Genomic DNA, 55,430 nt, shown 5'->3' on the forward strand with positions numbered 1-55,430 from the left:
CCGCACCGAACAAGGCACCTACCCCGACCACGACCTCGCCCACCGCTACCGCACCTGGCTCAACACCGCTTGACACCAATAGGAGCATCAGTTTCCGTCGGGTCAGGCATCGGCGGGAATGGCGACCTCGATCTCTTCGTCCAGCCGGGCCCCGTGCGCCAACTCGAGTTCATCGCCGCTCCAGAACCGGCCCGGGTCGTACCAGTTCAGCTTCCGCCCGCTCAGCAACCCCATCTCCTCGTACGTCACCGCGACCACCTCGGCGCAGTACGCCGACTCCAGCTCGAGCTCGCGTGATCCGCGCCGGAACGCCGGCACGCGACCGCGTACCCACCTCGACGCGAGGCGGGCCGTCGACGGGAACGGCGTACCGTCCAGCCGCGCAACCGTCCGCAGTACGGCGTCCTCCATCTCCCGCGTGACGGGATGGTCGAGCTGCCGCAGCCAGGCCTGCTGGCCGTACTTGCGCGCCCACACCAGCACCGCGTCGCGCAGATTGTGCAGCTGGGCGCCGCGCTGGTGCTGCCCGGTCCACATGTCCGGCAGCGAACGGCCGAGCTCCGCGTGCCACATCAGCGGCGGGAGGTCCTCGACGACAACCGCCATCCCGACATGGTTGACCGGGCTGTTCGTGGTCAGTTGGATAGCGCGATCCGCAGCACTGTCGCCACGAAACAGCCAAATGTCACCTGTTCGTGTCAGTTCCGTAGCGTCATCCAGTGAAATCCGGCTGGTCACGTCGCTAGGTTAGTCGTCATGAAGGTATGGAAGGTGGTAGGACTTGCGGGGCTCGTCGGCGTGGCCGCAACGGGCGTAGTCATCGCGCGGGGCGAGCGGAAGCGCCGCGCCTACACCCCGGAAGAGGTGCGGGACCGCCTCAAGACCCGGGTCAAGGAAGCAGCCAACGCCTGACCTCTCGGCCGGGCAGGCCAGACACGCCGTAACTCGGTGGTACGGCGTTGATCTCGCCTGCCCGGCCGAATTCGTTGCAGAACGCAACCTTTAAAGGTTGTGGAGGGCAACGTCTTCCAGTCGGCCGGCGGTGATCGTCGCGGTCTGGTACGTGCAGTACGGCTGCTTGCGGCGATCGGTCGGTGATCCCGGGTTCAACAGCCGCAGTCCGCCCGGGCTCGTCGTGTCCCACGGGATGTGGCTGTGCCCGAACACGAGCAGCTCGACCCCCGGGTACGCCGCTTCGCAGCGCGCCTCACGCCCCTTGGCCGAACCGGTCTCATGCACCACGGCAACCGACAGCCCGTCGAGAGTCACACGCGCGACCTCAGGCAGCCGCGCCCGCAACTCCGGACCGTCGTTGTTGCCCCAGCACCCGATGAGCCGGGCCGCACGAGCTTCCAACTCGTCCAGCAATCCGGCGCTCACCCAATCGCCTGCATGGATGACCACGTCGGCACGCTCGACCGCCTCCCAGACCGGCTCCGGCAGCTTCTTCGCCCGAACCGGCAGGTGAGTGTCCGAGATCAGCACCAGGCGCATGCGCCTACTGTCTACGCCTTCAGTGCCTCGATCAACTCCTTCTCCTTCGCCGGGCTGAGTCCCGCGCGTCGCTCCCGGTCCAGGCCGAGCTCCCGCTCCCAGGCGAGCGCGTCCACCAGGAACTCCCGGCGCGGCCGATGGGTCAGCCCGGCTGCGGCCGCCGCCGCACCACTCCGCGACGACCAGCCCTCGTACTCAGGCTCGGTCATCCACATCGCCAGCGACTCCGGCCCCATGTACTGCTCGACCTTCTGCTCCTCCAACCACTCCCGCGGCGCGAGCACGACCGGCCCGGTGTGACCGCCGACCTCACGCGCCAGCTCGATCCACTCGCCGAACGGCACCACGGGACCGCGCGTGTCGAAGGTCCCCGTCCGGCCCTCCGTCGCGTTGTCCAGGAGCCAACCGGCCAGATCCCGCACGTCGATCACCGAGGTCGCCAGCTCGGGCGTGTCCGGCACGAGCATCGGCTCCTCCGGCGCACGCGCCGCCCGCGCGACCCACGTCCCCGATCGGTCGCTCCGGTCCCCCGGCCCGCCGATCAACCCGGCCCGGGCGATCACGAGCCGATCCCCCACCACCTCCCGCGACGCGAGCTCAGACGCGACCTTCGCCTCGCCGTACTGCTCGCGCTCGACCACATCCAGCTCGGTCGGCTCCCGCAGTACGGCGGTCTCGTCCGCGCCGGGCGTGTCGTACTTCGCGTAGGCGTTCACCGACGACACATACGTCCAGTGCTTCGCCCGCGCGCCGAAGGCGGTCAGTGCACCCCGCACGAACCCTGGTTGCCACGACACCTCGAACACGGCATCCCAGTCGCGCGGCGGCACAGCGTCGTACGCACCCGGGCTGCTGCGATCAACGGCGATCAACCTGGCACCGTCCGCGATCGCTCCACTCTCGCCACGCGCCACACACGTCACCGAATGGCCGCGCGCGACCGCTTGCGCAGCGATCTCGCGACCGAGCCACGCCGTCCCACCGAGGATCAGAATCTCCATGCAGGCAAGCCAATCAGGCCCGACCGACAAAACCCAGGCACCTCTGCCGAGGGCAGAAACGGCGCGTGATCGCCCTACCCGCGTCAGGTCACCGTAAGACGTCGGGCCTTGCCAGGCAGGCGATCCAGGGCGCACGCTCGAAACAGACACCCAGGGGTGAGTGTCACAACACAGGGGGAAGAGATGGCTGGTTTCGTTCAGATCATCGAGTACCGGACATCGAAGCCGGACGAGATCAAGGCGCTGATGGACGACTACAGCGCCAAACGCGAAGCCGGGGGCGAGGGGCCCACGCCGGTCCGCGGCATCACCTGCGCCGACCGGGACGAGTCCGGACGGTACTTCGCGATCGTCGAATTCGCTTCCTACGAGGACGCGATGGCGAACTCGGCGCGGGCCGACACCACCGAGTTCTCGGCGCGGATGATGGAGCTCTGCGACGGGCCCGGCGCGTTCTACAACCTCGACCTGGTGGAGGAGATGAAGTACCCCTGACCGGTCCCGGCCCAGGCGTATCGCGAGTCCGCCTGGGCCGGTACCGCGCCGGGTACGGCGTACGCCACCTCGCCGAGGCGCACGCCGTACCTGGGCCACGACCGGTGCCGGGAGGGGAGACGGCACCGATGCACGCTGTGGGCAGCCCGGGTCCGCGGCGCCGGATCCGTTCTGCGGATAGCTGATTGGTCAGCGAAAGACTCGGTACGACGTCCAGGCGGACGGCGGCGCGGCGCCACGACTGCGGCTGCGGCTGAATGCGCCCTCGGGGCCGAACCCTCGGTCCGTGCCGAGATCGCCGTCCGAATGGAGCGGGTCAGGGTCCTGCGGTCCGGGAGCCGAGTGCAGGTCCGGCCAGGGCCGGGGTGGTAGGGATTCGCGGGGCGGCAGCCTGAGGTCGGGGTCAGGACCCGGTTCCGGGTCGAGCCACTCGATCTCGGTGGCGCCGCCGTGACCGTGGATGGCGATGACGGAGTCGACGCCGTCCCACACGGTCGTGGTCGGATAGTCGCCGTACCAGCGCAGCGCGACGGCTCCGTCGGTGAACTGCACGCCCTCGGCGACAGGCCCGGTGCCGCTGACACCGGAGACGTCGTGATGACGGATCAACCGGAAACGACGGGAACTCATTTCGGGGAAACCTCCCAGAGCCGCTCCCCCGGCAACTTCCGCTCCGGACCGGGATCCTGGTCGGGCAGCGGGTCACTGGTCACCCGTAAGCCGGCGAACCTGCGCGACATGGCCGCGGCGTACCGCTCGGCCAGCTCGGCCTCGGCCCGGTAGTCGGCAACCACATGGTCCCCGAACCAGACCCGCACCCGCCGCCGCTCCACCCGGACCGCACCCGGGTGAGGATCACCATCGTCAGCCATCTCAATGCACCCGACACCGAGTCGAGCCGTTTCCCATCAGCGACCTCGCAACAAAACCCTTCACGTCAATCACTTCCACTTCCCTGTGGGGGATGGGTTCACAGGTAGTGACGGCCCCCCCAGCCGTTCATGACGCAACTCCAGAGGAAAAATCTCACACCCCGTGAAGAGCCCGCCGCCGAGGCCGTCTCACCCGCGCGCTCCAGGCCCAAGGCGAGCGGCTCAACGACGTACTCCGCCGTCGTCAGCCGACGACCCAGGGGCGCCAGGCTTCGAGGGCCTCGGCGTCCAGAGAGGTGGTGGGTGGGAAGGTGTGGACGCCGGCACCGGGGAGGTACGCCGCGACGATCCAGGACATCGCATCGGCCAGAGCTCGTCGAAGAACCGGTGCCCCTCCTTCAACTCTGGATCCTGAAGCGCCTCCACCTGTAGAACTCCCGCAAGCCACCCCGCCGTCGCCTCCAGCGGATCACTCCCGGCCAGGAAGATGGTGTCGCTGCTAGACATCACTGGAACGGCGACCGACGACCCACGGGCGCCAGGTGTCGATGTCTTCGACGTCGGGGGTGATCGGGGGGTTGAAGGTGTGTGTGCCGGCACCAGGGAGGTGGGCTGACACCAGGGTGTCGAGGTTGTGCACCAGCAACGCTGGTACCTCGGGTCGTGCCGCTACGAGATCGGCGAAGACGGACCTGGTCTCGCGGAGCTGCCACTCCTCGTCGTTCGTGCCGATGAGCCGGACGCCAAGGTCGATCGGGTACTGATCAAGCGCCTGGATCTCGTCCGGCTCCGGGTCGGCCACAGCAAACCCGTTCGGACGCACCACGACTGCCAGCGTCCCCGTCCCCGACCGCGCCGAACGCCGGAACAGCCGCTCGTCCTCCTTCAGATCCGGATCCGCGACAGGATCAAGCCCGAGTACGCCGGCGAGCCAACCGGCGGCCTCCGCTACCGACTCTCTCCTGGCCACGAACACGTTGTCGCTCGTCGACATCACCGCTCCTTCCTGAAGGTGACCATTCGCTCGTCACCGAGAATGACATGAACCGGCGCATCGACCGACTTGCCCGGCTGACCACAAGCCTTCCGGAATCCCTTCAACGCCATCGCTTCGTCGAGCTCGACCTTCCGGCCGTCGATGAAAACCTCGCCGGCCGCACCGACCTGGTCGCAGGCTTCGTTGATGTTGCGCTTCACAGCCGACACTGAGGCTCGGTCCAGCGTCTTGAACTCGACGATCACGCCCTCCGCCGTTCCGCTCCGTCGCAACGTCGCGTCCGGATTCTTCTTGCCCTGAACCGTGTGGTCCTCCGGACGAGCGTCCACCCGCCAGCCCTGCGTCTCGAGGAAGTCCGCGAGCCGGCGTTCCTTCGGCTTGAAGCGAGCCGTGGGGTCACTCACCCCAGGAGCGAAGTCGCTGCCGAGCGGGCGGAGATCCATGGCCGGGTCGAAGTCGAGTTTCGGAAGGTCGGGAAGGTTGATATCGACGACGATCGGTTGGGGCCGAGGCTCTTCGGGGTAGTCGAAGGTGGCTGTTATCTCGTCGGTTGTGATGGTGAGGGTGGCGTGTTGCCACTGGTTCTTCTCCTCGTCGGCCATGGAGTCGAGGAGGTTCTTGACGGCCTCGGTGAGGTCTACCTCGATGTCGTGGTCCTGGAGGAGGTGTTCGTTGCGTTTCTGGTCTTCTTTTTCGTTGCGTTCTTCGAATTCGAGCTCGCTGGTCTCGAGGACGGTGATTTCTATCTCGAGGGGTTCCTGCTCGTCGCGGTCGTCGTCGTTCTCGTGGGCCTTGCGGTACTTCTCGAAGGCTTTGCGGGCGACGGTGATCAGTGGGGGTTCGTTGTCTTCGGCAACTTCCAGGTCTTCGTAGGTGAAGCTCAGGCGTTTGGTGCGGCCGAGCGAGTCGAGGTCGCCGGAGCCGCCGGTGAGCTTGTTGCGGTCGGCGGAGTCTGACGACGGGCGGTTCGTCGACGGGCCAGCGGCGCCGACGAGGCCCTCGGCCCAGCCGCGGGCCTTCGGAGGCGCCATCGACAGATAGTGGGCCGCGGCCTCGCAGGCTCGGGCGGCGGCGTCCAGTTGCTGGGCTGCGACGGTTGCCTGGCCGCGGGACGCGCTCAGGGCGAGTTGCGCGTTCTCACGGCACCGTACGGCGGTGCGCTGCAACTGGTCGATCACGCGCGGAATCTCGTCGAAGCAATCGACCAGACCACGCGCGACCCGCTGCAGCTCCGACGGCATCCCGGCGCCCCAAAAGCTCAGATCTGGTCGGCGTAGTTCTTGCAGCCGGCGGACGCGATCTCGAGGGCCTCGGCGGCCTGTTCGACCGCCTTGCTCGCGGCCTCGAGGATCTCGGTGATGTCGCGATCGATACCGGTCGCGGTGCCGGCGATCAAGCTCTCCACCAGCTGGCTGTGCTGGGTGAAGCGGAGCTTGAACCCGGCCAGGCCGCCGGCCGCCTGCTTGGCCTCCATCGAGACCTGGTGCAGCTGTTCCTTGAGCCGCAGTACGTCGGACACCTCAACCCACTCCCAAACCTAGTTGCGCTTCTTCGGCAGCACGATCGCCGTACCCGCCACCACGACCGGCACGCCGATCCCGATCCACCACGGCAGACCGGCCGCCATCAGCACGAAAATCGCGACCGCACCGCCCCAGCCCCACCAGCGCGCGCCGGGCAGCCGCGGCAACCCGAGCACCCGCGACGCGGCCAGCATCGTGACAGCCGCGATCGCCGCGGCCTCGACCCCGGCCAGGAACGACCTGCTGAACACCCACACCAGCACGAACCCGACCAGCGCCAGGACCGCGCTGATGGTACGCCGCTTGCGCTGCTCCTGGAGCGCCCGGGCCGTCGACCGCAGCTCCTCCAACTCGTCGACAGACTCGGCGAGCTGTTTGGTGATGCGCTCGGCAACGGTCTCGAGGTCGTTCAGCGCCCGGATCTCGGGCAGCGTGTGGTTCGCCCGCTTCCCCTCGGCGGGCAGACCAGCCCGCTGCAGACTCGCGGCCGCCTTCTCGGCAAGCGCGTTCAGCCGGGTCTGCAGCTTCAGCCCGCGCTCGGCCATCGCATCGGCCTCCGCCGCCGCAGTCGCCTCCGCCTTGGACTTGTGCGCAGTCAACCGATCCTGTGCCTGCTGCGCGTCCGCCCGCGCCATCGCGACCGTGCGCAACGCCCGCACGTACTCCGACCACTGCTGCTCGACGGTCTTCATCGACCCACCAGCTCCACCGTGCGATCCACCTCGTCCGCCCGCAGCGCGGCGAAGGGTACGACGACCTGTGCCTCAGGATGCAGCCCGTCCCACAACAGCCCTCGATGCGGCTCCGACGCCCACCGCACGAGCGGCCCCGCCACAGCCCGTACGCCGTCCTGCGGATGCCGTAGGAACAGATGAGTCGCGACGTTGGCCCGCCCGTACCCGAGCTGCTCGGTGCAGACATGCATCCGGTTCCACCACCCGTACGTGATGAGGCCCTGCGCCGGCCCGTCCCGCACGATGTCCTGCAGCGCGTTCGCCGGGCTCTCGAAGTACCCCTCGGCATGCAGCTGCATCCGCGGTACGCCGTGGAACCCGAACCCGAGCAGGTACGTCCCGCCGGCCTGCCCCGTCCGCATCGCCTCCCGCAGCGCGAACAGCCGCGGCGCGATGTCGTCGTGCTTGTCCACGGTCTCGACCTCACAGCCGAGCTCCCGCAGTACCTGCACCAACGCATCCTTGCCCTCAGCAACAGCCGGCGCCGAGTTCGTCCCATCCACGAACACGAACCGCGGCGGATCCACCGCAGCCGCTGCCGTCGACACCGCCAACCCGGTCAGCACCCCGAGCGCATCCGCCGGCCCGTCCCCCAGCACGAGGACGCCGGCACCGGGCTCGGGCCGCACCTCAACGGATACCGGCTCCTCGGTCACCGCGATCGGCAACCCCGTCCACGGCCGGCCCAACTCGGGCTTCACCGCTGCGGCCGTCTCAGCCAGATGCGCAGGCTCAGCAAGATGGAACACCCGCGGCGGACGCGCCTCCGACCCCGCACGCGACCACAGCTCGCGACGCAGCGAATCCAGCACGGGCTTGTCCGCGAAGCTCACGAGCACATGCTGGTTGTCGTCCGGCGATCCGAAGTTCGCGTTCAGCACGGCCTCGCCGCGGAACTGCAGCTCGGCCGCCGCCGTGTTCCCACTCCGCAAGATTGCCTGCGAATCGGCCGGCGTCGTCTTCAGCGCGATCCGGTAAGGGACCTGCCCGAAGATCGAGTCCCGCCGCGTCGACAGCCGCTTCACGCCCTCGATCGTCTGCGTTGCCAGTACGACGTGAACGCCGTACGCACGCCCCAACCGGACCAACCGCTCCAGCAACTTCGCGGCCTCGTCAGCCAGCTCGTCATCGTCCTCGAGCAGCACCTGGAACTCGTCGAGTACGACGAGAATGCGCGGCGGCCGATCCGGACCCGGGGCGAGCTCCGCGATATCGGCGACGTTCCCGTGCGACTTGAAGATCTCGCTGCGCCGCGCGAGCTCGTCCGACAGATGACGCAGTACGGCGAGACCGAACGCGCGATCGCTGTGCACACCGAGCACCCGCACCTGTGGCAGCCAATGCGGCCGATCCGGACCCGGACCGAGCGCCGAGAACTCGACGCCGTGCTTGAAGTCGAGCAGGTACATCTCCAGGTCCGCCGGTGCATACCGCGCCGCGAGCCCGTGGATCAGCACCAGGAGCAGGTTCGACTTGCCCTGGCCGACCGCGCCGCCGACGAGCACGTGCGGCAGCGCCGGGTTGCCGCTGCGCAACCGCACCAGCGCCGGCGTGCGGTCGTCGTACCCGATCACGGCGCCGATCTCGTCCTTGACCGGCTGCCACCAGGTGGAACGGTCCGGCAGGGTCCGCTCGAAATCGATCGTCGGAAGGACGGCGATCTCGGCCTGCTCGGCGATCACATCACAGATGCCTGCGGCAACGGTGGCGTCGAACGGCGGATCCAGCCTGGCCGGCGGCAACTGCGCGACCTCGACCCGGTCATTGCTGATGACAACGGGATTGAGGAGCTCGAGCAACTGTTTGGAGTCGACGTCCAGCTCCGCCGCCGTCGACGCGTCGTAGTGCACGAGGAAGCAGATCCCCCGCTTGCCGGCGGTCGCGGCCAGCCGGAGCAGGTCGCGCTGGGCGAGCGTGTCGATGCCGGACGGGTAGTCGAAGAGGATGACCAGCCGGTACGGGTCGGTGACCTGGCCGGTCTCCTTGAGCAACTCCTCGAACCGCTCGTGCCCGAGCTGCGCCTGCCGGCTCGCCCGCAGCGAGGAGACATCCACCAGCCCGGACAGCACAGTGTGCAGCTGCTCCGCGGTGTGCGTTGCCCTCGGCACCAATTGCGGGTACTTCGTGGTCAGGTGACCGAGCAGCCCCATCATCCCGGTGAGCCGCGGATCGAACGCGTCGACGCGGAGCCGGAACGGTTCGGCCGCCGCGATCAGCCGCAACGCGATGCTCTGCAGGAGGCGGCGCGCGTTCTCGTTGCGGTCCGCGGTGACCTTCCAGCCGTTCGTCTGCAGCAGCGGCGCGACCACCGGCGTACCGGCGTCCAGCTCACCGACCCGCACGTACGACGGGACGCCCGCGCCGACGAGCTGACGCGAACGCCAGCGTGCGTCGTTCGGCGGGATCGATCCAAGACCAGGCGCGAGCCGGTCCGCGAGCAACCGCGCCTTGGGCTCGGCCTCGGACAAGGCCTCCGCGGTCTTCGCGTCGACCAACGCACGCGACTCGCGCCGCGCGATAGCGGTCTGCTCCTGTAACTGACGATGCAGCCGGACGGCGCGCTGATGCTCGCCCTGGGTCAACCGCCGCGCGTTCTCCAGCAGCTGTGCCAGCGCATGCTGCAGACCGCGGATCCGCGCTTCCAGGAGCTCCGGTGCTGCGTCTGAACTGCGCGCTCCGCGCGAAGGGTCTGAATTGCGCGCTCCGCGCGAAGGCGATCCGGGCATACCTCCCCCGTCAGGCTCCTCCGTCACGAGCACCGCCCTTTCACCCTTGCCCCGCGACCGTACTGATTGCCTGGTGTAACCATGTCACACCTGTAGTCCCATCCGTCACTCCAGGCATCAGCAGTCTCACCCAGTAATCCGCCGCTAGTCCGGCGCGACGATCTCGAGCTCGTAGCCGTCGGTGTTGTGGAGGAAGGCGGCGTAATGCTGCGGGCCGCCGGCGTACGGATGGCGGTCGGCGAACATCAGCGTCCAGCCGTGCTCGGCGGCCTCGTCGACGACGGTGTCGACCTCGGCCCGACTGGCCGCGTTCAGCGCGAGGTGGTTCATCCCGGGCCGCATCCGGTCGTGCTCGGCAGCCGACATTGCGGGGCTCTGCTCGACGACGACGTACGAGCCGTCGGAGGCGATCCAGGTCATGCCGCCGGGCCAGCCGTCACCGTCCTTCCAGCCCAGCCTGTTGAGGACCCAGCCCCAACTTGCGACGGCCCGGGACAGGTCCGGGACCCAGATCTCGACGTGATGCACCGCGGCGACCATCGCAGCATTATCTGTGCTCGGCAGAATGGTTCGACACCGCCATCGAGATCGCCCCGGAGACCAGCAGCCAGACCAGGGCAGCGACCAGCCAGGGCCACCACGGACGGGCCTGGGCGGCCTCGGCGACCGCCTTGCCGAACAGGCCGCCGCCGGGCGCGAAGACAAACACGAGCAATACCCGCGCGATCGTCGTCTCCCTGGTCATTTCTTCATTGTGAGAGGCAGCCGCCGACCCTGCAGAAACCTTGGCGTTTCGCGCCCCTTCACCTTTCTGTCTGTGGCAGGGTCTACCGTCTCCGTTGACAGTCGAGGGGAGGTCATGGTGAGCACCACCCGGATCGAAAGCACGGCGTACGGCGCCGCGGCGCTGGAGTGCCTGCAAGCCGTTGTCGCGCGGCTCAAGGCCGACGATCCGATGACCCCTGTCACCCTCCTGCTGCCCAACAACCTGTCCGGCGTCATCGCCCGACGGCACCTCGCCGTTTCCGGTATCGCCGGTCTGTATCTGGCGACGCTCGAGCGGCTGGCCGAGCAGATCGCCGCCGGCACGCTGTCACCCCGTCGTCCCGCCACCCGCCCGATCGTCGCCGCCACCTGGCGGACGGCGCTCGCGAAGGCGCCCGGCATCTTCCAGGACGTCGCCGAGCACCCGTCCACGATCCAAGCGCTTGCATCTGCCCATCGCGAGCTCCGCGACCTCACCGATCCCGCGCTCGACGAGGTCGCGCACGCGTCCGCGCTCGGCCCGGATCTGGTCCGCCTGCACCGCCACGTCACCGACGAGCTGGCCTCGGATTGGTACGACGAGACCGACCTGCTCCGCGCCGCTGCGGCTCGGATCGCTGCGTCGCCAGAGGTCGTCCGTGAGCTCGGCGCGCTGGTCCTCTATCTTCCGCAGGAGCTGACACAGTCCGAGGCTGCCTTCGTCGGGGCGCTTGGAGACGCGGCAGCGGATCTCACGGTGATCGTTGGTCTGACCGACGTACGCCGTGCCGACCGCGCCGTCCGGCGATCGCTCGAACGGATCGGGATCGACCTGCCGCGGTCGATCTCGAAGAACTACCCGGTCGCGACCGAGATCCTCAACGCGTCCGACGCCGACGACGAAGTGCGTTGCGTCGTGCGCGATGTCGTGTCGGCGTTGGAGCACACGCCCGCGCATCGGATCGCGGTGCTGTACTCCGCGGCTTCGCCGTACGCGCGTCTGCTGCACGAGCATCTCGGCGCCGCGAAGATCGAAGTCAACGGTCCGGGGACGCGACCGGTGCACGAGCGGGCGATCGCGCGGACGCTGCTCGAAGTACTGGCGTTGGTCGATCAGGATCTGCCGCGTGCCGATGTGTTCCGGGCGCTGGCGAACGCGCCGACGCGCGACTTCGGCGGCGAGCGGATCCCGGTGCCGCAGTGGGAGCGGATGTCCCGAGCGGCCGGCGTGGTGCGCGGGGACGACTGGGACACGCGGCTCGCGCGGTATGCGCAGTCCGAGCGGCGGACTGCTGATCAGGAAGAGGCCGCCGAGGATCCGCGGCCGGCTGCGGTGCGACGCGCGCAGTACAACGCGTCGACGGCTGAGCGGTTGCATGCGTTTGCTTCGACTCTGCGGCGGCGGTTGGGTGCGCTCGCGGAGTTGGAGACGTGGGCCGAGCTGTCGGAAGGGGTTCTGCGGCTCTTCCACGATCTGCTGGGTGACTACTCCTCTCTGCCGATCGAGGAGCAGTACGCCGCGGCGGCGGTCGAGGGATCGTTGACGGGGCTGTCGACGTTGGACGAGCTCGGAACGCCTGCGAGCCTGGCGGTGCTGCGCGACGTACTGGATCTGGAGCTGCAGCAGTCGCTGCCTCGGGTGGGCACGTTCGGGACGGGCGTGCTGGTCGCGCCACTGTCCGCGAGCGTCGGGTTGTCGGCGGACATTGTGTACGTCGTCGGGCTGTCGGAGGACTTGTATCCGGGCCGGGTGCATGAGGATGCGCTGCTCCCCCATCGGGTGCGCGAGGCGGCCGCGCCGGAGCTGGCGTCGTTCCGGGATCGCTTGGACGAGAAGCAACGGCATCTGCTGGTTGCCTTCTCGGCGGGTGCGCGAGTCGTGGCGGCGTTCCCTCGTGGCGATCTGAGGCGATCTTCGCGCCGGTTGCCGACGCGTTGGTTGCTCGGGTCGTTGCGGGAACTGACAGGCGATCATGCCCTGCCGGCGACCCAATGGGACAGGCATGGTGAGGTCCTGCAGACATCGGCCTCGTACGCTGGATCGTTGACTATGGCAACGATGCCGGCGACGGAGCAGGAGTGGCAGACGCGCGCCGCCGCGGCCGGGTTGTGGGTTCAGGACAGCGTGCTGGTGCGGGCTCGGGAGCTGTTGCGCGGCCGAGGTTCTCAGGCGTTCACACGCTTCGACGGGGACTTGTCGGGAGTGTCCGGGCTGCCCGAGTACGCCGTCGAGGATCGCATCGCCTCGCCGACGTCGCTCGAGTCCTATGCGACCTGCCCGCACGCGTACTTCGTCGAGCGGTTGCTTCAGGTGGAGCCGCTCGAAGCGCCCGAAGACCTGCTGGTGATCTCGCCGGTGCAGATCGGGAACCTGATCCACAACAGCCTCGATGCGTTCGTCACGCGGTTGGCCGGCTCGCTCCCGGCGTACGGCGAGGCGTGGACGGCGGACCAACGTGCGCTGCTGCTGGCGATCGGGGCTGATCTGGCCGAGCAGTTCGAGGCCGAAGGGCTGACCGGGCATCCGCGCCTGTGGCAACGCGAGCGGTTGCGGATCCTCGGCGACCTCATGGTTCTGTTGACGGACGACGATCGGTGGCGTGCGGACCGGTCCGCGTCGGTCGTGGCGAGTGAGCTCCGGTTCGGGTTCGATGGCGAGCCGCCGGTTGAGATCCCGGTGCCGTCCGGTCGGGTGCTGTTGCGCGGGTCCGCCGACAAGGTGGACCTCGGCGCGGACGGCACGATCTATGTGACAGACGTGAAGACCGGCGGCTTCTCGCGGTATGAGGGCATCGAATCGGACCCGGTCGCGGGCGGGACCAAGCTGCAACTCCCGGTTTATGCATACGCCGCTCGGGCCCGGTTGGGCGAGCCGACCACTCCGGTCGAGGCGTCGTACTGGTTCGTGCGGCGCGGCGGCAAACGGATCCCCGTTCCGTTGACCCCTGAGGTCGAGGAGCGGTACGTCGACACCCTCGACGTGATCGTGTCGTCGATCGCGGCCGGGTACTTCCCGCCGAAGGCGCCCGAGGTGCCGGACTTCCTGTGGGTGCAATGCCCGTACTGCAACCCCGACGGCATCGGGCACAGCGAGGTCCGCGCGCGCTGGGACCGGAAGCGTCACGACCCCGTTCTGGAGCGGCTGGTCCGGCTCATCGACCCGACTGCGCTGGAGGCCGGCGATGAGTGAACAGCTGCTCGACAGCGCGGCGCGCGACCGGATCCGTTCCGACACCGAGACCACGCTCTTCGTCGAGGCTGGGGCCGGGTCGGGTAAGACGCATGCGTTGGTGGATCGCGTGACCACGTTGGTTTTGCGCGACGGCGTACCGCTGCGGACGATCGCTGCCGTCACGTTCACCGAGAAGGCCGGGGCCGAGCTGCGGGACCGGCTGCGGGTCGAGTTCGAGCGGGCGCGGAAGGGCGATGCTCGTGAGCTGGCCGACGGGGCTTTGGACGACCTGGACTCCGCCTCGATCGGCACGCTGCATGCCTTTGCGCAACAGATCCTGCTCGCGCATCCGATCGAAGCCGGTTTGCCCCCGCTGATCGACGTACTCGATGAGGTCGGGTCGTCGGTCGCGTTCGAGGAACGCTGGGCGGAGTTGCAGCAGCAGCTGCTCGACGACGATTCCATCGCTGAGCCGTTGTTGCTCGCGATGGCCGTCGGGGTCGAGCTGAAGCATCTTCGGTCACTCGCGCGGCTGTTCGGCAACGACTGGGACTTGATCGCCGAACGCGTGCTCGTCGATCCGCCTGAGCTGGTGGCGATGCCGGATCTGACCGGACTGATCGCGGCGGCCGCGCAGATCGGCGGAGTGGTTGACTCCTGTCTTGATCCTGAGGACCGGCTGCTGCCCAAGCTGGTGCAGATTCGCGAGCTCGGTCTGATGCTCGATGCGGCTACCGACCAGGAGACGCAGCTTGCGATTCTGCAGACGCTCCGCGGGCTGAAGGTCGGGCGGATCGGGCGCAAGGAGAACTGGCCGGATGTCGCCAAGGTGCGCGGGGACTGCACCGAGGTGGTCGAGGTCGCCGGTTCGCTCGTCGAGCTACTGCTCGATGCTTGCCTCCAGCATCTTTCTCACTGGATCGCGGAGCGGGTGCTGGAGTCGGCGGAGCTTCGACGCGCTGAAGGTCGGCTGGAGTTTCACGACCTCCTGGTGCTGGCGCGTGATCTGCTGCGGCGGGATGCGGCTGTTCGCGGGGATCTTCAGGAGCGGTTCGAGCGGCTGCTGCTGGACGAGTTCCAGGACACCGACCCGATCCAGATCGAGCTCGCGGTCCGGATCGCCGGCGGTGTCGAGGCCGACGCCGAGGACTGGCGCGACGTCGAGGTGCCGGAGGGTCGGCTGTTCGTGGTGGGTGACCCGAAGCAGTCCATCTATCGGTTCCGCCGCGCCAACATCGCGACGTACCTGACCGCCCAGGACCTGCTCGGCGAGACCGTCGCGCTCACTACCAACTTCCGCACGGTGCCCCCGATCCTGACCTGGATCAACACCGTCTTTGCCACGCTGATTCAACCCCAGGAAGCCGCCCAGCCCTCATACCAATCGCTGTCCCCGCACCGCACCAACCCGACCGCGCCACGTCACCCGGGCACCTCCCCCGGCCGCCTGGGCGCCGGTTCGTCCACCGGTCCGGGGACCTCGTCATCGGTCCGTCCAGGTCCGCGCTCAGCTGATCATCCCGCCGAGCCTGCCCCCGTCAAGGGCGACCAGCTCTCCATGTTCGACGACGCCGATGCCACGCTGTTCGACGAGGATCCGTCGGACGACGGCGAGCAGCTTGCTGACGTCGCGACTGTGCTGCCGTTCCGTCGGCGCGGCGACTCCGTGTCCGCAGACGTACCGCCGGACCTGTCACCGGAAGAGGACGACCCCGCTGCCGGTCCCGCCGTCACCATCCTCGGTCCAGAGCCGCACGACGACCTCCCCCGCGCCCAAGCATCCGTCCTCCGCGAACGTGAAGCCACCGATGTCGCGTCCGTCGTCGAGCAGGCCCTCCGCGAGGGCTGGCTGGTGTACGACGACCGCGCCGAAAGCTGGCGACCCGCAGAGGCCGGCGACATCGCCGTACTCGTCCCCGCCCGCACCTCGCTCCCGTTCCTGGAAGACGCTCTCGACCGCGCCGACATCCCGTACCGCGCCGAGGCCAGCTCGCTCGTCTACCAAACGGCCGAGGTCCGCAACCTGCTCGCCTGCGCCCGCGCGCTCGGCGACCCGAGCGACCAGCTCGCTCTCGTCACCACACTGCGCTCGCCGCTGTTCGGCTGCGGCGACGACGACCTGTACACCTGGAAACGCTCCGGCGGCTCGTTCACGCTGACCGCCCCGGTCCCCGACCAGCTCCTGACCCACCCGGTCGGCGACGCGATGGAGTGGCTCCGCCGTACGCACTATGCCGCCCGCTGGCTCACCCCCAGCGAGGTCCTCGCGAAGATCGTCGCCGACCGCCGCATGCTCGAAGTCGCCGCGATCGGCCCGCGAGCCCGCGACGCGTGGCGCCGCATCCGGTTCGTCGTCGACCAGGCCCGCGCGTGGTCCGAGGTCGAGCACGGCGGCCTGCGTTCGTACCTGGCCTGGGCCGCCCACCAGGGCGAAGAGACCTCCCGCGTCGCCGAGGCCGTGCTCCCCGAGACCGACGCCGACGCAGTCCGAGTGATGACGATCCACGCCGCGAAGGGTCTCGAGTTCCCGATCGTCATCCTCTCCGGCATGACCGCCGCGCCGAACCGTCAGCGCGGCGTCCAGGTCCTCTGGCCTCCGGACGGCGGGTACGCCGTGAAGCTCAAGTCGTCCGTGCAGACCGAGGACTTCGACCTCGTGCAGCCGGTCGACGAGCAGATGGACGACTACGAACGCCGCCGCCTGCTGTACGTCGCCGCGACGCGCGCCCGCGACCACCTGATCGTCTCGCTGCACCGCTCGGGAAATCGCCGCCACTCCAGCAACGCCGAGCTGCTTGCATCCGCCGGCGGCGTCGAGGCACCGCACTCGACCTTGTTCACCAGCCCACCGGTGCCCGACCGCGAACCGTCCGGCAGCCCAGACGTCACGCCGCCGATCTCGCGAACAGAGTGGGAGACCCGAGCCTCCGCCGCCCAGGCCGCGAGCCGTGCCCGGTCCGCCCAGAGCGCGTCCGGTCTGGAAGGCACCGGCCCGGAGGTCGCGCTCGACGACATCGATCCCGGCACTGCGAAGGCCGCCCGCGACCTGGAGCTCCCACCGTGGACCAAGGGCCGCTACGGCACCGCGATCGGCCGCGCGGTCCACGCCGTACTCCAAGTCGTCGATCTGTCCACCGGCGCTGGCCTGGAGTCCGCTGTTTCCACGCAATGCCTGGCTGAGGGCGTGCTCGAGTACGCCGACGTCGTCACCGCGCTCGTGAGATCCGCGCTGGCGTCCGACGTGGTGACACGAGCCGCCGCCCGCGAGCATTGGCGCGAGTCGTACGTCGGCACCGTCCAGCCCGACGGCACTGTGCTCGAGGGTTTCGTCGACCTCATCTACCGCGAGGACGACGGCCGTCTCACAATCGTCGACTACAAGACGGACGCCATCCCCGCGGCAGCCCTGGACAGCCGAGTCGCGTATTACGCTCCGCAGCTCCAGGCGTACTCGGCCATCCTGCCCAACACCGGACCGCCGATCCTGCTTTTCCTCAACCCCAGCGGGGCAATCGAGCGACAGGTGCCTTAGGCAACGAGCCGGACGGCCAACAGCACAATCAGCACGGTCGATGCCAGCGCAGTCACCAACTTGCCGAGGTGACCAGTCAGCAGACGTCCCAACAACGCTCCGCCGCCGGCAAGCAGCAGTTGCCAACTTGCCGACGCCGCAAACGCCGCGACGACGAACACAACCCGCTCACCAAGCCCCGCGACACCGGATCCACCCAGTACGAGAGCGGCGAAGTAGATCACCGTCCACGGGTTCAGCATCGTCATCCCGAGCATCCCGAAGTACGCCGTCCGCACGCCGACCGGGGTCTCCTGCTCGATCACGGCCAGCCGCTGCGCGCGATACCGCCGTACTGCCTTGACCGCGCCCATCACCGCGAGCCCGATCAGCACGACAACCGACGCCCACCGCAGCGGCCCGACGACAGGCACCAGCAGCGGCGCCAACGCCGTACCAGCGACCGCCGCCACCGCGGCGTACACGCCATCCGCGGACGCGACCCCGAGCGCCGCAAACGCCCCGATGCGCAACGAACTCCGCGCAGTCAACGCCACCAGGTAGGTCCCGACAGGCCCGACCGGCATAGCAACCCCATACCCAGCCAGCAGCCCCGCGACCACCACCCCGATCACAACTGACCGAGCGTCGACCCCAATCCCCGACCACCCTGCTGCTGAACCCGAGCCACCAAGGCCGCAGGTCCACTCAGCAACAGTCCGAAGCTCGTAGTCATGCCCTCATGATGAGCACCTGCACGCCAGGGCTCAACAGAATTACCCGGCTGGATGTGCGCCCTGGGTTGCGGCGATCTGCGCGGCGAGCTCGTCGTCGACGGGATAGGGCCGCTCAGTCGGCAGCTCTGCTTCCGCGACCTCCGGAGACACCTGCGCCAGGTCACGTATCCGTTGCATCTCAGCGGTGACGTCCTCCAGCCCGGTGATCCACTCGCCGACGTACCGGCGTACGGCGTCGCCTGACAGGCCCACCTGGATCGACCGGATCTCGGGGGTCGGGATCAGCTTGATCGTCTGCTCCGGGTCCCACTGGATGCGGACCGGCGCCGACTCCATCGCCTTTCGCCACGCGTCCTCGGACTCGTGGAACCCGGCCTCGTAGTGCGACAGCGCCCCGTGCGCCAACGCCCACTCGAACCCCGCTCGAGTCAAGCGAACCCGCAACACCCGGGTCTGCCCAGGCTTCGTCCCCCACCCCGACCGGTACGCCATCCACAAGAACGACGGCTTGATCCAGGTCATCCGTCCCATCCCGAACGGCTCGACGAACGTCCCCGCCGCCAAGGCCGGATCGGCGATCTCCGGCGGGTAGGCCTGGTACACCGCAACCGTCTCGTCGTCGTACATCGCCCGAACCTGTCGAAACACCGCCGCCATGCCGCCGATCGTCGCATGCCTCCGCTCAGTGGGCGGTCTGTTACTGAGAGTCTATAGAGATTCGAGACTGTTGGGCCGAATGGTTACGGGTTGTGGATAACGGGAAGTGGGAGTGGCGTGCGGGGGGCCGTGGAGTCGCTACGATCTGCGGAAACAGTGTGTGAGGAACGTTCGAATGATGGTCCGCCCGCTGGCGGGTCTGCCACCAAAAGTGTGAGGGTGTGGCTCATGAACATCGGTACCCGGAAGATCGTCGTCGACGAGGCGATCGCGCAGTTGCGGCTGTACGCCGAGACGAACGGCGCCGTGCTGCACTATTACGACGGGCTGCCGGGGATGACCACCGTCGGTGGCTCCGACCCGAACCAGGTCACCTTCGAGGATCTCGGCCGGACGATGGTGATCGGCAGCGATCTGCGCGCGCTCGACATCCCGTGGCTGCTCGAGGTCGAGGCCGAGAAGGAGTTCGCCGCGATCCCGGTGGACGCGCGGCTGGAGGACGCCGAGCGGGGCAGTGACCTGTTCGAGGCGGCGATGGCGCTGGACGACAAGTTCACCGGCCACCGCGGGTTCGGGCACGCCAAGAAGTCCAAGCTGCTGCACCTCAAGCGGCCGTACCTGTTCCCCGTGACCGACAGCTTCATCCGGATGACGTACGGGACGGCGTCGGCCGGGTCGGAGTTCCTGTCCGCCGTACGCGACGACCTGGTCAACCCGGCCAACGTCCGCGACTTCAAGCTGCTCCAGGTCCGCCTGATCGCGGAGCCGGCCACGAGCGCGGCCCGGCTGCTCGGCGAGGTGCCGACGCTCCGCCTGCTCGACATTCTCGCCTCGCTGCTGGGTGAGGCGAAGTAGCTAGAGCACCCCGAGTCGCGCGATCGGCTCGACCAGTTCGCGCTCCTCGTAGGACAGGTGCGACAGGAGCGTGTCGTCGAGCAGGTCCATGGCGGCACGCAATCCGTCAATGCTGCCTGATCCGTCAACCAGTGCGACGAGTGCCTTGTCGACACCTTCGAGTACGTCGTGGATGATCTTGTGCTCCTCCTGCAACCGGTCGACGACCGGCACCAGGTCCGGGTCGGCCCGACGCAGGTGCGGGAAGAGTGAGGCGTCCTCGATCGAGTGGTGCGTTGTGACGAGACGGCAGTAGGACTCGCAGTACGTGCCGAGGGTCCAGTTGTTCTGTCGCATCGTCATCGTGTTGATCGCCGAACGCGCCGCGCCGACGCCCAGCGTGCCCGCGGCGACCTGCTCGACCAGATCGCGTACCTGCTCGAGCTCAGCCCGCAGATGGTCGTGTACGTCGATCAGGTGCTGCCCGGACTGCAGCTGGTACGGCGTGTAGGTCCGCGACGGGTCCTGCACCGGACCGGTCGGCCGAACTGACTCGTCCAGCAGCTGTACGGCGCTGCGCTTCACAGCCGGTGGCGGTGTTGGGACGACGCTGAATCCGCCTGCGCTGACAGGAGATGCGGGAACAGGCGTAGCGCTCGCGGACCCGGCGGCGCCAACGGCCTCGGCCGGCAGCCGACGAGCCGCATCGACGGCCTCGCGAACACCTGCTGCCACCTCAGCGAACCGCCGGATGTCGTCAGGGTCGTCGGACGCGAGGATGTAGGTGCTCATCCCCTCTCCCACCGTCAGCTCCGCCAGCTGGTCGATCCACAGCTCCTCCGGTCCCTGCAGGAACCCGCCGCTCCCGTTGAACCGACCGGAGATGTTGTACAGCCGCCGTACCTCAGCAGGATCCCGCCCAGCCTCCAGCGCCGCCTCGTCGATCAGCTTGTTCATAGCCGCCAGCTGATCCGGACCGGCGTACCCGCTGCTCGGCAGCCACCCGTCCGCGAGCCGGCCGGTCAGAGCCAGCATCCGCGGCTTGTACGCACCCAGCCAGATCGACACGTCATGCGCCGGCTCCGGACCGCGCTTCGCGCCGGCCACCGTGTAGTGCTTCCCGGCCAGTCGGATACCGCCACCGGTAGGAGTCCAGACCTCACGCATGATCGCGATGGCCTCCTCCAGCGCGGTGATGCTCTGCCCGGTCGTCAGCTGCGGTCCACCGTTCGCCGCGACCGCGTCCAGGAACCCACCGGCACCCAGCCCGAGCTCCACTCGCCCACCGGTGATCAGGTCGAGCGTCGCGACGCTGCGCGCGAGAACGACCGGGTGGCGCAGCGGGAGGTTGGCGACGTTGGTGGTCACTTTGATGCGCTGCGTCTGGGCCGCCACGACCGATAGCAGGGTCCACGCGTCCATCAGGCGCGGCTGGTACGGGTGGTCCTGGAAGCTCACCAGGTCGAGGCCGACCTGCTCGGTCAGCTGGGCCAGCGCGATCACGCGGTCCGGGTTGTCGACCGCGGGGGTCAGGAACGTGCCGAAGACCAGCTCGTGGCCGTAGTCCATGGTTCACCTTCACTGTCGAAGTTGGCTCGGGAGCAAAACTACTTCGGCAGACCAATAATCTCAACTACAGAACATCTACTGACGGACGAGCAGCTCGAAGGCTTCGGCCGGGCTCAACGCGGCCCCACGCGCATACGCCGCCCCGTACGCCGCCTCGCCCAGGACAGCGGCAGCGGCGACGGCCCGGTCGAGATCCTCGGTCTCGGTAGCAGCCATCAGGTAGTTCTCCGACGCCCGCGTGGCCGCCGCAGACCCCAGCAGGACAGCTGCCAGGGTCTTGTCCGGATGACAGGCAGCCAGCCCCTCCAGCGCCCAGCACATGCCGCGCAGCGAGTCGAAGTCCACGGAGACCTGGAAGGCCTCCGTGTGCAGTGCCAGCGCGTCCTGCGGCCGGCCCTGGAGCTCTCTGACGAACCCCAGCTCCTCCAACACGATCGACAGATAGAGAACCGACTCTTTCTGCAACCGCGCGGCGTCGATCAAGGCCTGCAACCGCTCCGACGCCTCGTCCAAAGCTCCGGTACGACGTGCCGCGAAGCCGAGCACGAGCTCCGCCAGGGCCTGCGTCGAGCGCTGTCCTTGTTCAGTGGCCAGCCGCAGTGCACGCTCGCCGTACGTGCGCGCCGACTCGTAATAGGCCTGCCGGATCGACGTCCAGCCGAGCATGCCCAACGCGCTGGCGACCTCCGGCCAGAGTCCGAGCTCCTCTGCGGCCTGCACGCCCTCCAGATGGAGCCGCTGCGCCTCGTCGAAGTCGCCGACGAGTTCCGCGTACGCGCCGAACCAACCAGTCGCCTGCAGCACGCCCCACCGGTCCCCCAGCGAACGGAAGATCCTGATGCTCTCGCACGCGCTGTCGTAGAGGGCCGGCAGATCCGCTCGCACATGCGCATGCTTCGCGCGCGCAGCCAGCACGGCCGCGACGCCCCACTGGTCCTCGTCGGCCTCGAACCTCTTCAGCGCCCGGTCCAGCATCGCTTCGCACGTCGGCAGGTCTCCGGCGTCGCTGGCTGCATTGGCGATCCACCACAGCCCCATCGCGTCTGCAGCGTCCACCCATCGGTCCCGCTCGACTGGAGCGTCAGGATGACCAAGCAGGTACATGTACCCGGCCCGCCACGCTCCAGCCCGCACGGAGCCCGGTACGGCCTCCAGAGACCGCATGGCCTCGAGATGACGCCCACGCAGGAACCAGTACCAGGCCAACGCGTCAACAAGCCGTTCAGCTAAGTCCAGCTGCCCAGTGGCCACAGCTCGATCCAGTGCGGTCCGGAAGTTCGCGGAGTCATCGTCCAGCAGCTGCAGCCACCGGCTCTGCTCGCCACCGAACAGTCCAGGCCGTGCAACCTCAGCCAGCGACACGTAGTACGACAAGTGCCGCTGATGCGCGGACTCCAGCTCGCCAGCCGCTCGCAGCTTGTCGACGCAGTACGCCGCGACCGACTCGAGCAGCCGGAAGCGCGTCCCCTCGACCGGTACGACGAGCGACCGGTCGACCAACCGCACCAGCACATCCAGTACGTCGTCCTCACCGCACACAGCCGCCGCGGCTTCCGCAGTACAGCCATCTGCATGTACTGCGAGGCGTCGCAGGACGGACTGCTCGTCTGGTGCGAGCAGCTCCCAGCTCCAGTCGATCATCGCGTGCAGAGTCTGCTGTCGCGGTGCAGCGCCCCGATGCCCCGTGGCCAGCAACCGGAACCGGTCGTCCAGCCGGGCAACGAGTCCACGTACGCCCAGCGCGCGCACCCGCGTTGCGGCGAGCTCCAACGCCAACGGGATGCCGTCCAGTCGCCGGCAGAGCACCGCAACGTCAGACACGGTCTCGTCGGTCAGGGCGAAGCCGCGTGAGGCTGCAGCAGCACGCGTCGCAAACAGCTGCACCGCACTGCATGCAGTTGCCTCCTCGGGGCGGAGCGAAGGCAGCGGCACCTCCAGCGGTGGAACGCTCCACACGACCTCACCAGCCAGTCCGAGCGGCTCACGGCTCGTTGCCAGCACACGCAGTCCCGGAGCAGCGGCAAGCAGCCGGTCCGTCAACGCAGCAACGTCTTCGATCACCTGCTCGCAGTTGTCCAGGACCAGCAGCCGCGAACCCATCACTGCGGCCAGTCGGTCGACTGCGGACGAGCCACCGGTGTCGCGGAGGTCCAAGGCGGTCTGCACCGCATCAGTGAGCGAGTTGGCGACCGACAACGCATCAGGTGTGATGGCAGCCAGCTCGACCAGTACGACGCCGTCAGCGAACCGGTCTGCCGTCGCAGCGGCCGCAGCGAGAGCTAGGCGAGTCTTGCCCACTCCCCCAGGCCCCGTCAGGGTTACCAACCGCGAACTCGCCAGACTGGCGTCAACCTCAGCCAGAGCATCGTCACGACCGATCAGCTCGCTCAGCGCGGCCGGCAGGTTGTTGCGGGCGTGTGGCAGGTCCTGCGTGAGGATCGACTGCTGCAGAGCGACCAGCTCAGGGCTGGGGTCCAGCCCGAGCTCATCGAGCAGCAGGTCGCGTAGCTGTGCATAGCTGTCCAGGGCCTCACTCTGACGGCCTGCGCGATACAGCGCCTTCATATGCGCGGCGCGCAAGCCCTCGCGCAGTGGGTGCTCCTTGACGAGCGCTGCGAGATCGACCACCGGCAAGTCTGCCCGTTCGAGCACAGTCAGGCGGACATCCGTCAGCCGAGCCACAGCGGTCTCGACGAAGGCGTTGTCCGCAAAGTCGGCGTACGCCGGACCGCGCCACAACGCCAGTGCCTCATCGAGCGAACCTGCGTCCACCAGCTCACCGAACCGCAGCGAGTCGCAGTTGGCGCTTGAGACGGACAGCGAATAGCCGGCCGGGCCGGACTGCACCAGCGAGCGACTGCCTGGCTCAGCGTCCTCAAAAGCTCGACGTAGCTGGGAAACCTTGGCGGACAGCGTCCCTGCGGGGTTGCCGGGCACGTTCGAGCCCCACAGGTCGTCGATGAGCCGGTCCGCCGGCACCGGACGCCCCTCGTGGACCAGCAGGTCGGCCAGGAGCGCACGTACCTTCAGGCCCTGGACGACCACGGGTTCCCCCGCGTCTGTCCACGCCGTCACCGGTCCCAGCACCCCGAAACGCATGAGGGCACCCTATTCCGGCCCCGGCACCCAGAACCGGAAAGAAGCCGTAAACCCCTTCCGGCAGAGTCTGTGTCAGACGGAAGCAGAGGGCAGCAGACGGGGAGGAGGCAGGCAGATGCGACTGGCAGTGATCATCGGCAGCACCCGGCGTGGCCGGTTCGGACCGACCGTGGCGCACTGGCTGGCACAGCACGCAGCCAAGCAGTTCGAGGTCGATCTCCTCGACCTCGCAACCGCGGACCTCCCGGCAACCCTGCCGGACACCGACGACGAGACGCCGGCACAGGTCGCCGTACTGGCTCCGAGGCTGGCTGCGGCGGATGCGTTCGCCGTCGTCACCCCGGAGATCAACTGCAGCTTCCCGGCGTCGCTGAAGACCGCACTGGACTGGTACTACGAGGAATGGCACGCCAAGCCGGTCGCGATCGTCAGCTACGGCCGGGAGAGCGGCGGCTGCTACGCCACTGCTCAGCTGCGCCAGGTCTTCTCCGAGCTCCAAGCCGTCGCCATTCGCAACACCGTCGCACTGCCCTGCTACTGGGAGCAGTTCACCGCCGACGGCGGCTGGCCCAAGCCTTCCGCCGGCTACGAGGCACAAGCCAAACTCATGCTCGACCAGCTCGTCTGGTGGGCCGAAACACTCCGGGACGCCCGTACGAAGCGTCCGTACAAACACTGAAAGGTAAGACCCATGAGGAAGCTGATCGAAACCACGTTCGTCACGCTCAACGGCGTCATCGACGAGCCGCAGCGCTGGAGCCCGCCGTACTGGGACGACGAGCACGCGGCGTACTCGCAAGGCCTGATGGAAGGCGTCGACGCACAGGTGCTCGGCCGCGTCACGTACGAAGGCTTCGCGGACGCGTGGATGCAGCGCGGCGGCGACCCGTTCACGGACCACTTCAACGCGATGCCGAAGTACGTCGCCACCCGCACGCTGACCGAGTGGAAGTGGAACGCGCAGCCGCTCGAGGGCGACGCGGCCGAGGCCGTCCGCCGGCTCAAGGAGGAGGACGGCGGCAACCTGATCAAGTACGGCACCGGGTCGTTCTCGAAGACTCTGCTGGAGAACAGGCTCGTCGACGAGTACCACTTCTGGATCTTCCCGGTGGTGGCCGACGGCGTGAACATGTTCCGCGGTGACAACGTCGACCTCACCCACCTCGAACTGCTCGGTACGACGACGTTCAAGTCCGGCATCGTCGTCCACAAGCTCGGCCCCAAGGCCTGAGCCGGCGTTCCTTCCGGCCCGCACACCTCGGCAAAGGTGTGCGGGCCGGACGCTTGTGTGCGTATGACGTGGGTACCGGACGGTGCACGGGGGAATGTGAGGCGGCGCTGGGGACCGTCTGCCCGGGGGTCTCTGCGATCGCTGCGTCCTGCGCGGTCGCGGGCCCGTTCAGCCAATCGCACTGGAGTTCTGATGGGTACCGTCCTGACCATCGTGATCATCGTCGTCGTCGTACTGGCGGCGGCGGCGCTGTTGTTCATGTATCAGCGCAGACGTTCGGGTGAACTGCAACAGCGGTTCGGCCCGGAGTACGAACGCACCCTCGAGCAGTCGGGTGACCGGCGTGGCGCGGAGCGTGAACTGCGCAGCCGGGAGCGGCGCGTGTCGCAGCTCGACATCATGCCGTTGAGCCCAGGATCCGCGGCCGCCTACGAGGCGGAGTGGGCCGAGGTACGGCAGAGCTTCGTGGATCGCCCTGCCGGTGCGGTCGCCGATGCTGATCGGCTGGTACTGCGGATGATGCGCGAGTCCGGCTACCCGGTCGACGAGTTCGACCAGCGGGTCAACGACATCTCGGTCGAGCACCCGGAGGTCGCGGCGCACTACCGCGACGCACACCGGGTCGCCGTCGCCGACTCGCGCGGCGAGGCCGGCACCGAAGACCTGCGCCAGGCGGTCACCGCCTACGGCCAACTGGTCGAAGCATTGCTGCACGACAGCACAGATCGCCACACCCGCCCGACGACCGCCGAGGAGCAAGCATGACCATGTCAGACGACCGCCGCTACGACACCGACCTCGATTCGGCGGCCAACGACCCCGCCCTGGACGACCGCCGGATGCCCGAGGACCGCATGGCCGACGACCGCATGGCAAACGACGGATTGGCCGATGACCGCGTGGCTGATGACCGCATCGCCGATGACCGGGTGGCCGATGACCGGGTGGCTGACGACCGGGTCGCCGATGACCGCATGGCCGATGACCGGGTTGCGGAGCGGACGGACAGCGGTATGACGGCCACGCCGGCAGCCGACGAGCCGTTGGTGGCCGAGGAAGCCGTCGTGGACTACCGGGCTCGCTGGGAGGTCATCCAGCAAGGGTTCGTGGACGACCCGCGCAAGGCCGTCACCGAAGCCGACACGTTGGTCGACGACGTGCTGAAGAACCTGTCGGACAGCTTCGAGCGCCAGCACCAGGGTCTCGAGCAGCAGTGGTCCGGCGGCGAGCCGTCGACCGAAGACCTGCGCTCGGCGCTCCAGCGCTACCGCGCGTTCTTCCAGCGCCTCCTGACCCTCTGACACGCCTCTGACAACCCTGTGACAAGGCCCGGGGGTGCGACCGGTACGGGGTACCGGCCGCACCCCCGTTAGTTGCCTAGGGCGCGATGTTCTGGTTGAGGTGGAACACGTTGGCCGGGTCGTACTTGCGTTTGACCTCGACCAGCCGGTCGTAGTTCTGCCGGTAGTTCTCCCGGATCCGGCCCTGGTCGTCCTCGGCCATGAAGTTGATGTACCCGCCGGCCTCGGAGTGCGGCGCCACGTCGTCGTAGTAGGAACGCACCCATTCGATCCCGGCGTCGTTCTGTGCCGGGTCCGGCCACATGCCGGCGATCACCGTGGCGAAGTTCGCGTCGCGGTAGGCGAACGCGGTGGCGTCCGGCGTGACCCGGTGGCAGGCGCCGTTGATCGGATAGATGTGCACGGTCGAGTTCACCGACGGAAGACCGGGCGCGTGCCGCAGATGCGCCTGGATAGCCTCGTCGGTCAGCTCGGTGACGAAGTTCGCCTTCCAGTAGTGCTGCAGCCCCGGCGGGACCAGTGCGTCGAACATACCGTTCAGAGCCGGGTACGGCATCGGTCCGACGTGCTCGGCCATCACCGGCGCGAACTCGCGGAACTTCGAGATCTGCGCCTCACCCTCGTCGAGGTCGCCGGCCCAGCAACCGACGATCGCGGCGAACGGCTCGCCGTGCCGGTTCTCCGGGATGAACGGCAGCGGCGGCGCGATCTGGAACGCCGGGAACCCGCCCAGCTGCTCGGGCGCGTCCTTGATCAGCTCCCGGAATCCAGTGAGTACGGCAGCTGCGTCGGACAGCTCGAAGAACATCGGGCCGCCGTAGATCATCGACACCGGCGCCAACCGGAACTCCAGCGCGGTCACGACGCCGAAGTTGCCGCCACCACCACGCAGCGCCCAGAACAGGTCGTCGTTCTCCTTCTCGCTCGCGATCAGGAACTTCCCGTCCGCGGTCACCACATCGGCCGAGATCAGGTTGTCGCAGGACAACCCGAGCCCGCGGGCCAGGTACCCGATCCCGCCGCCCAGCGTCAGTCCGCCGACGCCGGTGGTCGAGATGATGCCGCCGGTCGTGGCCAGCCCGAACGCGTGCGTCGCCGCGTTGAAATCGCCCCACGTCGCGCCGCCGCCGGCCCTCGCAGTCCGGTTCACCGGATCGACGCGTACGTTGCGCATCCCGCTCAGGTCGATCACGACACCGTCGTCGACCGTGCCGAAGCCCGGCACACTGTGTCCGCCGCCGCGTACCGCGATCTCGAGCCCTTGAGCCCGGCCGTAGTCGATGGCCGCCATCACGTCGCCGGCGTTCTCGCACCGGACGACCGCCTGCGGCCGCTTGTCGTGCATCCAGTTGTTGACGCGGCGCGCCGCGTCGTACCCCTCGTCACCTTCGGTGAAGACCTGTCCTCTGGTGCCTTCCCGAAGGTCGTCTATCGCACTCATGTCCGCTCCCCGAACTCTCGCCTGTCGCAGATCGGCGCGCGCGTCCACCACACACACGCACACCGCGCAGACCGGTCGTCGCCGTCGAGAGCAGCGCGAATACCTCTCCCCAGAGAGCGTCTGAACCCCCGACGGGCAGCCGGCCCTCCCCCAGACCGCGCCCGTTCACCCACGACCTTCCCAAGCCGGACGACTTTCGTCAATCCCATTGTCAAGGCGGGCCGGTCGGCTCCGACCAGGAGGTAAACCATCATCCGGAGGACATCATGCGGAAGATCATGTACTACGTGCACCAGTCACTCGACGGCTTCATCGAAGGCCCGAACGGCGAGTTCGACTGGGCGCAGCTCGGTCCGGAGCTCGGCGACTACTCGATGGGCCTGACCGAGCGCGCCGACCTCTTCCTGTACGGGCGAACGGTCTGGACCATGATGTCGTCGTACTGGCCGAATGCCGAGTCGATGGACCCCGACGAGCACGCGATCCAGTTCGCACCGGTCTGGCGCAGTACTCCGAAGGTTGTCCTCTCGACGACGCTGGAGAGCGCCGACTGGGGCACCCGGATCGTCCGGTCACCTGAGGAGATCAGGGCGATCAAGGAGGAGCCGGGTAGGGACATCCTGCTCACCGGCAGCGCGAGCGTGGCCGCAGCGCTGACCGAGCTAGGGCTGCTCGACGAGTACCACGTGATCGTGCACCCGGTGATCCTCGGCGGCGGCAAGCCCGTCTACCAGCCGACCGACCGCCGCAACCTCCGCCTGGCGGAGACCCGCTCGTTCGACAACCGGACGGTCCTGCTGCGTCACGACCTGGTCTGAGGCAGCGTGCTGAGGAGGCGGGCTTCGGCTTGTTCGAGGTGGTGGGTCAGGTGGTGGGCGGCGGCGGCCGGGTCGCCGGACGCGATGGCTTCCAGTACGGCGGCGTGCTCGGCGGCGACCGTCGACGGGTCGACCTTCCGGTGGGCCTTGTACTGGCCCATCGACAGGTGGACCTCGCCGATGATCAGCTCGTGCATGCGGGACAAGCGCCGGCTCCCGACCCCGGCGACGAGGGCGGTGTGGAACGTGATGTCCGCTTCGACCTGGTTCTCGAACACGCGGTCGCGGGCGGCGTACTCGATCGCGACCTGGGCCCGCGCCGCGTCGGCCGGCACCTCGCCGGTCGCGGCGAGCGCGGACACCGCGGCCTTCTCGATCGTGATCCGGCTGAAGAACAGGTCCCGGATCTCGGCCTCGTCGAGCACCGGCACGACCGCGGTCTTGTGCGCCGTACGCCGCAGCAGCCCGAGCCCCGTGAGCCGCTCGAGCGCCGCTTTGGCGGTCGGCCGGGCCACGTTGTACTCCGTGGCCAGCCGGACCTCCGTGAGCTTCTCCCCCTGCGGGATCTCGCCGTTCACGATGCGCTTGCGGATCGACTCGTAGAGTGCGTCCGTCAGCGAGGACGGCCCGAGCTCCAGATGCGCGTCGGTACTCACGACACCCCTTAGTAACCGTGGATCTTGTCGACTACATTGTGCAACGGCTCGCCCGCGACGAACCGGCGGATGTTCTCGGCAACGATCTCACGCGAGCGACGAAGGTTACCGTCGCTGGTGGCGCCGTTGTGCGGCGTGACGATGACGTTCGGCAGCGACCAGAACGGGCTCTCCGGCGGCAACGGCTCCACGCCGTGCGCATCCAGACCCGCGCCCGCGATCTGCCCCGTTTGCAAGGCCTCCAACAGCGCCTCGTCGTCGGCGATCCCGCCGCGCGAGATGCAGATGAAGTACGCCGACGACTTCATCCGCGCGAACGCGTCCCGGTCGAACACCCCGGCGGTCGTCGGCGTCCGCGGCACCGTCACGACCACGAAGTCGGACTCCGCCAGCAGTTGGTCCAGATCGCACAGCTCGTCGACGGACGGCGACGGCTGGTCCGGGCGCCGTCGTACGCCGAGCGTCCGCATGTGGAACGCCTTCGCCTTCTGGGCAAGGTCGATGCCCGAGTTGCCGAGGCCGTAGATGCCGACCGTCCGGCCCGCGAGTTCGGCGTGCCGGTAGTGGTCCCAGCGGTGCTCGGCCTGCGCGCGCATCCACCGCGGTACGTCGCGGCTAAGCATGAGCATCAGCAACATCGAGTGCTCGGCCAGCGGGATCCCGCCGTTCCCTGCGCTCGACGTGAGGACAACCGACGACGCCCGCATCTCCGGAGTCAGATCGGAGTCCACACCGGCCGACGGGCTGTGTGCCCAGCGCAGCTTCGGCGCCTTCGCCAGCACATCCGGCGACACGTGCCCGACCACCGCCTCCATCTCGCCGAAGACGTCCGCCGCATCGTCGAGCGAGTCGACGAACCGCACCTGGGTGCCCGCGGCGGCCTCGACGTACGCCGGTAGTTCTTTGCCAACAACAACGATCATGAGGTGAGTCCCGTCGTAATCATGGATGGTCCCAGCGCAACGTGCGGTACAGCGCGGAGTGGTCCAGCTCGCCGTCACCGTCGGCGACCGCGGCGTTCATCAACTGTTGCGTCATCGCAGTATTCGGCAGGGCGAGATCGAGCTCGGCCGCGGCCTGGATCGCCAGACCGAGATCCTTGCGGTGCAGGCGGATCCGGAACCCAGGCTCGAAGGTTTCCTTCACCATCCGCTCGCCGTGCACCTCGAGGATCCGCGAACTCGCGAATCCGCCCATCAGCGCCTCGCGGACGACGGCCGGGTCCGCGCCCGCCCGCTCGGCGAACAACAACCCCTCGGCCACCGCTTCGATGGTCAGCCCAACGATGATCTGGTTCGCGACCTTCGCGGTCTGCCCCGCGCCAGGGCCGCCGATCAACGTGATGTTCTTCCCGAGTACGTCGAAGATCGGCCGCGCGCGCTCGAACACCTCGGGTCGCCCGCCGACCATGATCGTCAGCGTCCCGTCCCGCGCGCCGAGCTCGCCGCCCGACACCGGCGCGTCGAGGTACTCGCAGCCGAGCTTCTCGATCAGCTGCGCGAACCCGATCGTCGCGGTCGGCGAGATCGAGCTCATGTCGATCACCAGCGAACCCGCCTGCAGCCCCTCGGCGACACCGGCCGGTGCGAACAGGACCGACTCGACATCAGGCGTGTCCGGCACCATCAGGATCACGACCTCGGACCGCTCGGCCACCTCCTTCGCCGAACCGGCCACGTACGCGTCGACCTCGGTCCGTCCGCGGTACACCGAGAGCTCGTGGCCCGCGGCAATCAAATTGTCGACCATCGGACGACCCATGACGCCGAGGCCGATGAACCCGATCCTCATACCTCACTCCAATCCACGTGCACGACTTCGAGCAGCCCCGCAGTCGGAATCACAACCTCGACCCGACCTTCGACCACGTTCGGCTCTACGTCCGTCCCGGCCACCAGCAGCCGCACCTTCACCCGATCCGTGGGTACGGCGATCGATACGGTCTGCGGCGGCAACGGCAAGGTCTCCCGGATCGGTCCGCGCATCGCCATCGGGTTCGTCAGGTTGACCAGGGCAACGGCCGCACCGGCATCACCCTTGTAGACGGCAACATCTACCAGCCCCGCGCCTTCGACACTCACGTCCGGCGTCTTCCCGAGCGCCCACGAGACGGCGTTCGCGATCAGCCGTCCGTGGTCGGACTGCAGCGCCTCCCAGAACAGCGCACCGAGATTGAACGGGAAGTACACCGTCCGGCCGCCGGCAGCGTTCTCCGTGCAAACCACCGCGGGCTTGTCCGGTGCCTCCCGCTGATAGACCTCCTCCATCGGCAGATCCGGAAAGTCCGGGATGAACCGGAACGGCGCCACCGCGTCCGACTCGATGCCGATGATGTGGGTGCCGCCAATGATTCGCTTCGCCCCCTCGAACCCCGAGTTCAGCGGATGCGCATCCATCAGCGCGATGTAGTTGTTCTGCACCGGCCGGCTCTTGTCGGTCAGCCGCACAGCGAGTACGTCGCCGAGCCCGAAGTCGGAGCGAGCCGCCCCGCGCTCGTCGTACAACGAGCTCTGGTACGCCGCCACGAGCGACCCGCCGCCCTCGACGTACGAACGCAAGATCGCGCACTGCTCGTCGCTCAACTGCTCAGCATTCGCGAGTACGACGACCTTGAACTCCCGCAGTCGTTCCAGCGTCATGACCTGGTCGGCGAGGAACTCGAACGGGATCCGCGCCTCGACCATTGCCTGGTAGAAGCCGTCCTCATGGTCGTTGTCTCCGGCCCTCACCTGCCCGATCCGGCTCGCGTCGAGCAACGCGACCTCGGCGGTGATCCGGAGGTCACGCAGGACCGGTTCGACGGTCGCGTGCAGGTTGAACGCCTCGACAACCGGCTGGACCCAGCGCTCATCCTGGATGGTCGCGTTGAACTTCGTGAACCACGGCAGGGCGCCCTGTGCGAACCCGTCGACGATCCAGGTCTTCGTCTCCTCGGCCGGCGCGACCGAGTCCTTCCAGCGGTACTTGTGCTCCGGCCCGACCGAGGTGATCAGCTGCACGGGCCGGTCCGGGTACACCCCACGGTTGCGCTTGCCGGCCCGCCCGGCGACCCACGGCGCCTCGATCCCGTGCCGGCCTTGTTTGTCGACGATGAACAGCGGTGAGACTGGTTCGACCAGATCGCGGGCCAGGTCGCGGGCCGCGAGTGCGCCCAGATTGGGCACGAACCGGGCGTGCGGCCGGAGATCGCGGACCGCCTGATCCCAGATCCCGACCAGCTCACCCAATCGCCGGTGCCGCCACGCGACGTACTCCGGCCAGTTGTCCCCGTGCTCCTCGAGCGGCAACTCGAGACCGCACTCGTCGCGGAACGACTTGCGCGCGCCCTCGCTGAACGAGATCCCGAGGTACCCCTCCCACCGGTTCGCGAAGACCGCGTCCACGTCGTACTCGCGGACGATCTCGCGGATCACCTCGGTGAGGAATTCTCGGTGGTACGGCGTGAACGCGCAGGTCAGCCAGACGCCCGGGTACGCCCAGTGCTCGATCGGGTTGCCGGCTCGGTCGCGGGCCAGCCATTCGGGGTGCGCTTCGGCCGCGTCGGCGTGGATCGCGTGCGGGTCGACGCGGGCCATCACGGTCATGCCGAGGCTGCGGGCGCCGTCGACGAGCGTGCCGAACGGGTCGGTGTCGGCGAGGTACTTGCTGCGGTAGTGGTATTCGAGCTGCGTCGGGTAGTAGGCGATGTACCCGCCGGCGCTGATGCAGGTCGCGTTCGACTTGCTGTCGCGCATCAGGCGCAGCCAGAAGTCCGCGTCGAAGTGGGCCGGATCGTCCTCGGCCAGCGTGATCTGAGCCCAGCGGGTCGCAATCCGAGGCCAGTTATCCATAGGATGGAATTGTTAGACAAGAATGCACGACTGGCAAGAGCCGTGTTAGCCTCCGAGACATGGAGCGACCGGCTATTAGGGCGTCGCGGTCGGCGAGTACAAGCCGACGACGGACACGCTCACCAGTCTGGCGTGGCTCGACTGGCCGCCTCGGTCAGGGCATCCGCAACCGCTGCCACAGCAGGCGTTCTGGTACGTCGGGTCAATAGGAAGACCGTTCGCCCGACAGCTCCTTCGGCCGGCAGTCGTACGGCGACGCCCGGTGCGCCCTGGCCGATCACCAGATCCGGCAGCAGCGCGCCGGCGCCCGTCGTACGGACGAGTTCGAGAAGGATCAGGAAGTCGTCGGAGCTGTAGCGAAGGTCGGGCTCGAACCCGCCGAGCTCGCGGCACACGCGGACGTGCATCTCGCGATGACCGGTCCCTGGCTGACAAGCCGCCCACGGCAGGTCAGCGAGCTCCGCGATCGGGACCCGATCCGCCGCGGCCGACGGATGGTCTTCCGGGAGTACGACGCGGATGTGTTCGCGGAGCAGATGTTCGCGCAAGAGATCGGTGTGTACGGCGCGCGGCTGGCCGTCGTACTCGTCGCCGACCATGACGTCCAACTGCTGCAGCCGGAGCGCGGGCGCGGCCTGCTCGACCTCGAGCTCGGCGGCTTCGACGCGGATGTCCGGGTGTGCGGCGGCGAGGCTGCGGATCGCCGGTGCGACGACGCGGATGAAGGCGGACTGGAATGACCCGATCCGGACGACACCGGCGACCCGACCCGCGGCGACTGCGGCCAACTCGGCCTCCGCCGCCTCGACGCCGTCGAGCAGCGTGGCCGCGTGGCGGACCAGGACCTGGCCCGCGGCGGTGAGCCTGACGTTGCGGCCGACCCGTTCGAGTAACGGCGTACCGGCCTCACGCTCCAGGACGGCCAACTGTTGGGAGATGGCGCTGGGCGAGTACCCCAGTGCTCGGGCCGCGCCGTGGACGGTGCCGCGACCGTGGACCTCGCGCAGGAGACGCAGCCGGTGCAGATCCATCATTCATTCAGCTTAGCTTCACAATGCTGTCCGTGAAGCCGTGATGGACGTGAACGGTCTACTGGTCCGACCATCGATGTCGTGGGACGCCTCTTCTGCCTTCTTTCCGCCGCCACCTTCGGGGTCATGGCCGTGTTCGGCAAGCTCGCGTACGACGCGGGTGTGTCGGTCGACGCGCTGTTGCTGGTCCGCTTCGGCCTCGCCGGCGGGCTGCTGCTGATCGTTGCGCTCGCCCGCGGTTCACTGCGCAACCTGCCGCGACGGGCGGTGCTGACAGGGTTGGGCATGGGTGTGTTCGGCTACGCGGCGCAGTCCGGTCTGTACTTCTCCGCGCTCGCGCGACTGGATGCGTCGCTGGTCGCGTTGATCCTGTACCTGTATCCGATCCTGGTGATGGTCGCGGCGATCGCACTGCGCCAGGAGCGGGCGTCGCGCCGGCGCGTCTGGGCGTTGGCGACCGCGCTGGTCGGGATCGGGTTGGTGCTGAGCGGGGCGCTTTCCGGGCAGTTCGACGTGCTGGGTGTGCTGTTGGCGTTGGGGGCACCAATCGTTTACACCGGGTACATCCTCGTCGGCGATTCGCTGACGGCCGACGTACCGCCGCTGGCGTTGACTGCGCTGGTGTGCACAGGGGCCTTCGGCACCTTTCTTGTTCTCGGGCTGTTCCGGGGCGTCGATCTCGGCTTCGCGCCCATCGGATGGCTGTGGCTGGCGGCGGTGGCGTTGATCAGTACGGTCGCCGCGATTCTGTTCTTCTTCGCGGGGATGGCGCGGGTCGGTCCGTCGGTCGCGTCGATCCTGTCGATCTTCGAGCCGGTGGTGACGGTGGGCGCGGCGGCTGTGGTGTTCGGGGAACAGCTCAGCGCTACCCAATGGATCGGCGGCGCGCTGGTGCTTTCCGCCGTACTCATCGTGCAGTGGCGCCCGCACCCGAGTCAGCAATCGTTGCCGGAACTTTCGCGGACTTCGCCGGAGGCGACGGCAGACTTGACGGTATGAGCCGGATGGCGTGGGCGGGAGTCGTCGCGTTCGTGACGACGGCCGCGATCGGTTGCACCACCGATGACGCGGTACCCCCTGCGCCGCCTGCGACCGCGACCTCCCCGACGCCCACCACGTCATCCGTCTCAACTGCGCCGCCTACCCCCACTTCTCAGCCCGCTCCGGCCAACCCTGTTTCGTTGCAGGCGTTGATGACGAAGAAGTACAACGGCGGGGCTTTGAAGCTGGAGCGCGTGCTCGCACGCAATCCGGCGTACACCCGCTACCACGTCAGCTATCGCAGCGGATTTTTGACAATCTCCGGAATCATGAACGTCCCTTCCACACCGGGCCCGCATCCGGCGCTCGTCCTCAACCACGGCTACATCGATCCCGCCGTCTACACGAACGGCCGCGGGCTGATGCGCGAGCAGGACTACCTCGCACGCCGCGGGTACGTCGTCCTGCACACCGACTACCGCAACCACGCACAGTCCTCGAAGGACCCGAACGCGGAGCTCACCCTGCGCCTCGGCTACACCGAGGACGCCATCAACGCCGTCCTCGCGCTCAAGACCTCGCAGTACGTCGATCCCGCGCGGATCGGGATGCTCGGCCGATCGATGGGCGGCGGCGTCACGTACAACACGCTCGTCGCCCAACCAGGGTTGGTGAAAGCCGCCGTCGTGTTCGCGCCCGTCAGCTCGGATGCCGTCGACAACTTCAACCGCTGGACCCGACCGGATCGCCCGCTCGCCACCCAGCTCCTGCGCCGGTACGGCGAACCGTCAAGCAAACCGGCCTTCTGGCGGAACCTGTCCGCGGTGAACTTCTTCGACCGCGTGACCGAGCCCGTGCTGATCCATCATGGCGAGTCCGACTCGACCTGTCCGATCGCCTGGTCGCGCGAGAGCCTCGCCGCGCTGAAGGCAGCCGGGAAGAACGCGACGCTCTACACCTATCCCGGCGAGGAGCACGCGTTCGGCCCGGCCTGGCCGACCTCGATGGCGAGAACGGTCACCTTCTTCAACCAGCACGGGGTTTGATCGCGCTGACGGCGTACATCGTCAACGACATGTGAAACGCGCCGCGATCGGCTGCCTCGCCGAGAGTCTGCGCGAACGCTTCGGCCTCTTCCGGTGTGATCACGCCGGCCTGCAACGAGGTCAGGTGCATCATGCCGACGAATCCTTGCCGTGCGCCCTCTTGCGGCTCGAGCCAGGTCGCCGCCGTTTCGCCGGTGATCTCGAGGCCTGCGTCAGCGAGGAGACCGCGCAGTTGACGGCCGGAGTACGGGTTCGCGGATTCGCGGAGGAAGTAGCCGACCATCCGCTGCAGTACGTCGGGATCCGCCGGGTGGATGATCGCCGTACCCCAGTCGGTGTCGATGAGCACGATCCGGCCGCCAGGCCGCAGTACTCGTGCCATCTCTTTCACGACCGCGGCGGGATCGTCGACGTGCTGCAGGACTCGCTCCGAGCGCAGTGCATCGATCGACTGGTCCTCGAAAGGCAGCGCTTCGGCGTGACCCTCGACGTACTCGACGTCCGCACCGGCTGCCCGCCGTACCGCCTCGGCCCGCAGACCGGGACTCGGCTCGACACCGATGGCTCTGGCGCCCAGCTCGTGGAGCGCGACCACGTCCTCGCCGGTGCCCGAGCCGATGTCGACCGCCGTCTCCCCCGCGGTCGGCGCGAGCTGGTCGAGTGCCCACGATTTCAAGGTGCGTACGGCGGGCCGGGCCGCCATCTGGTCCAGGATGAACGCCTGCCGGTCGATGTTCTGATCGGCCACGTGCGCGGCCCGGAAACTGCCGCGCTCGGTGACGAACCCCGCCCCGCCCGGCACTTCGGTATCGGTCATGCTGATCTCCCCCTTCAGTACGCCGAGCGTAGTGCCGGCCGGGGCCGGTCTCATGGCCATCCTCATTATGGAAGGGGCTGCCACACGTCGTCGCGCATCCGGAGAATCGCCCACCCCACCGCGGCGAATCCGACGGCCTCCAGACCCCAGCCGATCAGGTCGAGCGTGTGACTGCTGACGATGACCGCGGCCACGAAATGGATCGGCTGCGAGACCAGCACCGCGATCGCGGCCCAGCGCGGACCGACGTGGGAGCGCCACATAGCGATGCCGAGCAGGATCGTGCCGAGGACGTGACCGATCACGAAGACGAAGCCGGCCATGTTCATCGAGCCGTGCGTGATGTCGGCGGCCTTCGCGATCGACGCCGGGTCGAGTCCCGCCGTACCCGCGGACCAGGTGAACACATCGCTCGACGCGGTCCACGGCAGGGACAGGTACCCCGCGACCATCAGGACGACCGCGACCGCGGTCAGCCAAGGCGTACTGCGCCGCGTCAGCCGGCCGACGAAGTACACGCCGGGCACCAGCGTCAGGAACGCGATGTAGCCGAGCCACAGCACGAACGAACTGCGATCGAGATTGTCGACAATCTTATTGACGATTGTCGGAACGTCGTCAGTTGTGTTGTAGGGCAGGAAGTACCGCAGCAACGCCAGCGCTGCCGGGCCGATCGGAAGGATCAGGGCGGCCGTCCATCGCCACAGCGGGCGGATGTCCGCATGCGTCGTAGGCGTCATTGTTTGCGTCATCGCGCACCTGCCAGCTCACGCCGCGGCAGCAGCACCGCAACTACGCCGACGATCGTCGCTCCGACTCCGACACCGGCCGCGACAACCGCGGCGGCGGGTACGTCGGAGGCGAAGAAGGCCGGCACCGCCAGCAGCGCGGACGCGATCCGCAGGGTGATCAGCGGAGCGAGCGCCCACCGCTTCCCGCGCCAGGCGAGTCCCACCAGCACCAGGCTAAGCAGCCCGATCACGGCGGAACCGATGGCGATGCTCATCGGCGGGTGATCCCCGTCCGTCGTCAACGGCGTGGCCAGATCCGCCACGCCGAGCAGTCCGAGCAGAACCAACCCGAACTTATTCATCTCATTACCCCCTCGTCAGTGTTTCCGATTGCCCAACCGTCGCTCGCCGGACGGGGGTCGGGCCTGGGCGTGCGCTCCCTCGTGCTCAGGCGGTTCCCCGCCCCGACCGGGATCCCGATCCCGAGACGCCGGGAACCTTTTGGCGCACACTTCGGGTATGACGACCAACGCAGCGAGCCGACGGGGTCTTGTCGGCCTGCTCGCCGGCTTCGTGGTCGCCGAGGTCGCGGTCGCCGTCGGCTATCTCCTCGCGATCGGCTGGGGCTGGCACGAGATGGTCGACTCGTTCATGGTGACCAACGGTTTGATGGCGCTGACGTTCGGTCTCTGCGGCGCCGTCATCGCGTGGTACCGGCCGTCCAACCCGATCGGCTGGCTCTTCCTCGCGGACGGGATCGGCCATGCGACGACGCCGCTCGCCGCTGCGTTCGCGCAGTACCTCGCAGACAGCGGCGCCTCGGTCGGCGCGCAACGCGTGTTCGTCACGATCTCGATGGCCGCGTGGCCGTGGTCGATCGGGCTCTTCCTGCCGTTGGCGCTCCTGCTCTTCCCGACCGGCCGGCTGCTGTCGCCCCGCTGGCGCTGGGCTGCGATCGGTGTGGTCGCGACCTCCCCGCTGTTCGTGGTGGAGATGGTCGGCAGCGGTGATCCCGTCTCGCCCGGTCTACCGCGCGGCTACCTCGCGATCCCGTCGTACGACTCGTTGCAACCGCTCTGGACGGCGGCCGAGCTCCGCAACCTGGTCGCGATCCTGTTGGCGATCGTCTGCCTGACGATCCGCTATCGGCGTGCTGACGAAATGGGCCGACGGCAACTCTTGTGGTTGCTGCTGGCATCGGTGATCGCGATCCTGTTCGTGACACCGTGGGCCTTCGTTGCCGGTACGCCGATCCTTGTATTGCTGGCGATTCCGCTGATCCCGATCTCGGTGGCGGTGGCAATCGTTCGCTATCAGCTGCTCGACATCCGGCTGGTTATCTCGCGTGCGCTGACGTGGGGTCTGTTGTCGTTGGTTGCTATTGGCGTCTACGCGGTACTGGTGGCGCTGCTCGACTCGCTGATCGCGTCGCAGGTCGGTCGGTCCGCGGCAGTCACGGTCTTTGTCGCGTTGATCATTGCGCCGGTTCTTCCCCGTTTGCAGCAGCTCGTCGATCGAGCGCTGTACGGCGACCGGCACGACCCGGCGCGCGTCGCCTCGCGGGTCGGCGAGCAGTTGTCCGCGGGGCTCCCCGGCGTTGTCGCTGCGATCCGCTCCGCGCTCCGTCTCCCGTACGCCGCGTTGACGGTCGACGGCGAGGTGATCGCGGTCGACGGCACGCCGGGGGCCGTCGTACCGCTGGAGCTTTCGTACGGCGGGGAGGTTGTCGGATGGCTGGACATCGGAGTGCGATCGGGCGAGTCCGGGCTGTCCTCCGCCGACCGCAGTGTGCTCGCGCTGGTCGCCGTACCGCTCGCTGTAGCCGTGCACGCGACCCGGTTGTCCGCCGAACTGCAGTCCTCCCGCGAGAAACTCATCTCAGCCCGCGAAGAAGAACGCCGCCGCCTCCGCCGCGACCTCCACGACGGCCTGGGCCCCACCCTCACCGGCATAGCCTTCTCCGCCGACGCAGTAGCCAACCTAATAACCCCCCAACCTCCCGACGCCTCGCGGGCTATCGACCTTCTGACGCGGCTGCGCGCGGATACGCGGACTGCGATCGGCGATATCCGTCGGCTTGTGGACGATCTGCGGCCGCCCGCGTTGGACGAGCTCGGTCTGGTCGGGGCGTTGCGGCAGCGGGCTGATCAGATGTCGTTCCGGGCCGACGGCGCCACGATTCACGTCGCGGTCTCGGCCAACGGGTTGCCGACGTTGCCGGCTGCGCTCGAGGTCGCGGCGTACCGCATCGCGACCGAGGCACTCACGAACGTCGTCCGGCACTCGCGTGCAACGTCCGCAGTACTCGCGCTCCGCTGTGGCAGCGACCTCGAGATCGAGGTGACCGACGACGGCCCACCGAACGGCGCCTGGCACCCCGGCGTCGGCCTGCAAGCAATGCGCGAACGCGCCGCCGAACTCGGCGGCACCTTCAACGCCGGCCCAACCCCAACCGGCGGTCTCGTCCGCGCCAGCTTCCCCCTCGCCCCGCTGGAGCCGCGATGACCATCCGTGTCGTGCTGGCAGACGACCATCCGGTGGTCCGGGCCGGCCTCGCAGCGCTCCTGACCTCGCTCCCCGGTATCGAGGTCGTCGGCGTCGCATCCACCGGCCGCGAGGCGGTCCGCGAGGTCATCACCAGCCGCCCCGACGTCGCCGTACTCGACCTCCAGATGCCCGACCTCGACGGCTTCGCCGCCACACGCGAACTAGCCCGATCAGCGCCGGACACCGCCGTACTCGTCCTCACCATGTTCGAGGACGACGACTCGGTCTTCGCCGCCATGCGCGCCGGCGCCCGCGGCTACCTGGTCAAAGGCGCCGAGCAAGAAGAAATCGCCCGAGCCATCCGCGCCGTAGCCGCCGGCGAAGCCATCTTCGGCCCCGGCGTCGCCCGCCGCGTCCTCACCTTCTTCTCCGCCCCACCACCCGCCGACGACCCGTTCCCCGAACTCACCACCCGAGAACGCCAGATCCTCGACCTGATCGCCGCCGGCCTCTCCAACCCCGCCATCGCCGACCGCCTGTCCCTGGCCTCCAAAACCGTAGCCAACAACGTCTCCACCATCTTCACCAAACTAGGCATAGCCGACCGCTCCACCGCCATCATCCAAGCCCGCAACGCCGGCCTCGGCGAAGCTAACGACAGGAGGTAGTCGCCGATGCGGCCCTCATTCGCGCGTGGCCCGGCCGACGAAGCCGTGAATATGCCGACTACCTCCCGTCGTTAGCAGAACCAATCGCGTTGAGGTAGCGGTTGCCGATGGTTTGGAGGTGGGTCAGGAGGTCGGGTGGGCCGTCGACGTGGAAGTCGAGGCCCAGCATGCCGATGTAGACGGCGACGATTTCGAGGGAGTCGGCGCCGGTGACGAGGACGCAGGTGTGGTCGTCGACGGATTCGACGACGCCTACGGCGGCGTGGATGCGCGAGAGGACTTCCTCGGCGGGGGCGTCGACGGTGATGCGGGCGTGGACCTTCCAGCCGGTGGTCGCGACGTCGCGCAGTACGAAGTCGGTGTAGTCGTCACCCGGCATCGGACGGGCCCGGTAGCGGCGACCTGTTGCCATCCGCAACGACATCCAGTCGACGCGGTAGGTCCGCCACGCTGATTGCTCGTCCCGCGCCACGAGGTACCAGTAGCGCTGCCAGCTCACCAGACGGTAGGGCTCGACGAGGATCGGCAGGTCCTGCACGACGCCGGATCCGGCCCCGCGGGTCGGGCTTCCCGCAGCTACGGCGTACTCGAACCGCAGGTAGTGCTCGTCGCGAATGCAGGCCGCGATCGTCGCCAGTACGGCGGGATCGATCTCGGGATCCGCCACGTTCGAACCGGTGTTGTCGGGACCCTTCTCCATCGCGCGGTGGATCGCGTTGACCTGGCGCTGGAGACGATGCGGGAGGACCTGTTCGAGCTTGGTCAGCGCACGCGTACTGCTCTCCGCCATCCCCATCACCCCGGCGCCGGTGCGCAGGCCGACCGCGACGGCGACTGCCTCCTCGTCGTCGAGCAGCAACGGCGGAAGCTTCGCGCCGACGCCGAGCTGGTAGTGACCGGACGGGCCGCGGGTCGCGTCGACTGGGTACCCGAGCTCGCGGAGCCGGTCGATGTCGTTGCGGATCGTCCGCGTCGTCACCTCGAGCCGTTCGGCCAGCTCAGTGCCGGTCCAGGCCGGCCGCGTCTGCAGCAGAGCGAGCAGGCTCAGGAGGCGCTGCGAAGTCTCGAGCAAATCAATCTCCCAATTAGGAATCTAATGTTCCTATACGGATTCTACGGTAAACCCATGAGCACAAACGAGAGCATCCAGTCCTTCACCGTCAAGATCGACCAGGCCGACCTGGACGACCTGCAGGCCCGCCTCGCACGGACCCGGCTGCCCGAGGCCGCTCCCGGCGACGACTGGGACCTCGGCACCCCGAACCACTACCTCCGCGAGATGGTCGACCACTGGCAGGACGGGTTCGACTGGCGTGAGCAGGAGGCGCGGATGAACGAGTTCCCGCACTACCTCACCGAGATCGACGGCCAGAACGTCCACTTCATCCACGTACCGTCCCCGGTCGAGGGCGCGACGCCGCTGCTCCTGCTGCACACCTACCCCGGCTCGTTCGTCGACTTCCTCGACATGATCGGCCCGCTGACCGACCCCGCGTCGTACGGCGAATCTTCCTCAGACGCCTTCTCCGTCGTAGTGCCGTCGATGCCGGGCTTCGCGTTCAGCACGCCGCTCGTCGACCGCGGCTGGACGATGGCCCGGGTGGCGCGGACGTACGACACGCTGATGCGACGGCTGGGCTACGAGTCGTACGGCGCCCACGGGTCCGACGGCGGCGCGATGATCTCGCGTGAACTCGGCGTACTGAACCCGGAAGGTTTCCTCGGGCTGCATGTGCTGCAACTGTTCTCGTTCCCGTCGGGCGACCCGGCCGAGTTCGAGAAGTTCACGCCGGAGGACTACGCGGCGCTGGAGCACCTGAAGTGGTTCCAGTCGGTCGGCGGGTACAACGCGATCAACTCGACCCGCCCACAGACGGTTGCCGTCGGCATCTCCGACTCCCCGGTCGGGCAACTCGCCTGGAACGAACTCTTCAACAGCTTCGGCAACGGCACCAGCCTGGTCAGCCGCGACCAGATCCTGACCGAGGTCTCGCTGTACTGGTTCACCAACACCTCAGCCGCCGCCGGCCGCTACCACTACGAGGAAGCCCACGCAGGCACCGAGCCTCAGCTCAACCACGCTCCGACCGGCGTCGCCGTCTTCGCCGACGACTTCAAGACGATCCGCCCGCTGGCGGACCGCGACAACACCAACATCGTCCACTGGTCCAACTTCAAGGACGGCGGCCACTACGCTGCCCTCGAACGCCCGGACGATGTCACCGCCGACCTCCGGAAGTTCTTCGGCAACCTGTGAAATCCCGCGGACCGGCTCGCTGTGTGCGAGCCGGTCCGTTCAGCTTTTCAGCTCGATCTTGCCGACGACCTTCGGCCCGACGGTGTCGAGCACGAGAATGCCGTCCTGGAAGAAGTTGCTGATGTAGATCCGCTGGCCGTCCTCGCTGACGGCCAGCTCGACCGCCGCACCCAGGTCGTCGGCGAGTGACCCGACCACCTGGTGGTTGCCCAGGTCAACGATCTGGACCATGTCGTTGGCCCCGTCGGTCCCGACGACGTAGAGCTTCTTGCCATCCGAGCCCGCAGTCCGCGACCCGGCCGACAACGTCCGCGAACTGTTTGGGCGCTGGCTCGGCTGCTCGGCGACGACCGCGTCGTACACGTATCTGTACAGCTCATCTGCGGTGATGTCGCCGTCCGCATCCAGATCGGCCGCACCGCTGCGCAGACCCTCCACCACGTGGCGTGTGAACACCGACTGCGCCGCCTCGCCGTGGATCTCGCTGCCTTCGAACGCGTACTGGCTCGAGTCCGTGGCCGTCAGCACGATCCGTCCTCGACCACCGAGTTCGGCCTTCGTGTGGATCGCTGCGTCGGACTTCGCGAACCGTTCGACGGTGTACGCGCCGGCGTAGCAACAGTCCAGGATCAGGATCTTCTGCCGGGCCGAGCTGTCCTCGACGGCTTCATCGATCATGTGCGCCGGCAGGGCGCTGAACCGCAACCGCTCGCGTTTGGTGTTCCTCATCGCCAGGTACAGCCGGCCGTTGTCGTCCTTCAGACCGGCCGCTGAAATACAGCAGGGTCAGGTCGTCACGCTCGGCCGACGCGTAGAACTCGCCGATCGCCTCGCCCACGCGACTCGTCGGTTCGTTGATCAGCACCTGTACCTCGAACCCGGCGATCGCCGGATCCTCGAGTACGTCGGCCAACGCCTGCGCGTCCTGTGCCGGCGTGGTGAGTCGGCGCAGGCCGGCGTCCTCGTACTCGTACGTCGCCACCAGCAACGCCCGTCGACGCCCCACGGTTCAGCTCGCTTCGTGCTTGCGGAGGAACGCCTCGATCAACCGTTCCTTCTCCTCGGTCGTCGCCGCGTCCACCTCGATCGAGTCCGCCCCGATCGTCAACGTCACGCGCTGCTGCGGGCTTCGGCGTACCAGCCAGTCCTTGAGAATCGTGACGAGCACCGACACCATCCCGCCGGCTCCGCCCAACGCGATCGCAACCTGACCGGCGACGGCGGCATCGCCCTTGCTGCCCTCGGGCGCGGCAGTCCGTACGTCGCGGGTGTCGAACTCACCCAACTCCCGCCGCAACTGCCGTATCCCCCGGTCGGCAAACTCCGGATCGTCGTCCACCAGCCCGACCTGCACCCAAACCCCCACAGAACCCCTCCCAGGAATCGCGACTCATGATCGCGGGTTCGGATGTGGTTCCGCAACGTTCGGTAGCCATTTGCCGACGCAACGCAGGGAGCCGCCGACGCATGTGGGAGCCCGCCGCCGCAACGCAGGGAGGACCGGGGTGCTCGCGCACCCCGGGCCCCTTTTGGGCTCCACCCTTCTGGAGGGACGTCGGGGCAGAGCTTCCTTCTCCGGGCACGCCTCAGGCGCGGTCGTGCTGCCACCAGGTCCGGTGCAGCCTCGCGCCGTACCGCCATCGATCCGCGCCGTGAACACTCCGGTGCGCCAGGCGTTCCCGAATCCTGCACCGGCCCACCGACCGGCGCCGCAACGACGACCTCATCGTCTTCCCCCTCGGAGTTCCCCACCCCGGCCCACACGTACCGAGCAGTCTCCTCCCGACGGTGCGCGCGTCTTCCCCCCGCGCAACACGTACGCCGCACGCCCATCAGCGCGCGCCGCACCAGCCCCCCGCCGGCCGCGTCGCCAGAATCCCACTGCCGACGCTACGCCCACGCCCGCCGCCGAACAACGCCCGGCTCCGCGTTCAAACGTGTGACTAGGCCTGTCTGGTGATCCAGCGCCGTAGCGAGGAGGTGCTCGGTGCGGTGCCGAGCGCCCCGCGCCCTAGCTGTGCCGCTTCAAGAACGCTTCGAGCAACTCGGCGCGCTCGTCGAACGTCGGTCGCTCCATCTCGATGGCGTCGTCCCCCAACGTCACCACGATCTTCCCCGGACTCTTCCGCCGCTGGATCCAATCCCGCAGTACGGCGACCAACGTCGGCACCGCCCCACCCGCCCCCACCAACGCCACCGCGATCGCAATAGACCCATCATCCTGAGCCAACCCACCCGGCTCCTTCACATCCTGCGTAGGCAGCCCTTCCCCCGCCAGCTCCTTCCGCAACTGCTGAACAGCCTTCACGAACCGCTTCTCATCCACCCCACCATCCGCCACCACCCGAACCTCAACCCACCGCGGCTCACCCATCCACCTCTCCCATCAGTTGCCCCAGGCCCCCTGTGGATAACTCCCCCGCCACCCACCGTTTCCTCTCTATTCTGACGAGACCGCCCCACCACACGAAAGGACCCCGATGAACCCCCACAAAGACGACATCTGGGTAATGAACACCTGCACCGCCGCCGAACTCCTCCCCCACATGCTCGAACGCTTCCGCCTCCGCTACCAGGACCCCCTGATCTTCGGCGACACCAACGCGCCCGAAGGCGTCGTAATCCCCTTCGAACTCTGGCGCTCCCTCCACAACCGCGCCCTCGACGAAGGCGACGCTCCTTCTGACACAAAGGCTGATCCCTGTGGATAGGTACGACGTGACTGCCGCCGACTCATCTAGGCTGGAAAGACAGCCAATCAAGGAGCTCAGATGTCGACGGAGACACCGCAGGATCGCCCGAACGGTGACCGTGTCAACGTGATCGATACGGCGACCGCGGCGTACAACCTTCCTCGGATGCTGCAACGGTTCCGTGCAGGTCGGACCGAGCCGCTGATCTTCGGCGACGACGGTCAACCAGAAGGCGTAGTTGTTCCGTTCGACCGCTGGGAGCAGCTCGAGGAACTCGCCGAGGACGCCGAGCAAGCCGCCGAGATTCGCGAGGTCACCCGGCGCCGCCTGGCAACGAACCGCGCCGAGGACTACGTCTCAGCCGACGACCTCGCCGCAGAGTTCGGCTGGAACCTCGACAGCGACAACGAGCCGCCCCCACCACCCCGATGACGGCCAAGTACCACCTGATCCTCGATCCGGACCTCCGGGACGAGCTTCGTGAGCTGCAGGCCCGTGCCCGGGCGAATCCCAACGGTCCTGCAGCCAAGCAGTTCGAAGCAGTTCGCATCGCGCTGAGCGCCCTGCGCGAAGGCCGCGAAGCCGAGTTCGCCGGCGAGCGCCTCGGCCGTTCCGACAACCATCCGGACCTCCGCGACTGCGCCGAGATCAAGATCCCGGTGGTGGAGGAGTTCAACCGACGCGGGCGACCGATGGGTCCCTCGCACCGAGTCTCCTACCGAGAGTTCGAAGGCCCAACCGAATCGTCCCTCCCGGTCCGGCAGGTCGTCGCCTTCGCACCCCGCAAGAACGGCGAGATCTTCGACGTCACCGCCAACCGACTAGGACGCTCGAAAGGCGTCGCCCTCGACGAACTTGACCACCTCCCGACAGTTCGCCCCATAACCGGCCCCGGCAAAGAGCCAGACCGCCTCATCGGTCCACCCCGCATGGCCCTACCCCCTGACCTGGCCCAATCATTGAAAGCCTTGGAGGGCCTGGCCCCACCCACCAGCACCCCGCCAACAACAACGAACCACCCACCCACTCCCCAACGCCAACCCCCAAACCGAGGCCCTTCCCAGAGCAGGTGAAAGGGCGCGTACCCCCGCCAGCCCTCAGATCGAACTACTCACTATCCATCGTGAATCGCATGGAGCCGCCCATGTGTCATTCACCCGAGAGTCCAGCGCGGGATGGATGCCATACCGGTAGGTGTGCGGCATCACGGGGGTATGCCCGCTGATCATCCTCGAGCAGATCCCGTTCGCCACCGCCCTGGAACGGAGGATTGTCATAGTCGAACTCAGCCTCGAAACGTCCACCTGGCCTCGCGCTGAACACCGCGTTGTACCAGGTCCCCTTGCCGTCGTCGTACATAGCGTCGCGCAGATCATCACAAGCCATCTGCGCGTCTACATCGATGCTCAGACCGGCGTCGACCGAGCCGTCCAGCATCTCGACGGCAAGCTGCGTCTCCATGGTCGCTGCGACCGCCGACACCGTCAGAACAGCCTTGGCCCAGCCCTCAGGCACCACCTTCACCATGGCCGACCCGATGGCCTCGACGCTCGCCTGGTCAGGAATCGGCAATTGTGGTTCCTCGTCTGGGACGCGGCGCGTTTCGAATGGTCTGCTGCCTGGCTACGCCGTCGATCGAGTATCTGATGGCAGTCAGGTCAGGACGGTTCTTCTCAGCGCGTACACGAGGTCAATTGAACTTCGGTACCACCAAACCAGAAGCCGTCCTGATCCCCTACGCCGTCTGGCAAACCCTCAACCCTGAGTCCTGTGGATAACTCCAGTCTTCGTCGACGCTGGACTTCTATCCTGATGACGACTCTTCACACTGGAAGGACAACGATGGACTCCGAAGAAACGCCGTACCTCCTGCCCGATGGAGACCGCGTCTGGGTCATCAGGACGTCCACCGCAGCCGGCCTCCTCCCCCAAATGCTCGACCGCTTCCGCGCCAACCAGCCCGAGCCCCTAATCTTCGGCGACTCCGGCCAACCAGAAGCCGTTGTCATCCCCTTCGACCTCTGGCGCCGCCTCGACGCATTGGCGACCGACGAGGAAGGGTTCGACGCGACCTACGCAGTCGTACGCGAACGGCTCGCGAATCCTGGTCGGTCGATTCCCATCGAGGAGGTCGCCGAGGAGCTCGGCCTCAATCTCGACGAACCGGTCCCTGACTCCGACCTGCCGAAGCCGCAGTGACGCAGTACCGCCTCCTCGTCCGTGAGGAGGTGCTCCGACAACTGGCCGTCCTGCGGCACGCCGCCAGCACACAACAAGCCGGTGGCCTACGCGAACGCGAGTTCCGAACCCTGGAGACCGGCCTCCGTGCCATCGTCCACGGCCAGGAAGCAGATTTCTCCGGCAAGCGGCTCGGCTTCACCACACACGACCTCAGCGACTGTGCCGAGATCAAGCTCTCCGTCATTCCAGAGTCGCGTGGCAGTCGCGAGCTCGGGCCTTCGCACCGCCTCATCTACCGCGAGTTCGAAGCCGAGGACGGCGGACCACCGTACCGCCAAGTCATCGCCTTCGAGCCCCGCAAAGACGACCGCCCTTTCGAAGTCGCCGCCACCCGCCTCGGCCGCGACCGAGGAGTCCGCCTCCACGACGTCACCCCAGTCGTCCGCACAGAACCACCCGCCCCAATCCGCCAAACCCTCCCAGCCGACATCCGCATCGCCCTCGCCGCAGCGTCCAACATCGCCCCAGCCTCCGGTGCCGTCAGACATACACCGCCTGCCGAGCAGTCACGCCACGGCCCTGGCCAAGGTGGCCCCCGCCCAGGCCGAGAGCTTCAGTAGCTCAAACCTCCGCGTCGACGTTCAACACCGTGATGCTGGGATCGAGTTGCGCGAGCAACACGGCCGCATTCTCGGCCAGCCTCCGGGCCGACGTCATTCGAAGGTCTGCAGCAATGCCACCGATGCCCATGAAAACGTCAACGCTGATGGCAAAAACGACCCTTCCTCCGTCAGCGAGGTGCCGGACCAGCTCTGCATGGATTCGCCGACTCGTACGCTGCCTCGAACGATCGGACTTCGCGTTGCGCTAGTTGCTGCCGCGCCTGGCAAGATCTTGCGACTCACCAATGTAGATCGTGCGGTCGATGCTGCCATCTACCGCTCGGAAGTCGAATCGATACAACCCAGGCGTGCTCGGCAGCCGAGGAAACCGTGGCAGCCCTTGCCCATCAAGCGTGACCTGGCCGGCATCCCGCCAAACAAACGACACCGAAGCATCGAGCTGCTCCAGGCTCGGGAGCGCCGAAACGTCGAATACCTCTCGATGTCTTGTCGTTCCGCGGTATTTCGATGCTCGCTGCCGTCCGTCCTCGCTGGTAGCGAAGCCCAGACGGCCTAAATGCCGCCTCGCCGTCGTCGACACAAACCGGCTTCTGTCGACGCCAGTTGCGATCGCCAGCGCCTGCTTCACCGGCCATCGACGTCCGTCAACCTCGACCCAGTGCTGCCGGATCTCCGCAGGTTCACATGAGGCGAGCCGAGCCCGCACCTGCTCGGCAGTCAACTCAAACTGCAGACCATCCAGTGTGAAACGCATCGTCCCTCCAGGCCCAACCGCCCGACGCCCCCCGAAGCTCCATCCTGCACCTAAGCAGCACCAACCGTCCTCGTTCTTCGGAGCTCGCCGAACACAAGACACGCGTGGTGCAGTCGAACGCCGGTCGGTGTCGGTGGCTTCTGGCAAGCTCCTCTTGAAGGGGTGATTGTTGGATGGAGTCGGGGATTTACGACGCGCTCGTCACGAATGGGCTGCTCGAGGCGATCGTGGCTGGTGAGGCCGGTGGGCAGATTGCTGTCCTTCATGATGTCGACGAGGCTGATCAACCTGAGGTCCTCGCGCGGCATGTGAGTGACGCCGTACTGCGGGTGCTCGGCAGCACACGTGATGAGGGGAAGCGTGTTGCATTAGTCAACGACCTGCTCCAGCGTCTGGCGGAGCACGCCGACGGGCTGCCCGACGGCGCGATACGTCAACTGCACGCTGTACGCCCGCCCGCTCGCCCCGGCATCACGACGTACGGCGATGCACGTCCAAGCACTCCGCTTTCCGAGGCGGCCCTGCTCACCAACTCTCATGGTGAACCGTCATTGGGGCCGGAGTTGCGCGCCGAGATCGACACGTCGGATGAGGTTGACCTCATCTGCGCGTTCGTGAAGTGGTACGGCCTCCGCCTGCTTGAGCCTGAGCTGCGCCGGCTGCGACTTCGCGATGCCCCGTTCCGCGTCATCACGACCACTTACCTCGGCGCGACCGATCGACCCGCCCTCGACCGGCTCGTCAACGACTTCGGCGCCGAGGTGAAGATCCAGTACGACGTACTGCGCACCCGCCTGCACGCGAAGGCGTGGCTGTTTCGACGGAACACTGGCTTCGACACGGCGTACGTCGGATCGTCCAATCTCTCGCGAGCCGCTCTGCTCGATGGCGTCGAGTGGAATGTCCGGCTCTCGCGGATCGGCACGCCGGGTCTACTGAAGAAGTTCGGCGCCACCTTCGACACCTATTGGAATGACTCGACCTTTGAGTCCTACGATCCGGCGCGCGACCGTGACCGCCTCGACGATGCGCTGGCAGAAGCGGGCAACCGCAAGACTTCGGATCGCGTAACGGTCTCGCTCGCCGGCCTCGAAGTACGTCCGCGGCCGTATCAAGCCGAGATGCTCGAGGAGATCGAGGTCGAGCGTGAAGTCCACGACAGACATCGCAACCTTGTCGTAGCGGCGACTGGCACCGGCAAGACAGTCATCGCCGCGCTCGACTACCGGCGGCTCCGCGACGCCGCTCTTCAGCGCGGTGAGCCTGCGCCGTCGCTCCTCTTCGTCGCCCATCGACGAGAGATCCTCCAGCAATCACTCCGCACGTACCGCGAAGTCCTGGCTGACGCCACCTTCGGGGAGGAATACCACTCGGGCACACGTCCCGAGCGGTGGCGACACGTGTTCGCCTCAGTGCAGGCGCTAAATGCGTACGAAGTCACGACTATGCCAGCAGACGCCTTTGAGATTCTCGTTGTGGACGAGTTCCACCACGCGGCTGCACCGACGTATCGACGCCTTCTCAACCACCTCCAGCCACGCGAACTGCTCGGTCTGACCGCGACACCGGAACGCACCGACGGCTTCGACCTGCTGAGCTACTTCGGCGGGAGAACAGCAGTCGAGCTGCGACTCTGGGAAGCTCTGTCAGCCGACCTGCTCTGCCCGTTCCACTACTTCGGCATCGCCGACGGCACGCAGCTGACAGATCTGCAGTGGAAGCGCGGCCGATACGACGAACAGGAACTCGAGAAGCTCTACACCGGTAACGACAACCGCGCAGCCATTGTCCTGCGCGAAGTCCGGGACAAGCTCTCCGACGTCAGCTCGATGAGAGCGCTCGGCTTCTGCGTTTCGATCGCTCACGCCGACTACATGGCCAAGGTCTTCAACGACGCCGGCATCCCAGCACGGTCAGTCTCAGGATTGACTCCGACGCATGAGCGCGACCAGGCTCTGCGTGATCTCAAGGACCGCCGCGTCAACGCGCTCTTCGCCGCCGACCTCTTCAATGAAGGGCTCGATCTGCCCGAGGTCAACACCGTTCTCTTTCTCCGTCCGACCGAAAGCCCAACGGTCTTCCTCCAGCAACTCGGCCGTGGTCTGCGGCAGGCAGACGGTAAGCCTGTCCTCACAGCACTCGACTTCGTCGGACACCAACGCAAAGAATTCCGCTTCGACTTACGCTTCCGAGCGCTCACCGGCAACGCCCGCCGAGGCCTAGAGCGACAGGTCGAACAAGGCTTCCCGCTCCTACCGTCCGGCTGTGAGATTGTCCTCGACAAAGTCGCTCAGGAAGTCGTCCTCTCCAACCTCCGAGGCCAGGTGACCGGACGCTGGCAGGACATGGTGAAGGAACTCAAGGCACAGGGCGAGCAGACCCTGCCGACCTTCCTCGACGAATCGGGGGCCGATCTGAGCGACGTACTGCGGACCGGGCGAAGCTGGACCGCCTTACGCCGTGACGCCGGACTGCCAACCCGTCAGGGATCCGCCCACGAATCGGGCCTGCTGCGGCGCGTACGCGCTCTTGCACACGTGGACGATCCCGAGCGTCTTCAAACCTATCGACGTCTCCTCCAGGACGACGGCCCGACGTACGACGAACTGCCGCCGACCCACCGCACCTACGCCCGCATGCTGTTCTTCTCACTCTGGCCGAACGGCGGGGGCTTCTCGTCGTACGCCGACGGCCTCAACGCACTCCGTCAAGAGCAGGCCGTCCGAGACGAACTGCTCGAGGTCACTGAGTTCGCGATGGACCACGCACGCCACCGCACGCACCGTCTCGCCAACCGGCTCAGCGATCTCCCGCTCCGCGTGCATGCGCAGTATCAACGCGAGGAAATCCTCGCCGCTCTCGACTACGCCAACCTTCAGCGGCGCCCCAGCACGTTCCAATCCGGCGTCGTCTACTCCCAAGAACGGAACGTCGACGCTTTCCTCGTCACCCTCACCAAGTCGGAAGCGGATTACTCTCCCACGACGATGTACCGGGACTACGCGATCAGCCCGACCCTCTTCCACTGGGAGTCCCAGAGCAACACCTCCGTCGACTCCCCCACCGGCCAGCGCTACCTCAACCACCGCGACCAAGACACAAACATCCTGATCTTCGCCCGCCAACACAAACTCACCGACCTAGGCACCGCCCCCTACCTCTTCCTAGGCCCAGCCACCTACACCACCCACACCGGCAGCCGCCCCATAGCCATCACCTGGCACCTAACCCACCCCATGCCCACAGAGGTCTTCCAGGCAGCATCGGTGGTCGCATAGCGAACCGCGGATAGAACCAACGGCTATGTGGGGCTCGGCGAGCCATGACGCTCGCGTCGGCGCGCCGCAATCCACCGAAACCATCTCCTGACAGGCCAGCGATGGCGTGCGGTTGGATCCGGTTTCAATCTGCCGATGATTCCAGGGCAGTTCGACGGCTCGTGTTCGCCTGCTTCCCAGCATCGGCGTACGAGCACGAACTCGTCAGAGCGGGCGCTCGCGAGAGTCGTTGACGCCTCTAATCCCCTCACAATCGCCGCGTGCCAGACCGCCCAGGTTCTTGCGTCGAACCATCCCAGGCGCGCGAGCTCAAACTCGTCCTCACACAACCTCAGGTACCGCTGGTCCTGGAGATCGACCTGATCAGGGGCGCATCTCTCGGCGTGCCGTCGTTCGTCGTCAATCTCCCAGAACCTCTGGACATACAAGTTTGCGAGCTCATGCCTGCGAGCACGGCGTGCCTGGAAGAGTTGGTACACGGCGATCAGCACACCTGCTGAGGTGATCAGATCAGTGGCGGTCGCGATGCTAATGATGTCTCCCCCTCGCACTGCGTGACGCCCGATCTATCGGCACCCCGCGGGCGCCGTTACATGGAGCATGCGGAGCGCGCGGGCTGAGGACCGAACGACGACGAGAACGCCTGCATGGCACGCGCTGGATAGACCGCTTAGCGGGTTAGGTCGGCGGTGAATTGGTAGGCGTCGCCTCTGTAGTGGTTGGTGCCGGAGAGGAGGGGGGTGGTGTCTTGGGTGTAGGCGATTTCGGTGGCGACGAGGATCGCCGCGGCGGGTGGGAGGTTGAGGAGGGTGGCGAGGGTTTCGGTGGCGTTTTGGGCTTGGACTGTGTAGCGGGAGTAGGCGAACTCGATGTTGTGGGATGAGAAGAGTTCGTAGAGGGATGCGTCAGTTAGGTCGGCCTCGCCGAGCCAGGGGGCTACCGCCAAGGGGATGACTAAGTCTTCGACGGTGACTGGACGGCCGTCCATGCCGCGGAGGCGGCGGATGGCTGTTACGGGGGCGGTGGGGGCTAGGTGGAGGCGGTGGGCCTCGTCGAGGGTGGCGGGGCGTTCTCGGTGGTCGAGGATTTCTGAGGTGGGGCGGAAGCCGAGTTCGTGGGCCATCTCGGTGAAGGACTGGAGCCGGCTCGGGGGTTCGCGCAGGACGAGGTCGCGGACGTACCAGCCGCGTTGGGGTGATGGGGCGATGAGGCCGTCGTCGGAGGCGGCCTGGAAGCCGGCGCGGACGGTCATCCGGCTGAGGCCGGTCTCCAGGGCGAACTGACGTTCACTCGGCAGACGGCTGCCGCTCGGGTACTTCCCGCGGACGATCCCCTCGCGGATCCGTTTCTTGACACGCTCAACAGCGGGCTCACTCACGGCCATCACTATACCAGTTTTACCGTCTCCCTCAGGCACAATTCAAAACTGGTTCACACTGGCATAACTGGTTTCAGCGTCGTAGGGTGGCGGGAAGTCACAGACGAAGGAGTCACGATGGTCAGCAGGCGGAACGTGTTGAAGTCGGGGGCCGCGCTCGGACTGTTCACACTGGCCGGTTGCGCACCGCAAGGCACGCAGGCGAGCAGCGCACCGACCACACCCGCCAAGTCGATCGACGTCGCCAAGGCCGGCCCGGTGACGCTGACCATGCTCGACTTCTGGGGCGGTGACGCTGCCAGCTGGGTGGCCGGCGCGGTGAAGGGGTTCCAGGCGAAGTACCCGAATGTCACCATCAAGCGCACGTCGGTCGACTGGGGTCAGCTCACGCAGACGGCCAATCTGCGATTGAAGGAGAAGAACCCGCCGGACATCATCACGGTCAACAACGGCTGGCAGTCCCTCGGCACGTTGTCCAAGGCGGGCCTGGTGCTCAACCTGGACGGGTACTCGAAGTCGTTCGGCTGGGACAAGTTCCCGAGCACGATCCTGCGGCAGACGCAGTTCACGACCGACGGCGCGGAGATGGGCAGCGGCTCGTTGTTCGCGACGCCGGTCGCCAGCTCGTCACTGATCGGCCTCTACTACAACAAGACGGTTCTCGACAAAGCTGGCGTCACGCCGCCGACCGATCTCGCCTCGTTCGAGGATGCATGCACGAAGGCCAAGGCCGCGGGCATCATCCCGATCGGCTACGGGTCACAGGACAAGGGTTCGTCGACGGCGATTCTTCTTGCCCTGCAAGACCTTTTCGGCGATCAGAAGAAGATCAACGACTTCGTCTACTCGACCGGCGAGGTGAAGGCCACCGACATCGGGATGTCCGAGGCGGCCGAGCGGCTCAAGTCGTACCAGGACAAGAACTGGCTGACGCCGAATCATGCCGGCATCCAGTACGCCGATGCGATCGACGCGTTCCTCAAAGGCAAATCCGCGTTCCGCTTCGAATACACCGGAACCCTTGCTTTCAAGGGAAATCAGAAGCAGGAGTACGGCTACGTCC

55 protein-coding genes (1 of these 55 running past the window's edge) are annotated in these 55,430 nt (G+C 67.4%); 21 read left to right on the forward strand and 34 right to left on the reverse strand.

The features are described 5' to 3' along the window. Positions 1 to 102: 102 nt before the first annotated feature. A complete protein-coding gene (locus tag EV645_RS01620) occupies positions 103 to 606 on the reverse strand; it encodes a hypothetical protein (protein WP_242000143.1) in 504 nt (167 codons plus the stop codon). A 150-nt stretch (positions 607 to 756) separates the two neighbouring features. Between EV645_RS01620 and EV645_RS42105 the strand changes: the two genes are divergently transcribed. Next, on the forward strand, positions 757 to 912 hold the full coding sequence (locus EV645_RS42105; protein ID WP_165546543.1) for a hypothetical protein: 156 nt from the start codon (positions 757 to 759) through the stop codon (positions 910 to 912). A gap of 90 nt (positions 913 to 1,002) precedes the next feature. Here EV645_RS42105 and EV645_RS01625 read toward each other — a convergent pair whose 3' ends face one another. Then, on the reverse strand, positions 1,003 to 1,494 hold the full coding sequence (locus EV645_RS01625) for a metallophosphoesterase family protein (protein WP_130438989.1): 492 nt from the start codon (positions 1,492 to 1,494) through the stop codon (positions 1,003 to 1,005). Between the two features lie 11 nt (positions 1,495 to 1,505). Further along, positions 1,506 to 2,495, reverse strand: coding sequence for a Rossmann-fold NAD(P)-binding domain-containing protein (locus tag EV645_RS01630; RefSeq protein ID WP_130438991.1), 990 nt, complete (start codon positions 2,493 to 2,495; stop codon positions 1,506 to 1,508). Between the two features lie 183 nt (positions 2,496 to 2,678). On the opposite strand from EV645_RS01630, the gene EV645_RS01635 reads away from it, so the two are divergent. Further along, positions 2,679 to 2,990 (forward strand): hypothetical protein, encoded by a 312-nt coding sequence (locus tag EV645_RS01635; protein WP_130438993.1) that lies wholly within the window; start codon positions 2,679 to 2,681, stop codon positions 2,988 to 2,990. A gap of 189 nt (positions 2,991 to 3,179) precedes the next feature. Here EV645_RS01635 and EV645_RS01640 read toward each other — a convergent pair whose 3' ends face one another. The 9 genes from EV645_RS01640 to EV645_RS01680 all read right to left on the reverse strand — a co-directional run bounded on the left by EV645_RS01640 (position 3,180) and on the right by EV645_RS01680 (position 10,587). Then, positions 3,180 to 3,620: a hypothetical protein gene (locus EV645_RS01640; RefSeq protein WP_242000144.1), complete on the reverse strand. Its 441-nt coding sequence runs from the start codon at positions 3,618 to 3,620 to the stop codon at positions 3,180 to 3,182. Beyond that, positions 3,617 to 3,862 (reverse strand): hypothetical protein, encoded by a 246-nt coding sequence (locus EV645_RS01645; RefSeq protein WP_130438995.1) that lies wholly within the window; start codon positions 3,860 to 3,862, stop codon positions 3,617 to 3,619. The genes EV645_RS01640 and EV645_RS01645 overlap by 4 nt, the downstream gene beginning before the upstream one ends. Positions 3,863 to 4,361: 499 nt before the next feature. Beyond that, positions 4,362 to 4,856 carry a hypothetical protein gene (locus tag EV645_RS01650; protein ID WP_130438997.1) on the reverse strand — a complete coding sequence of 165 codons (495 nt, stop codon included), beginning with the start codon at positions 4,854 to 4,856 and terminating at the stop codon, positions 4,362 to 4,364. Next, positions 4,856 to 6,100, reverse strand: a complete 1,245-nt coding sequence (locus EV645_RS01655) for a hypothetical protein (RefSeq protein ID WP_130438999.1) — start codon at positions 6,098 to 6,100, stop codon at positions 4,856 to 4,858. The genes EV645_RS01650 and EV645_RS01655 overlap by 1 nt, the downstream gene beginning before the upstream one ends. Before the next feature lie 17 nt (positions 6,101 to 6,117). Then, positions 6,118 to 6,378, reverse strand: coding sequence for a hypothetical protein (locus EV645_RS01660; RefSeq protein WP_130388988.1), 261 nt, complete (start codon positions 6,376 to 6,378; stop codon positions 6,118 to 6,120). A gap of 18 nt (positions 6,379 to 6,396) precedes the next feature. Then, complete coding sequence (locus EV645_RS01665; protein ID WP_130439001.1) at positions 6,397 to 7,074, reverse strand: hypothetical protein; 678 nt, start codon at positions 7,072 to 7,074, stop codon at positions 6,397 to 6,399. Beyond that, on the reverse strand, positions 7,071 to 9,842 hold the full coding sequence (locus tag EV645_RS01670; protein ID WP_130439003.1) for an FtsK/SpoIIIE domain-containing protein: 2,772 nt from the start codon (positions 9,840 to 9,842) through the stop codon (positions 7,071 to 7,073). The genes EV645_RS01665 and EV645_RS01670 overlap by 4 nt, the downstream gene beginning before the upstream one ends. A gap of 144 nt (positions 9,843 to 9,986) precedes the next feature. After that, positions 9,987 to 10,382, reverse strand: a complete 396-nt coding sequence (locus EV645_RS01675; protein WP_130439005.1) for a VOC family protein — start codon at positions 10,380 to 10,382, stop codon at positions 9,987 to 9,989. A 7-nt stretch (positions 10,383 to 10,389) separates the two neighbouring features. Next, on the reverse strand, positions 10,390 to 10,587 hold the full coding sequence (locus EV645_RS01680) for a hypothetical protein (RefSeq protein WP_130439007.1): 198 nt from the start codon (positions 10,585 to 10,587) through the stop codon (positions 10,390 to 10,392). 114 nt (positions 10,588 to 10,701) lie between these two features. Between EV645_RS01680 and EV645_RS01685 the strand changes: the two genes are divergently transcribed. Further along, positions 10,702 to 13,776 carry a PD-(D/E)XK nuclease family protein gene (locus EV645_RS01685; protein WP_242000145.1) on the forward strand — a complete coding sequence of 1,025 codons (3,075 nt, stop codon included), beginning with the start codon at positions 10,702 to 10,704 and terminating at the stop codon, positions 13,774 to 13,776. Beyond that, positions 13,769 to 17,290, forward strand: coding sequence for a UvrD-helicase domain-containing protein (locus EV645_RS01690; protein ID WP_130439009.1), 3,522 nt, complete (start codon positions 13,769 to 13,771; stop codon positions 17,288 to 17,290). Before EV645_RS01685 ends, EV645_RS01690 begins: the two co-directional genes overlap by 8 nt. Here EV645_RS01690 and EV645_RS01695 read toward each other — a convergent pair. Together EV645_RS01695 and EV645_RS01700 are read right to left on the reverse strand one after the other, a co-directional pair. Continuing rightward, on the reverse strand, positions 17,287 to 17,856 hold the full coding sequence (locus tag EV645_RS01695) for a LysE family transporter (protein ID WP_130439011.1): 570 nt from the start codon (positions 17,854 to 17,856) through the stop codon (positions 17,287 to 17,289). The genes EV645_RS01690 and EV645_RS01695 overlap by 4 nt on opposite strands. Before the next feature lie 189 nt (positions 17,857 to 18,045). Next, entirely contained in the window at positions 18,046 to 18,663 is a 618-nt protein-coding gene (locus EV645_RS01700) for a DUF4291 domain-containing protein (RefSeq protein WP_130439012.1), read from the reverse strand. Between the two features lie 228 nt (positions 18,664 to 18,891). Here EV645_RS01700 and EV645_RS01705 point away from each other — a divergent pair, with 228 nt between their 5' ends. Then, the gene (locus tag EV645_RS01705; protein ID WP_130439014.1) at positions 18,892 to 19,518 is read left to right on the forward strand and encodes a DUF6308 family protein; all 627 of its coding nucleotides are present in this window, start codon (positions 18,892 to 18,894) and stop codon (positions 19,516 to 19,518) included. Here the strand turns inward: EV645_RS01705 and EV645_RS01710 are convergent, their stop codons facing one another. Both EV645_RS01710 and EV645_RS01715 read right to left on the reverse strand, forming a co-directional pair. Beyond that, on the reverse strand, positions 19,519 to 21,066 hold the full coding sequence (locus EV645_RS01710; protein WP_130439016.1) for an LLM class flavin-dependent oxidoreductase: 1,548 nt from the start codon (positions 21,064 to 21,066) through the stop codon (positions 19,519 to 19,521). 75 nt (positions 21,067 to 21,141) lie between these two features. Beyond that, on the reverse strand, positions 21,142 to 24,165 hold the full coding sequence (locus EV645_RS01715; protein WP_130439018.1) for an AfsR/SARP family transcriptional regulator: 3,024 nt from the start codon (positions 24,163 to 24,165) through the stop codon (positions 21,142 to 21,144). A gap of 115 nt (positions 24,166 to 24,280) precedes the next feature. Between EV645_RS01715 and EV645_RS01720 the strand changes: the two genes are divergently transcribed. The 4 genes from EV645_RS01720 to EV645_RS01735 all read left to right on the forward strand — a co-directional run bounded on the left by EV645_RS01720 (position 24,281) and on the right by EV645_RS01735 (position 26,697). Then, complete coding sequence (locus tag EV645_RS01720) at positions 24,281 to 24,844, forward strand: NADPH-dependent FMN reductase (protein ID WP_198681418.1); 564 nt, start codon at positions 24,281 to 24,283, stop codon at positions 24,842 to 24,844. A 12-nt stretch (positions 24,845 to 24,856) separates the two neighbouring features. Next, entirely contained in the window at positions 24,857 to 25,396 is a 540-nt protein-coding gene (locus EV645_RS01725) for a dihydrofolate reductase family protein (protein WP_130439020.1), read from the forward strand. Positions 25,397 to 25,588: 192 nt separating this feature from the next. After that, on the forward strand, positions 25,589 to 26,161 hold the full coding sequence (locus EV645_RS01730; RefSeq protein ID WP_130439022.1) for a hypothetical protein: 573 nt from the start codon (positions 25,589 to 25,591) through the stop codon (positions 26,159 to 26,161). Then, on the forward strand, positions 26,158 to 26,697 hold the full coding sequence (locus EV645_RS01735; protein ID WP_130439024.1) for a hypothetical protein: 540 nt from the start codon (positions 26,158 to 26,160) through the stop codon (positions 26,695 to 26,697). The genes EV645_RS01730 and EV645_RS01735 overlap by 4 nt, the downstream gene beginning before the upstream one ends. A 76-nt stretch (positions 26,698 to 26,773) precedes the next feature. Here the strand turns inward: EV645_RS01735 and EV645_RS01740 are convergent, their stop codons facing one another. Then, complete coding sequence (locus EV645_RS01740) at positions 26,774 to 28,138, reverse strand: FAD-binding oxidoreductase (protein ID WP_130439026.1); 1,365 nt, start codon at positions 28,136 to 28,138, stop codon at positions 26,774 to 26,776. A gap of 266 nt (positions 28,139 to 28,404) precedes the next feature. On the opposite strand from EV645_RS01740, the gene EV645_RS01745 reads away from it, so the two are divergent. Next, a complete protein-coding gene (locus EV645_RS01745; protein ID WP_130439028.1) occupies positions 28,405 to 28,956 on the forward strand; it encodes a dihydrofolate reductase family protein in 552 nt (183 codons plus the stop codon). Here the strand turns inward: EV645_RS01745 and EV645_RS01750 are convergent. The 5 genes from EV645_RS01750 to EV645_RS01770 form a co-directional block, all read right to left on the reverse strand. Continuing rightward, the gene (locus EV645_RS01750) at positions 28,941 to 29,612 is read right to left on the reverse strand and encodes a GntR family transcriptional regulator (RefSeq protein ID WP_130439030.1); all 672 of its coding nucleotides are present in this window, start codon (positions 29,610 to 29,612) and stop codon (positions 28,941 to 28,943) included. The genes EV645_RS01745 and EV645_RS01750 overlap by 16 nt on opposite strands. 8 nt (positions 29,613 to 29,620) lie before the next feature. Then, a complete protein-coding gene (locus tag EV645_RS01755) occupies positions 29,621 to 30,535 on the reverse strand; it encodes a D-2-hydroxyacid dehydrogenase (RefSeq protein ID WP_130439032.1) in 915 nt (304 codons plus the stop codon). Between the two features lie 19 nt (positions 30,536 to 30,554). Next, entirely contained in the window at positions 30,555 to 31,403 is an 849-nt protein-coding gene (locus EV645_RS01760) for a 2-hydroxy-3-oxopropionate reductase (RefSeq protein ID WP_130439034.1), read from the reverse strand. After that, positions 31,400 to 33,442, reverse strand: a complete 2,043-nt coding sequence (locus EV645_RS01765; RefSeq protein ID WP_130439036.1) for an alpha-amylase family protein — start codon at positions 33,440 to 33,442, stop codon at positions 31,400 to 31,402. Before EV645_RS01765 ends, EV645_RS01760 begins: the two co-directional genes overlap by 4 nt. Positions 33,443 to 33,561: 119 nt before the next feature. Further along, positions 33,562 to 34,476, reverse strand: coding sequence for a LysR family transcriptional regulator (locus EV645_RS01770; protein ID WP_130439038.1), 915 nt, complete (start codon positions 34,474 to 34,476; stop codon positions 33,562 to 33,564). 78 nt (positions 34,477 to 34,554) lie between these two features. Here EV645_RS01770 and EV645_RS01775 point away from each other — a divergent pair, with 78 nt between their 5' ends. Together EV645_RS01775 and EV645_RS01780 are read left to right on the forward strand one after the other, a co-directional pair. Beyond that, positions 34,555 to 35,472: a DMT family transporter gene (locus EV645_RS01775; RefSeq protein WP_130439040.1), complete on the forward strand. Its 918-nt coding sequence runs from the start codon at positions 34,555 to 34,557 to the stop codon at positions 35,470 to 35,472. A 194-nt stretch (positions 35,473 to 35,666) separates the two neighbouring features. Next, positions 35,667 to 36,500, forward strand: coding sequence for an alpha/beta hydrolase family protein (locus EV645_RS01780; RefSeq protein ID WP_130439042.1), 834 nt, complete (start codon positions 35,667 to 35,669; stop codon positions 36,498 to 36,500). Here EV645_RS01780 and EV645_RS01785 read toward each other — a convergent pair. From EV645_RS01785 to EV645_RS01795, 3 genes are all read right to left on the reverse strand, one after another. Beyond that, positions 36,481 to 37,317, reverse strand: coding sequence for a methyltransferase domain-containing protein (locus EV645_RS01785; RefSeq protein ID WP_157996990.1), 837 nt, complete (start codon positions 37,315 to 37,317; stop codon positions 36,481 to 36,483). The two genes, EV645_RS01780 and EV645_RS01785, sit on opposite strands and share 20 nt — an antisense overlap. Before the next feature lie 65 nt (positions 37,318 to 37,382). Beyond that, positions 37,383 to 38,069, reverse strand: coding sequence for a hypothetical protein (locus tag EV645_RS01790; RefSeq protein ID WP_130439046.1), 687 nt, complete (start codon positions 38,067 to 38,069; stop codon positions 37,383 to 37,385). Then, positions 38,066 to 38,410 carry a hypothetical protein gene (locus EV645_RS01795; RefSeq protein ID WP_130439048.1) on the reverse strand — a complete coding sequence of 115 codons (345 nt, stop codon included), beginning with the start codon at positions 38,408 to 38,410 and terminating at the stop codon, positions 38,066 to 38,068. The genes EV645_RS01790 and EV645_RS01795 overlap by 4 nt, the downstream gene beginning before the upstream one ends. A 157-nt stretch (positions 38,411 to 38,567) precedes the next feature. On the opposite strand from EV645_RS01795, the gene EV645_RS01800 reads away from it, so the two are divergent. Both EV645_RS01800 and EV645_RS01805 read left to right on the forward strand, forming a co-directional pair. Continuing rightward, positions 38,568 to 40,553: a sensor histidine kinase gene (locus EV645_RS01800; RefSeq protein WP_130439050.1), complete on the forward strand. Its 1,986-nt coding sequence runs from the start codon at positions 38,568 to 38,570 to the stop codon at positions 40,551 to 40,553. After that, positions 40,550 to 41,203 (forward strand): response regulator transcription factor, encoded by a 654-nt coding sequence (locus tag EV645_RS01805; protein ID WP_130439052.1) that lies wholly within the window; start codon positions 40,550 to 40,552, stop codon positions 41,201 to 41,203. Before EV645_RS01800 ends, EV645_RS01805 begins: the two co-directional genes overlap by 4 nt. 58 nt (positions 41,204 to 41,261) lie before the next feature. Here the strand turns inward: EV645_RS01805 and EV645_RS01810 are convergent, their stop codons facing one another. Further along, complete coding sequence (locus tag EV645_RS01810) at positions 41,262 to 42,275, reverse strand: helix-turn-helix transcriptional regulator (RefSeq protein WP_130439054.1); 1,014 nt, start codon at positions 42,273 to 42,275, stop codon at positions 41,262 to 41,264. Between the two features lie 54 nt (positions 42,276 to 42,329). On the opposite strand from EV645_RS01810, the gene EV645_RS01815 reads away from it, so the two are divergent. Continuing rightward, positions 42,330 to 43,460, forward strand: coding sequence for an epoxide hydrolase family protein (locus EV645_RS01815; protein WP_130439056.1), 1,131 nt, complete (start codon positions 42,330 to 42,332; stop codon positions 43,458 to 43,460). A 39-nt stretch (positions 43,461 to 43,499) separates the two neighbouring features. On the opposite strand, the gene EV645_RS01820 is transcribed toward EV645_RS01815, so the two are convergent. From EV645_RS01820 to EV645_RS01835, 4 genes are all read right to left on the reverse strand, one after another. Further along, positions 43,500 to 44,189, reverse strand: coding sequence for a caspase family protein (locus EV645_RS01820; protein ID WP_198681419.1), 690 nt, complete (start codon positions 44,187 to 44,189; stop codon positions 43,500 to 43,502). Continuing rightward, complete coding sequence (locus EV645_RS43090) at positions 44,128 to 44,466, reverse strand: caspase family protein (protein ID WP_130439060.1); 339 nt, start codon at positions 44,464 to 44,466, stop codon at positions 44,128 to 44,130. Before EV645_RS43090 ends, EV645_RS01820 begins: the two co-directional genes overlap by 62 nt. Before the next feature lie 3 nt (positions 44,467 to 44,469). Beyond that, positions 44,470 to 44,826 carry an effector-associated constant component EACC1 gene (locus tag EV645_RS01830; protein ID WP_130439062.1) on the reverse strand — a complete coding sequence of 119 codons (357 nt, stop codon included), beginning with the start codon at positions 44,824 to 44,826 and terminating at the stop codon, positions 44,470 to 44,472. A 645-nt stretch (positions 44,827 to 45,471) separates the two neighbouring features. Beyond that, complete coding sequence (locus EV645_RS01835; RefSeq protein ID WP_130439064.1) at positions 45,472 to 45,834, reverse strand: effector-associated constant component EACC1; 363 nt, start codon at positions 45,832 to 45,834, stop codon at positions 45,472 to 45,474. Between the two features lie 106 nt (positions 45,835 to 45,940). On the opposite strand from EV645_RS01835, the gene EV645_RS01840 reads away from it, so the two are divergent. The 3 genes from EV645_RS01840 to EV645_RS01850 are packed head-to-tail and all read left to right on the forward strand — an operon-like array spanning position 45,941 to position 47,226. Then, positions 45,941 to 46,171: a hypothetical protein gene (locus EV645_RS01840; protein ID WP_130439066.1), complete on the forward strand. Its 231-nt coding sequence runs from the start codon at positions 45,941 to 45,943 to the stop codon at positions 46,169 to 46,171. 60 nt (positions 46,172 to 46,231) lie between these two features. After that, positions 46,232 to 46,585: a hypothetical protein gene (locus tag EV645_RS01845; protein ID WP_130439068.1), complete on the forward strand. Its 354-nt coding sequence runs from the start codon at positions 46,232 to 46,234 to the stop codon at positions 46,583 to 46,585. Then, on the forward strand, positions 46,582 to 47,226 hold the full coding sequence (locus tag EV645_RS01850) for a hypothetical protein (protein ID WP_130439070.1): 645 nt from the start codon (positions 46,582 to 46,584) through the stop codon (positions 47,224 to 47,226). The genes EV645_RS01845 and EV645_RS01850 overlap by 4 nt, the downstream gene beginning before the upstream one ends. A 76-nt stretch (positions 47,227 to 47,302) precedes the next feature. On the opposite strand, the gene EV645_RS01855 is transcribed toward EV645_RS01850, so the two are convergent. Further along, positions 47,303 to 47,725 carry a hypothetical protein gene (locus tag EV645_RS01855; RefSeq protein ID WP_130439072.1) on the reverse strand — a complete coding sequence of 141 codons (423 nt, stop codon included), beginning with the start codon at positions 47,723 to 47,725 and terminating at the stop codon, positions 47,303 to 47,305. Between the two features lie 270 nt (positions 47,726 to 47,995). Between EV645_RS01855 and EV645_RS01860 the strand changes: the two genes are divergently transcribed. Continuing rightward, the gene (locus tag EV645_RS01860; RefSeq protein WP_130439074.1) at positions 47,996 to 48,352 is read left to right on the forward strand and encodes a hypothetical protein; all 357 of its coding nucleotides are present in this window, start codon (positions 47,996 to 47,998) and stop codon (positions 48,350 to 48,352) included. Positions 48,353 to 48,438: 86 nt separating this feature from the next. Here EV645_RS01860 and EV645_RS01865 read toward each other — a convergent pair whose 3' ends face one another. Then, positions 48,439 to 48,882 (reverse strand): hypothetical protein, encoded by a 444-nt coding sequence (locus EV645_RS01865; RefSeq protein WP_130439076.1) that lies wholly within the window; start codon positions 48,880 to 48,882, stop codon positions 48,439 to 48,441. Between the two features lie 319 nt (positions 48,883 to 49,201). After that, the gene (locus EV645_RS01870) at positions 49,202 to 49,711 is read right to left on the reverse strand and encodes a hypothetical protein (RefSeq protein WP_130439078.1); all 510 of its coding nucleotides are present in this window, start codon (positions 49,709 to 49,711) and stop codon (positions 49,202 to 49,204) included. Between the two features lie 173 nt (positions 49,712 to 49,884). Between EV645_RS01870 and EV645_RS01875 the strand changes: the two genes are divergently transcribed. Next, positions 49,885 to 52,989: a DEAD/DEAH box helicase gene (locus tag EV645_RS01875; protein ID WP_130439080.1), complete on the forward strand. Its 3,105-nt coding sequence runs from the start codon at positions 49,885 to 49,887 to the stop codon at positions 52,987 to 52,989. A gap of 670 nt (positions 52,990 to 53,659) precedes the next feature. Here the strand turns inward: EV645_RS01875 and EV645_RS01880 are convergent. Next, positions 53,660 to 54,367 (reverse strand): GntR family transcriptional regulator, encoded by a 708-nt coding sequence (locus tag EV645_RS01880; RefSeq protein WP_198681420.1) that lies wholly within the window; start codon positions 54,365 to 54,367, stop codon positions 53,660 to 53,662. Positions 54,368 to 54,484: 117 nt separating this feature from the next. Between EV645_RS01880 and EV645_RS01885 the strand changes: the two genes are divergently transcribed. Next, positions 54,485 to 55,430: the 5' portion of an ABC transporter substrate-binding protein gene (locus tag EV645_RS01885; protein ID WP_130439082.1), read on the forward strand. It continues 395 nt past the right edge of the window; 946 of the gene's 1,341 nt are visible here — the first part of the coding sequence; its start codon is at positions 54,485 to 54,487; the stop codon falls past the right edge of the window.

The organism is Kribbella rubisoli (genome assembly GCF_004217145.1).
In the GTDB taxonomy this organism is placed as follows: domain Bacteria; phylum Actinomycetota; class Actinomycetes; order Propionibacteriales; family Kribbellaceae; genus Kribbella; species Kribbella rubisoli.

Excerpts from the sequence above, each read along its gene's own strand:
- EV645_RS01650 (WP_130438997.1), bottom strand. The coding sequence starts at position 4,856 with ATGTCGACGAGCGACAACGTGTTCGTGGCCAGGAGAGAGTCGGTAGCG.
- EV645_RS01755 (WP_130439032.1), bottom strand. The coding sequence starts at position 30,535 with ATGATCGTTGTTGTTGGCAAAGAACTACCGGCGTACGTCGAGGCCGCC.
- EV645_RS01710 (WP_130439016.1), bottom strand. The coding sequence starts at position 21,066 with ATGGACTACGGCCACGAGCTGGTCTTCGGCACGTTCCTGACCCCCGCG.
- EV645_RS01665 (WP_130439001.1), bottom strand. The coding sequence starts at position 7,074 with ATGAAGACCGTCGAGCAGCAGTGGTCGGAGTACGTGCGGGCGTTGCGC.
- EV645_RS01785 (WP_157996990.1), bottom strand. The coding sequence starts at position 37,317 with ATGACCGATACCGAAGTGCCGGGCGGGGCGGGGTTCGTCACCGAGCGC.
- EV645_RS01870 (WP_130439078.1), bottom strand. The coding sequence starts at position 49,711 with ATGCGTTTCACACTGGATGGTCTGCAGTTTGAGTTGACTGCCGAGCAG.
- EV645_RS01655 (WP_130438999.1), bottom strand. The coding sequence starts at position 6,100 with ATGCCGTCGGAGCTGCAGCGGGTCGCGCGTGGTCTGGTCGATTGCTTC.
- EV645_RS01720 (WP_198681418.1), top strand. The coding sequence starts at position 24,281 with ATGCGACTGGCAGTGATCATCGGCAGCACCCGGCGTGGCCGGTTCGGA.
- EV645_RS01675 (WP_130439005.1), bottom strand. The coding sequence starts at position 10,382 with ATGGTCGCCGCGGTGCATCACGTCGAGATCTGGGTCCCGGACCTGTCC.
- EV645_RS01770 (WP_130439038.1), bottom strand. The coding sequence starts at position 34,476 with ATGATGGATCTGCACCGGCTGCGTCTCCTGCGCGAGGTCCACGGTCGC.
- EV645_RS01725 (WP_130439020.1), top strand. The coding sequence starts at position 24,857 with ATGAGGAAGCTGATCGAAACCACGTTCGTCACGCTCAACGGCGTCATC.
- EV645_RS01795 (WP_130439048.1), bottom strand. The coding sequence starts at position 38,410 with ATGAATAAGTTCGGGTTGGTTCTGCTCGGACTGCTCGGCGTGGCGGAT.
- EV645_RS01805 (WP_130439052.1), top strand. The coding sequence starts at position 40,550 with ATGACCATCCGTGTCGTGCTGGCAGACGACCATCCGGTGGTCCGGGCC.
- EV645_RS01735 (WP_130439024.1), top strand. The coding sequence starts at position 26,158 with ATGACCATGTCAGACGACCGCCGCTACGACACCGACCTCGATTCGGCG.
- EV645_RS01740 (WP_130439026.1), bottom strand. The coding sequence starts at position 28,138 with ATGAGTGCGATAGACGACCTTCGGGAAGGCACCAGAGGACAGGTCTTC.
- EV645_RS01875 (WP_130439080.1), top strand. The coding sequence starts at position 49,885 with ATGGAGTCGGGGATTTACGACGCGCTCGTCACGAATGGGCTGCTCGAG.
- EV645_RS01625 (WP_130438989.1), bottom strand. The coding sequence starts at position 1,494 with ATGCGCCTGGTGCTGATCTCGGACACTCACCTGCCGGTTCGGGCGAAG.
- EV645_RS01820 (WP_198681419.1), bottom strand. The coding sequence starts at position 44,189 with ATGAGGAACACCAAACGCGAGCGGTTGCGGTTCAGCGCCCTGCCGGCG.
- EV645_RS01840 (WP_130439066.1), top strand. The coding sequence starts at position 45,941 with ATGAACCCCCACAAAGACGACATCTGGGTAATGAACACCTGCACCGCC.
- EV645_RS01835 (WP_130439064.1), bottom strand. The coding sequence starts at position 45,834 with ATGGGTGAGCCGCGGTGGGTTGAGGTTCGGGTGGTGGCGGATGGTGGG.
- EV645_RS01790 (WP_130439046.1), bottom strand. The coding sequence starts at position 38,069 with ATGACGCAAACAATGACGCCTACGACGCATGCGGACATCCGCCCGCTG.
- EV645_RS01690 (WP_130439009.1), top strand. The coding sequence starts at position 13,769 with ATGAGTGAACAGCTGCTCGACAGCGCGGCGCGCGACCGGATCCGTTCC.
- EV645_RS01730 (WP_130439022.1), top strand. The coding sequence starts at position 25,589 with ATGGGTACCGTCCTGACCATCGTGATCATCGTCGTCGTCGTACTGGCG.
- EV645_RS01850 (WP_130439070.1), top strand. The coding sequence starts at position 46,582 with ATGACGGCCAAGTACCACCTGATCCTCGATCCGGACCTCCGGGACGAG.
- EV645_RS01645 (WP_130438995.1), bottom strand. The coding sequence starts at position 3,862 with ATGGCTGACGATGGTGATCCTCACCCGGGTGCGGTCCGGGTGGAGCGG.
- EV645_RS01700 (WP_130439012.1), bottom strand. The coding sequence starts at position 18,663 with ATGGCGGCGGTGTTTCGACAGGTTCGGGCGATGTACGACGACGAGACG.
- EV645_RS01635 (WP_130438993.1), top strand. The coding sequence starts at position 2,679 with ATGGCTGGTTTCGTTCAGATCATCGAGTACCGGACATCGAAGCCGGAC.
- EV645_RS01680 (WP_130439007.1), bottom strand. The coding sequence starts at position 10,587 with ATGACCAGGGAGACGACGATCGCGCGGGTATTGCTCGTGTTTGTCTTC.
- EV645_RS01620 (WP_242000143.1), bottom strand. The coding sequence starts at position 606 with ATGGCGGTTGTCGTCGAGGACCTCCCGCCGCTGATGTGGCACGCGGAG.
- EV645_RS01670 (WP_130439003.1), bottom strand. The coding sequence starts at position 9,842 with ATGCCCGGATCGCCTTCGCGCGGAGCGCGCAATTCAGACCCTTCGCGC.
- EV645_RS42105 (WP_165546543.1), top strand. The coding sequence starts at position 757 with ATGAAGGTATGGAAGGTGGTAGGACTTGCGGGGCTCGTCGGCGTGGCC.
- EV645_RS01695 (WP_130439011.1), bottom strand. The coding sequence starts at position 17,856 with ATGCCGGTCGGGCCTGTCGGGACCTACCTGGTGGCGTTGACTGCGCGG.
- EV645_RS01685 (WP_242000145.1), top strand. The coding sequence starts at position 10,702 with ATGGTGAGCACCACCCGGATCGAAAGCACGGCGTACGGCGCCGCGGCG.
- EV645_RS01640 (WP_242000144.1), bottom strand. The coding sequence starts at position 3,620 with ATGAGTTCCCGTCGTTTCCGGTTGATCCGTCATCACGACGTCTCCGGT.
- EV645_RS01845 (WP_130439068.1), top strand. The coding sequence starts at position 46,232 with ATGTCGACGGAGACACCGCAGGATCGCCCGAACGGTGACCGTGTCAAC.
- EV645_RS01860 (WP_130439074.1), top strand. The coding sequence starts at position 47,996 with ATGGACTCCGAAGAAACGCCGTACCTCCTGCCCGATGGAGACCGCGTC.
- EV645_RS01760 (WP_130439034.1), bottom strand. The coding sequence starts at position 31,403 with ATGAGGATCGGGTTCATCGGCCTCGGCGTCATGGGTCGTCCGATGGTC.
- EV645_RS01765 (WP_130439036.1), bottom strand. The coding sequence starts at position 33,442 with ATGGATAACTGGCCTCGGATTGCGACCCGCTGGGCTCAGATCACGCTG.
- EV645_RS01745 (WP_130439028.1), top strand. The coding sequence starts at position 28,405 with ATGCGGAAGATCATGTACTACGTGCACCAGTCACTCGACGGCTTCATC.
- EV645_RS01780 (WP_130439042.1), top strand. The coding sequence starts at position 35,667 with ATGACGAAGAAGTACAACGGCGGGGCTTTGAAGCTGGAGCGCGTGCTC.
- EV645_RS01715 (WP_130439018.1), bottom strand. The coding sequence starts at position 24,165 with ATGCGTTTCGGGGTGCTGGGACCGGTGACGGCGTGGACAGACGCGGGG.
- EV645_RS01630 (WP_130438991.1), bottom strand. The coding sequence starts at position 2,495 with ATGGAGATTCTGATCCTCGGTGGGACGGCGTGGCTCGGTCGCGAGATC.
- EV645_RS01815 (WP_130439056.1), top strand. The coding sequence starts at position 42,330 with ATGAGCACAAACGAGAGCATCCAGTCCTTCACCGTCAAGATCGACCAG.
- EV645_RS01800 (WP_130439050.1), top strand. The coding sequence starts at position 38,568 with ATGACGACCAACGCAGCGAGCCGACGGGGTCTTGTCGGCCTGCTCGCC.
- EV645_RS01705 (WP_130439014.1), top strand. The coding sequence starts at position 18,892 with ATGAACATCGGTACCCGGAAGATCGTCGTCGACGAGGCGATCGCGCAG.
- EV645_RS01865 (WP_130439076.1), bottom strand. The coding sequence starts at position 48,882 with ATGTCTGACGGCACCGGAGGCTGGGGCGATGTTGGACGCTGCGGCGAG.